General features: G+C 66.7%; 46 protein-coding genes. 25 read left to right on the top strand and 21 right to left on the bottom strand.

Features of this window, described 5'->3' with window-relative positions; translation table 11 throughout:
- Positions 1-229: 229 nt before the first annotated feature.
- Positions 230-1,465: a YbfB/YjiJ family MFS transporter gene (locus ACK4HJ_RS19945; RefSeq protein ID WP_409834796.1), complete on the bottom strand. Its 1,236-nt coding sequence runs from the start codon at positions 1,463-1,465 to the stop codon at positions 230-232.
- A gap of 189 nt (positions 1,466-1,654) precedes the next feature.
- Between ACK4HJ_RS19945 and ACK4HJ_RS19940 the strand changes: the two genes are divergently transcribed.
- On the top strand, positions 1,655-2,758 hold the full coding sequence (locus ACK4HJ_RS19940) for an alkene reductase (RefSeq protein WP_409834794.1): 1,104 nt from the start codon (positions 1,655-1,657) through the stop codon (positions 2,756-2,758).
- 269 nt (positions 2,759-3,027) lie between these two features.
- Here ACK4HJ_RS19940 and ACK4HJ_RS19935 read toward each other — a convergent pair whose 3' ends face one another.
- The 3 genes from ACK4HJ_RS19935 to ACK4HJ_RS19925 all read right to left on the bottom strand — a co-directional run bounded on the left by ACK4HJ_RS19935 (position 3,028) and on the right by ACK4HJ_RS19925 (position 7,888).
- A complete protein-coding gene (locus ACK4HJ_RS19935) occupies positions 3,028-3,609 on the bottom strand; it encodes a hemerythrin domain-containing protein (protein ID WP_409834792.1) in 582 nt (193 codons plus the stop codon).
- A gap of 217 nt (positions 3,610-3,826) precedes the next feature.
- On the bottom strand, positions 3,827-5,521 hold the full coding sequence (locus ACK4HJ_RS19930; protein WP_409834790.1) for a methyl-accepting chemotaxis protein: 1,695 nt from the start codon (positions 5,519-5,521) through the stop codon (positions 3,827-3,829).
- 120 nt (positions 5,522-5,641) lie between these two features.
- Complete coding sequence (locus ACK4HJ_RS19925; RefSeq protein ID WP_409834788.1) at positions 5,642-7,888, bottom strand: heavy metal translocating P-type ATPase; 2,247 nt, start codon at positions 7,886-7,888, stop codon at positions 5,642-5,644.
- A 149-nt stretch (positions 7,889-8,037) separates the two neighbouring features.
- On the opposite strand from ACK4HJ_RS19925, the gene ACK4HJ_RS19920 reads away from it, so the two are divergent.
- Both ACK4HJ_RS19920 and cueR read left to right on the top strand, forming a co-directional pair.
- On the top strand, positions 8,038-8,253 hold the full coding sequence (locus ACK4HJ_RS19920) for a cation transporter (protein WP_409834786.1): 216 nt from the start codon (positions 8,038-8,040) through the stop codon (positions 8,251-8,253).
- 18 nt (positions 8,254-8,271) lie between these two features.
- The gene (gene cueR, locus ACK4HJ_RS19915) at positions 8,272-8,766 is read left to right on the top strand and encodes a Cu(I)-responsive transcriptional regulator (protein WP_409834785.1); all 495 of its coding nucleotides are present in this window, start codon (positions 8,272-8,274) and stop codon (positions 8,764-8,766) included.
- A 66-nt stretch (positions 8,767-8,832) separates the two neighbouring features.
- Here cueR and ACK4HJ_RS19910 read toward each other — a convergent pair whose 3' ends face one another.
- Complete coding sequence (locus tag ACK4HJ_RS19910; RefSeq protein ID WP_409834783.1) at positions 8,833-9,648, bottom strand: TetR/AcrR family transcriptional regulator; 816 nt, start codon at positions 9,646-9,648, stop codon at positions 8,833-8,835.
- Between the two features lie 157 nt (positions 9,649-9,805).
- Here ACK4HJ_RS19910 and ACK4HJ_RS19905 point away from each other — a divergent pair, with 157 nt between their 5' ends.
- The 9 genes from ACK4HJ_RS19905 (at position 9,806) to ACK4HJ_RS19865 (ending at position 19,093) form a co-directional block, all read left to right on the top strand.
- Positions 9,806-10,648: an ABC transporter ATP-binding protein gene (locus tag ACK4HJ_RS19905; protein WP_409834781.1), complete on the top strand. Its 843-nt coding sequence runs from the start codon at positions 9,806-9,808 to the stop codon at positions 10,646-10,648.
- Entirely contained in the window at positions 10,645-11,535 is an 891-nt protein-coding gene (locus ACK4HJ_RS19900) for a branched-chain amino acid ABC transporter permease (RefSeq protein WP_056056932.1), read from the top strand. The genes ACK4HJ_RS19905 and ACK4HJ_RS19900 overlap by 4 nt, the downstream gene beginning before the upstream one ends.
- 10 nt (positions 11,536-11,545) lie before the next feature.
- On the top strand, positions 11,546-12,583 hold the full coding sequence (locus tag ACK4HJ_RS19895) for a branched-chain amino acid ABC transporter permease (protein ID WP_409834779.1): 1,038 nt from the start codon (positions 11,546-11,548) through the stop codon (positions 12,581-12,583).
- Positions 12,584-12,600: 17 nt separating this feature from the next.
- Positions 12,601-13,779, top strand: a complete 1,179-nt coding sequence (locus tag ACK4HJ_RS19890; RefSeq protein WP_409834777.1) for an ABC transporter substrate-binding protein — start codon at positions 12,601-12,603, stop codon at positions 13,777-13,779.
- 13 nt (positions 13,780-13,792) lie between these two features.
- On the top strand, positions 13,793-14,611 hold the full coding sequence (locus tag ACK4HJ_RS19885; RefSeq protein WP_409834775.1) for an ABC transporter ATP-binding protein: 819 nt from the start codon (positions 13,793-13,795) through the stop codon (positions 14,609-14,611).
- Positions 14,608-16,407: an AMP-dependent synthetase/ligase gene (locus ACK4HJ_RS19880; RefSeq protein ID WP_409834773.1), complete on the top strand. Its 1,800-nt coding sequence runs from the start codon at positions 14,608-14,610 to the stop codon at positions 16,405-16,407. Before ACK4HJ_RS19885 ends, ACK4HJ_RS19880 begins: the two co-directional genes overlap by 4 nt.
- 86 nt (positions 16,408-16,493) lie before the next feature.
- Positions 16,494-17,291 (top strand): enoyl-CoA hydratase/isomerase family protein, encoded by a 798-nt coding sequence (locus ACK4HJ_RS19875; protein WP_409834772.1) that lies wholly within the window; start codon positions 16,494-16,496, stop codon positions 17,289-17,291.
- 205 nt (positions 17,292-17,496) lie between these two features.
- Positions 17,497-18,249: a pirin family protein gene (locus ACK4HJ_RS19870; RefSeq protein WP_409834770.1), complete on the top strand. Its 753-nt coding sequence runs from the start codon at positions 17,497-17,499 to the stop codon at positions 18,247-18,249.
- Positions 18,250-18,310: 61 nt separating this feature from the next.
- Positions 18,311-19,093, top strand: coding sequence for a gamma-glutamylcyclotransferase (locus ACK4HJ_RS19865; RefSeq protein WP_409834768.1), 783 nt, complete (start codon positions 18,311-18,313; stop codon positions 19,091-19,093).
- Between the two features lie 22 nt (positions 19,094-19,115).
- Here the strand turns inward: ACK4HJ_RS19865 and ACK4HJ_RS19860 are convergent, their stop codons facing one another.
- A complete protein-coding gene (locus ACK4HJ_RS19860; RefSeq protein WP_409834766.1) occupies positions 19,116-20,171 on the bottom strand; it encodes a recombination-associated protein RdgC in 1,056 nt (351 codons plus the stop codon).
- Positions 20,172-20,524: 353 nt separating this feature from the next.
- Between ACK4HJ_RS19860 and ACK4HJ_RS19855 the strand changes: the two genes are divergently transcribed.
- Positions 20,525-21,079: a Spy/CpxP family protein refolding chaperone gene (locus ACK4HJ_RS19855; protein ID WP_409834764.1), complete on the top strand. Its 555-nt coding sequence runs from the start codon at positions 20,525-20,527 to the stop codon at positions 21,077-21,079.
- Positions 21,080-22,121: 1,042 nt separating this feature from the next.
- Positions 22,122-22,490 (top strand): DUF1428 domain-containing protein, encoded by a 369-nt coding sequence (locus tag ACK4HJ_RS19850; protein WP_409834762.1) that lies wholly within the window; start codon positions 22,122-22,124, stop codon positions 22,488-22,490.
- A gap of 57 nt (positions 22,491-22,547) precedes the next feature.
- On the opposite strand, the gene ACK4HJ_RS19845 is transcribed toward ACK4HJ_RS19850, so the two are convergent.
- A complete protein-coding gene (locus ACK4HJ_RS19845; RefSeq protein ID WP_409834761.1) occupies positions 22,548-27,434 on the bottom strand; it encodes an EAL domain-containing protein in 4,887 nt (1,628 codons plus the stop codon).
- Positions 27,435-27,679: 245 nt separating this feature from the next.
- Between ACK4HJ_RS19845 and ACK4HJ_RS19840 the strand changes: the two genes are divergently transcribed.
- Entirely contained in the window at positions 27,680-28,141 is a 462-nt protein-coding gene (locus ACK4HJ_RS19840; RefSeq protein ID WP_409834759.1) for a MerR family DNA-binding transcriptional regulator, read from the top strand.
- Positions 28,138-28,611 (top strand): PaaI family thioesterase, encoded by a 474-nt coding sequence (locus ACK4HJ_RS19835; RefSeq protein ID WP_409834757.1) that lies wholly within the window; start codon positions 28,138-28,140, stop codon positions 28,609-28,611. Before ACK4HJ_RS19840 ends, ACK4HJ_RS19835 begins: the two co-directional genes overlap by 4 nt.
- Here ACK4HJ_RS19835 and ACK4HJ_RS19830 read toward each other — a convergent pair whose 3' ends face one another.
- Complete coding sequence (locus tag ACK4HJ_RS19830) at positions 28,612-29,712, bottom strand: 3-deoxy-7-phosphoheptulonate synthase (protein ID WP_409834755.1); 1,101 nt, start codon at positions 29,710-29,712, stop codon at positions 28,612-28,614.
- A 131-nt stretch (positions 29,713-29,843) separates the two neighbouring features.
- On the opposite strand from ACK4HJ_RS19830, the gene ACK4HJ_RS19825 reads away from it, so the two are divergent.
- The gene (locus tag ACK4HJ_RS19825) at positions 29,844-30,227 is read left to right on the top strand and encodes a VOC family protein (protein ID WP_409834754.1); all 384 of its coding nucleotides are present in this window, start codon (positions 29,844-29,846) and stop codon (positions 30,225-30,227) included.
- A gap of 20 nt (positions 30,228-30,247) precedes the next feature.
- Here ACK4HJ_RS19825 and ACK4HJ_RS19820 read toward each other — a convergent pair whose 3' ends face one another.
- Both ACK4HJ_RS19820 and leuA read right to left on the bottom strand, forming a co-directional pair.
- Positions 30,248-30,757, bottom strand: a complete 510-nt coding sequence (locus ACK4HJ_RS19820) for a C40 family peptidase (RefSeq protein WP_409834752.1) — start codon at positions 30,755-30,757, stop codon at positions 30,248-30,250.
- Between the two features lie 130 nt (positions 30,758-30,887).
- Positions 30,888-32,564, bottom strand: coding sequence for a 2-isopropylmalate synthase (leuA, locus tag ACK4HJ_RS19815; protein ID WP_409834750.1), 1,677 nt, complete (start codon positions 32,562-32,564; stop codon positions 30,888-30,890).
- Between the two features lie 441 nt (positions 32,565-33,005).
- Here leuA and ACK4HJ_RS19810 point away from each other — a divergent pair, with 441 nt between their 5' ends.
- On the top strand, positions 33,006-33,377 hold the full coding sequence (locus tag ACK4HJ_RS19810) for a YciI family protein (protein WP_409834748.1): 372 nt from the start codon (positions 33,006-33,008) through the stop codon (positions 33,375-33,377).
- A gap of 1 nt (position 33,378) precedes the next feature.
- Here ACK4HJ_RS19810 and ACK4HJ_RS19805 read toward each other — a convergent pair whose 3' ends face one another.
- Positions 33,379-37,371, bottom strand: coding sequence for a WG repeat-containing protein (locus ACK4HJ_RS19805; RefSeq protein ID WP_409834746.1), 3,993 nt, complete (start codon positions 37,369-37,371; stop codon positions 33,379-33,381).
- 672 nt (positions 37,372-38,043) lie between these two features.
- Here ACK4HJ_RS19805 and ACK4HJ_RS19800 point away from each other — a divergent pair.
- From ACK4HJ_RS19800 to ACK4HJ_RS19780, 5 genes are read left to right on the top strand one after another with little or no spacing between them, the layout of a single operon-like run.
- Positions 38,044-38,457 carry a YciI family protein gene (locus ACK4HJ_RS19800; protein ID WP_409834744.1) on the top strand — a complete coding sequence of 138 codons (414 nt, stop codon included), beginning with the start codon at positions 38,044-38,046 and terminating at the stop codon, positions 38,455-38,457.
- Positions 38,458-38,493: 36 nt separating this feature from the next.
- Positions 38,494-39,033 carry an SRPBCC family protein gene (locus ACK4HJ_RS19795; protein ID WP_409834742.1) on the top strand — a complete coding sequence of 180 codons (540 nt, stop codon included), beginning with the start codon at positions 38,494-38,496 and terminating at the stop codon, positions 39,031-39,033.
- Between the two features lie 58 nt (positions 39,034-39,091).
- Positions 39,092-39,499, top strand: coding sequence for a VOC family protein (locus tag ACK4HJ_RS19790; RefSeq protein ID WP_409834740.1), 408 nt, complete (start codon positions 39,092-39,094; stop codon positions 39,497-39,499).
- Between the two features lie 47 nt (positions 39,500-39,546).
- Complete coding sequence (locus ACK4HJ_RS19785) at positions 39,547-40,896, top strand: RNA polymerase sigma factor (RefSeq protein ID WP_409834738.1); 1,350 nt, start codon at positions 39,547-39,549, stop codon at positions 40,894-40,896.
- Between the two features lie 24 nt (positions 40,897-40,920).
- On the top strand, positions 40,921-41,448 hold the full coding sequence (locus tag ACK4HJ_RS19780; protein WP_409834736.1) for a GFA family protein: 528 nt from the start codon (positions 40,921-40,923) through the stop codon (positions 41,446-41,448).
- 13 nt (positions 41,449-41,461) lie between these two features.
- Here ACK4HJ_RS19780 and ACK4HJ_RS19775 read toward each other — a convergent pair whose 3' ends face one another.
- The 9 genes from ACK4HJ_RS19775 to dinG form a co-directional block, all read right to left on the bottom strand.
- Entirely contained in the window at positions 41,462-41,950 is a 489-nt protein-coding gene (locus ACK4HJ_RS19775; protein ID WP_409834734.1) for a reverse transcriptase-like protein, read from the bottom strand.
- A 117-nt stretch (positions 41,951-42,067) separates the two neighbouring features.
- On the bottom strand, positions 42,068-42,337 hold the full coding sequence (locus ACK4HJ_RS19770) for a DUF3297 family protein (RefSeq protein WP_409834732.1): 270 nt from the start codon (positions 42,335-42,337) through the stop codon (positions 42,068-42,070).
- 86 nt (positions 42,338-42,423) lie between these two features.
- Positions 42,424-43,005, bottom strand: a complete 582-nt coding sequence (locus tag ACK4HJ_RS19765) for an NnrU family protein (RefSeq protein WP_409834730.1) — start codon at positions 43,003-43,005, stop codon at positions 42,424-42,426.
- A gap of 156 nt (positions 43,006-43,161) precedes the next feature.
- Complete coding sequence (locus ACK4HJ_RS19760) at positions 43,162-43,785, bottom strand: PolC-type DNA polymerase III (RefSeq protein WP_409834729.1); 624 nt, start codon at positions 43,783-43,785, stop codon at positions 43,162-43,164.
- An 86-nt stretch (positions 43,786-43,871) separates the two neighbouring features.
- Positions 43,872-44,153, bottom strand: coding sequence for a hypothetical protein (locus ACK4HJ_RS19755; RefSeq protein WP_409834727.1), 282 nt, complete (start codon positions 44,151-44,153; stop codon positions 43,872-43,874).
- Positions 44,154-44,217: 64 nt separating this feature from the next.
- Positions 44,218-44,721, bottom strand: a complete 504-nt coding sequence (locus tag ACK4HJ_RS19750; RefSeq protein ID WP_409834725.1) for a pyridoxamine 5'-phosphate oxidase family protein — start codon at positions 44,719-44,721, stop codon at positions 44,218-44,220.
- Between the two features lie 246 nt (positions 44,722-44,967).
- Positions 44,968-45,030, bottom strand: coding sequence for a hypothetical protein (locus ACK4HJ_RS19745; protein WP_409834798.1), 63 nt, complete (start codon positions 45,028-45,030; stop codon positions 44,968-44,970).
- Positions 45,003-45,236 carry a hypothetical protein gene (locus tag ACK4HJ_RS19740; protein ID WP_409834800.1) on the bottom strand — a complete coding sequence of 78 codons (234 nt, stop codon included), beginning with the start codon at positions 45,234-45,236 and terminating at the stop codon, positions 45,003-45,005. The genes ACK4HJ_RS19745 and ACK4HJ_RS19740 overlap by 28 nt, the downstream gene beginning before the upstream one ends.
- Before the next feature lie 373 nt (positions 45,237-45,609).
- Positions 45,610-47,769, bottom strand: coding sequence for an ATP-dependent DNA helicase DinG (dinG, locus tag ACK4HJ_RS19735; protein WP_409834723.1), 2,160 nt, complete (start codon positions 47,767-47,769; stop codon positions 45,610-45,612).
- 300 nt (positions 47,770-48,069) lie between these two features.
- On the opposite strand from dinG, the gene ACK4HJ_RS19730 reads away from it, so the two are divergent.
- Both ACK4HJ_RS19730 and ACK4HJ_RS19725 read left to right on the top strand, forming a co-directional pair.
- Positions 48,070-49,326: a hypothetical protein gene (locus ACK4HJ_RS19730; protein ID WP_409834721.1), complete on the top strand. Its 1,257-nt coding sequence runs from the start codon at positions 48,070-48,072 to the stop codon at positions 49,324-49,326.
- A gap of 218 nt (positions 49,327-49,544) precedes the next feature.
- A complete protein-coding gene (locus ACK4HJ_RS19725) occupies positions 49,545-49,847 on the top strand; it encodes a hypothetical protein (RefSeq protein WP_409834719.1) in 303 nt (100 codons plus the stop codon).
- Positions 49,848-50,328: 481 nt separating this feature from the next.
- On the opposite strand, the gene ACK4HJ_RS19720 is transcribed toward ACK4HJ_RS19725, so the two are convergent.
- Entirely contained in the window at positions 50,329-50,931 is a 603-nt protein-coding gene (locus ACK4HJ_RS19720) for an N-acetylmuramoyl-L-alanine amidase (RefSeq protein WP_409834717.1), read from the bottom strand.
- Positions 50,932-51,097 lie beyond the last annotated feature (166 nt).

Raw genomic sequence — 51,097 nt, 5'->3', positions numbered from 1 at the left:
GTGTGTCGGTCGGTTGGGTCTGAAGCAACTGCCGATGCCTGTCGATGTCCCTACATCCCGGCTCCTCGCCCTTTCTTACAGGTTGGTTGATGGGAGCCAAACCATACAAGCCTGTCGAAGCGCCGCGCAAGGCTTCGACAGGCTCAGCCCGAACGGATGAGAAGGATCGAACGCAGCGACAGGCCGCAGCTGCGGAACGCAACGCCCCCTACGCACGAATGGCGCACCGCTACAGCGGTTTTTGCCGCCAAGCCACCAGCGCCCCCACCCACAGCGCGCAGGCAGAAAACACCAGCCCACGCGCCAGCCCGCCCGGGCCGTCGGCAATCCAGCCCACCACGGTGGGCCCCACGATCTGCCCCGCCGCGAACACGATGGTGAACGCGCTGATGCCGCTGGCCCACAGCGCCTGCGGCAGGTTGTGCCGCACCAGCGCCGTGGTGGACGCCACCACCGACAGGAACACCCCGCCAAACAGCAGGCCCGAGGCCAGCACCACCGGCCAGGCGGACGTGAGCGCGGGCAGCACCGTGGCCACGCCCAGCAAGCCATTGAGCAGGGCCAGCGCCTGGCCGCCCCGGCTGCGGTCCAGCAGGCCCGCCCAGATGCGTGACGACACCACCACCGCCAGGCCCAGCAGCGCATAGAACGTGGTGACCGCGCCGCCGCTGGCGCCCTGCTCGCGCAGCAGGGCCACCACAAAGGTCATGTAGCCGATGTAGCCCACGCCAAACAGCGCGTAGCCCAGCAGCGCCGGTGCCAAGGCCTGCCAGCGCACCCGGGCCGGCGGCGGGTTGAGGTTGAACGCCGTGGGGCCGGCCGGCGGCGGCGCCAGCCCCTGCAGCGCCCGCGCGGGCCACCACAGCACCGCCGTGGCGGCCACGCAGGCCAGCGCCAGCGCCCACCAGGCCCAGGCCCACGGGTGGGGCACACCAGCCGCAGCGCCCAACACAGCCGGCACCAGCAGTGCCGACAGGCTGATACCCCAGCCCGTGCCCCCGTAGTACAGCCCCAGCAGCAGGCCGCTGCGCCCCGGCTCGTGCGCGCCCAGGCGTGCGGCCAACAGCCCGCCTGCAATGAACACCATCGCACTCGCCACACCGGCCAGAAGGCGCTGCACCAGTAGTAGCGCAGCATCGGTAAAAAAACCGCTGAGCCCCATGAACACCGAGGCCAGCACCGCACCCGCCACCAGCACCCGCCCCGGCTCAGCCCGCCGCAGCAGCAGCGGCGTGGCCAGCGCGCCCAGCAGGTAGCCCAGCGCGTTAGCCGTGTTCATGCCACCCGCCAGCGTGTACGACCAACCCAGATCGCTGCGCATGGGCGGCAGCAGCAAGGCATAAGAAAACCGCGTCATGCCCAGCGAAATCGCCGCACCCATGGACAGCGCGACGGCAAGCCAGAGGGTCGTATGGGGGGTGGTCGCGTTGGCAGGAACGTCTGCAGCGTCTGGGCGTAGGGGCATGGCTTTTTGATTCTGCCGCAGCGTGCCAGATCGTGCCGGGGGGCCGCAGGCCGCATGCCGCGATAGCACAAAACCAGAAGCCTTGTTGACGCATGTGCGCTGCAAATTTTGCGCCGCAGCATTACGCTTGCCCCCCGCTCATCGCTGGTATGCGAGCCCTTCCTCTTTGACGAACGAAAGCAACGATCCATGCCTTTTCTCTCCGACCCCGTCCAAGCCGGTGACCTGCAACTGGCCAACCGCATCGCCATGGCGCCGCTCACGCGCAACCGCTCGCCGAACGCCGTGCCCACCGACCTGGTCGCCACCTACTACACCCAGCGCGCCAGCGCTGGCCTGATCATTTCGGAGGCCACGGCCATCAGCCACCAGGGCCAGGGCTATGCCGACGTGCCGGGCCTCTACGCGCCCGAGCAGATTGCCGGCTGGAAGAAAGTGACCTCGTCCGTGCACGCCGCAGGCGGCAAGATCGTGGTGCAGCTGTGGCATGTGGGCCGCGTCTCGCACACCGACCTGCAGCCCGGTAACGCCGCGCCAGTGGCGCCGTCGGCCATCCAGGCCAACACCAAGACCGTGCTCATCAAGGACGGCGTGCCCACCTTCACGCCCACCTCCATGCCCCGCGCGCTGGAGCTGGCCGAGATCCCCGGCATCGTGGCCGACTACCGCCGCGCAGCCCGCGCCGCCATCGAGGCGGGTTTTGACGGCGTCGAGATCCACGCCGCCAACGGCTACCTCATCGACCAGTTCCTCAAGACCGGCGCCAACCAGCGCACCGACGCCTACGGCGGCAGCATCGAGAACCGCGCCCGCCTGCTGCTGGACGTGACCCACGCCATCACCGAAGAGATCGGCGGCGGCCGCACCGGCATCCGCCTGTCGCCCGTCACCCCCGCCAACGACATCGTCGATACCGATCCACAACCCCTGTTCGAGCATGTGGTGCGCCAGCTGGGGCCGCTCGGCCTGTCGTACATCCACGTGATCGAAGGCGCTACCGGCGGCCCCCGCGAGGTGGAAGGCCGCCCCTTCGACTACGCCGCCCTCAAGGCCGCCTACCGCGCCGCCGGCGGCCAAGGCGCCTGGATGGTGAACAACGCCTACGACAAGGCCCTGGCCGAAACAGCTTTGGCCAACGGCGCCGACATCGTGGCCTTCGGCCGCCCTTTCATTGCCAACCCCGACCTGGTGGAACGCCTGCAGCGCAACGCACCGCTCAACGAGGTGAACCGCGCCACGCTGTACGGCGGCGGGGCGGAGGGGTACACGGACTATCCGGCGCTGAGTGCCTGATCTCGCTCGGCATCAATCAACCTAAACCGTCGCGCGGAGGTTTCTAAGCGCCGCGCAGGGCTTCGACAAGCTCAGCCCGAACGGTGAAGGTGAGTTCAAGCGCCAAAGAGGGAGACGTTGTGGTCGTGACTGCCCGCCGCTGAAAACTGGCGCGGCCCACGCCAGGGTAGCCGCGCAAGGGCCGCCCCGCCGCGCTGGCTGCGTCCCCCTTCCCGAATCGCACAGCGATTCGAGAGAAGGGGGAAGGCGCGCAGCGCCTCAGGGAGTTGTCACCCCAACCCTATCGGGCTCGGCGCCCGCATCACGATGCGGGTGAACAGCCGGTCATAGGCCGCATCGCGCGGCTTGCCCGGCGCAAGCGGGTTGGTGTTGCTGGCAAAGGCAGCGTCCAGCGCCTGCCAGTCGGCCTGCAACAGGTGCTGCTGCGCGGCGGGCAGCACCACGGTTTCTTCCAGGCGCATGTGCTCCAGGTAAAAAACCACGTACCGCCGCAGGGCGTCGGCAAACGCCTCACGGCGCGCTTCGCCCATCAGTTCCCAGCCCAGCAGCAGGTGCTGCAGTTCGCGCACGGCAGCCTCGCCGCCCGCGTGCTCGCGCTCCAGCCGCGCGATGGCCTCGGCCGCCTCAGGCGCACGCTCCGCCACCTTGGGAAACAGCCAGCGCGTTTCCTTGGGGTGGTGCTGGCGCTCGGGAAACTCGTCGATGTAAAACAGCATGGCCCGCATCACGTCAAAAAACGCGGCGGGTTCATCGCCCGGGCCCTGGTCGAGCATCAGGCGCAGCGACTGCAGCACGGCGGCCAGGGACGCATGCTCTTCGCGAATGGTTCGCAGGCTGATGGACGACGGCACGGCGCACTCCCCGGTGTGAACGAACCCCAAGGGTGCCACGCGCAGCCGCCAATGCCCATGACACAAGTCAATAACTCACGGCGGCCATAACGCGGGATGAAGATGAAACACGCATCGCCCGTCCCGCAGAGTCACCAAAAAAAAGCCCTGCCAGCGAGCCGGCAGGGCCTGGAGACACAAGGCAGGGGCGCTGCCAAAGCCACCTGCTACGGCTGCATCAGCGCGTCAGCCGCGCCGGGCCGGGGCCCGCAGCCGATGCCAGCGCGGGGGCGGTGGCGGGGGCGTCATGGTGCTGCGGAGCAGCCATGGCGTGCAACGTGGTGGCTGGCGAATGGCCGTGCCCCATGGCGTCGGCCAGGCGGAACTGCTGCACCACCTGCGACAGGCGTGCGGCCTGCTCGCGCAGCGACTCTGCGGCGGCGGCGGACTCTTCCACCAGCGCGGCGTTCTGCTGCGTCATGCGGTCGATCTCGCCCACCGAGCTGTTCACCTGGCCGATGCCGGCCGACTGCTCGGACGCCGCAGCGGTGATCTCGCCAATGATGTCGCCCACGCGCTGCACGCTGCTCACGATGTCCTTCATGGCCGTGCCCGCTTCTTCTACGTGGCGCACGCCGCCGTCCACGGCAGTGACGCTGCTGTTGATCAGTCCCTTGATGTCACTGGCGGCGGCGGCCGAGCGCTGGGCCAGGCTGCGGACCTCGCTGGCCACCACCGCAAAGCCCCGGCCCTGCTCGCCCGCGCGGGCAGCCTCCACGGCCGCGTTCAGCGCCAGGATGTTGGTCTGGAAGGCAATGGAGTCGATCAGGCCGATGATGTCGCCGATCTTGCGGCTGGACGTGGAGATCTCATGCATGCTGGCCACGGCCTGCTGCACCACACTGCCGCCATGCGTGGCCATCTGCGATGCCGACGCCGCCAGCTGGTTCGCCATCTGCGACGACGATGCCGTCTGCTGCACGGTGGAGGTGAGCTGCGACAGCGAGGCCACGGCCTCCTGCGCGTTGCTGGCCGTCTGCTCGGTGCGCTGCGACAGATCCTGGTTGCCCGTGGCGATCTCCTGGCTGGCCGTGGCGATGTTGCCGCTGGCGTCACGTACCTGAGCAACCAGCGATCCCAGACCCTGCTGCATGTCGCGCAGCGCGCGCTGCAGATCGGCCACTTCGTCCTTGCCCTCGGCATGGATGGGCTGCGACAGGTCGCCGCCCGCAATGGATTGGGCCATGCGGCGCGCTTCTTCCAGCGGGCGGCAGATGGAGTTCATGTTCATCAGGGTAGTGGGCACCACCACCAACACCGTGATGACCACCGCCAGCACAAACAGCCATTTGGTCTCGTTGGACACCTGGCCCTGTTGCGCAACCGATTTTTCCACCTCGCTACGCAGCACGGCATCCAGCTCGGCCATCAGCTTGTCGGCCTCGTCAAACTCGGCCACGGCCTTGCCGCTCATGCGGTTGGCAATGGTGGCGGTGTCATAGCCGCTGGCCTCCAACTGGCGTGCCACATGGGCAAACTGCTCGCGATAGCTGTCCAGGCGCTTGACGATGTTGCGCACCACAGGGTTATCCGAGTCTTCTTCGCCTTCCAGAAACTTGTTCGCAATCTTCTTGGCCTTGTCCTGGCTTTCCAGCCATTTGGCGTGTGCCGCCTTCACAGCCTCCGGCTTTTCGTAGCCGATGATCATGTCTTTTTCGAACTGGCGGATGGCACCCATCTCGCCACGCAGCTCGGCCATGTAGCCCACCTCGGCGAAGGAGTGGTCCATGAAGTCCTGGCTCATCGCATGGATGCGGAACATGCCCAGCATGCCCGCACCACCCAGCAGCCCCAGCAGGCCCAGCACCACGCCAATGGCCCCCAGCATCCGCATTCGAATGGTGAACTGCCGCATGAGCGAGAAGAAATTCATGATCTGTCTTCCTTGAATAGGTATGTGTGCGCCGACATGCACTCACCCCTGTTGTCGGCAACGATTTGCAACAAAGTGTTCAAGTTTGCCAGAGTACGGTGACAAGCTGGTACGTGTTTATCACATGCGCCACCGCTTCAGTAAGAGGGCATTCGCCATGACACTGACCGAGCTCAAGGCCATGGCCGCACCTGCGACCACGGGACTCAGGTAGCCCAGCGCGGCCAGCGGAATGCCCGCCACGTTGTACACGAAGGCCCAGAAGAGGTTCTGCCGGATCTTCATCACCGTGCGGTGCGAGATGTCCAGCGCCGCAGCCACCAGCATCGGGTCGCCCCGCATCAGCGTAACGCCGGCGGCGTGCATGGCCACGTCCGTGCCATTGCCCATGGCCATGCCCACATCGGCCGCTGCCAGCGCCGGGGCATCGTTAACGCCGTCGCCCACCATCGCAACATGATGGCGCTGGCCACCGGCGTCCTGTTGCAATGCGGCCACCTTGGCGGCCTTGTCGCCCGGCAGCACTTCTGCCATCACCTCGCCCGCACCCGAGTCCAGCCCCAGCCGCCGCGCCATGGCTTCGGCTGCGCCCCGGTTATCGCCCGACACCATCACGGTGCGAATGCCGCGAGCCTTCAATGCTGCCAGGGCCTCGCGCGCACCCGGCTTGGGCTCGTCGCCAAACGCCATCAGCGCAAGCACATTCAGCCCCTGGGTGCCCCGCTGCACGACTGCCGACACGGTGGCGCCGTCGCCTTGCAACTGCTGCGCGCGCGCCGCCAGTGGACCCAGGTCCACGCCCAGCTCTTGCATCCAGCGCAGGCTGCCCACCAGGTAGCTTGCGCCGTTGACCTCGCCTTCGGTCCCGCGCCCCGGCACGGCGCGCACGGCGTCGGGCGGCACCAAGGGCAAGTGCCGCTCCTCTGCGGCAGCGACCACGGCGCGGGCCAGCGGGTGTTCGCTGCCGCTTTGCACGGCCGCCACAGCCGCCAGCACCTCAGCTTCGTCAACACCCGGCGCCAGCTCCAGGGCCGTCAGCCGGGGCCGGCCCACTGTCAGCGTGCCCGTCTTGTCAAACGCCACCACATCCACCTTATGGGCCAGCTCCAGCGCCTGCGCGTCCTTGATCAGAATGCCGTGCCGGGCCGCCACGCCCGTGCCCGCCATGATGGCCGCTGGCGTGGCCAGGCCCAGCGCACAGGGGCAGGCAATCACCATCACCGCCACGGCGTGGATCAGCGCAGCCTCCACGCCGGCGCCCACCCACAACCAACCCAGCAGCGTGGCCACCGCCACCATCAGCACCACGGGCACAAACACGGCAGACACCTCATCCACGAGGCGCTGGATGGGCGCCTTGGCGGCCTGGGCGTCTTCCACTAGCCGGATGATGCGGGCCAGCACCGTTTCGCTGCCCACCGCCGTCACCTCCATCACGATGCGGCCGTCGCCGTTGATGGAGCCGCCCGTCAGCCCCTCGCCCACGTCGCGCCCCACCGGCAGCGGCTCGCCCGTCAGCATGGATTCGTCCACCTGCGTGTGGCCCTCCTGCACCCGACCGTCCACGGGGATGCGCTCGCCAGGGCGCACCACCAGCCGGTCGCCGACCAGCACCTCGGCCACGGGCACATCCACCTCGCCGCTCTTGCCCAGCAGGTGCACCACATCGGGCCGAAGCGCATGCAGCGCGCGGATGGCTGCCGTGGTCTGGCGCTTGGCCCGTGCCTCGAGCCACTTGCCCAGCAGCACCAGCGTGACCACCACGGCCGAGGCTTCAAAGTACAGATGCGGCGTGTGCCCGCCATGTGCGGTCAGCCACAACCACACCGACAGCCCCCAGCCCGCGCTGGTGCCCAGCGCCACCAGAAGATCCATGTTGCCCGACAGCGCCTTGGCCGCGTGCCAGCCGGCCTTGTAAAAGCGCGCGCCCAGGATGAACTGCACCGGCGTGGCCAAAGCGAACTGCGCCCAGGCGGGCAGCATCCAGTGCTGGCCGAACAGGTCACCCAACATGGGCAGCACCAGCGGCGCCGACAGCAACAGGCCAATGCCTACGGGCATGAAGCCGGCCCAGGACGACAAATCCTCAGGCGCGTCTTCCTGCCCCGTCGCACGCGGCTCGTAGCCCGCATTGCGCACCGCGCGGCGCACCAGCGCCTCCATGGCGGCGGCATCGGCGCCCACGCTGGTGGCAAACGCAATGCGGGCAGATTCGGTCGCCAGGTTGACCGAGGCCTCCTGCACGCCCGGCACCTTGCGCAGCGCGCGCTCCACGCGGGCCACGCAGCTTGCGCAGGTCATGCCGGAAATGCCCAGGTCCAGCGTATGCGGGTCCGCAGGGGAAGGTGTGTGCAGCGAAGTGTTCATGGCGGGGATGGTGATCCTTGACGCGATGGCAAGGTCAAGCATTGATCCTGATCAACCCTCACGGGATGAGTGTCTTGGACCGCACTTGACTCTGCCACGATGTCAAGCTTCAGCATTGCACCATCTTCCCACTACCCAAGGACACATCCATGCCCACCACCACCACGACCACCACCCTGCACGTCCAGGGCATGACCTGCGGCCACTGCGAACGCGCCGTCACCCAGGCCGTGCAGCAGCTTGACCCAGCGGCCCAGGTGCGTATAGACCGCGCCAATGGCAAGGTCGAGATCGACAGCACCGCAGCCCGCGACGCGCTGGCCTCCGCCATTGCCGAAGAGGGCTACACCGTGGCCGCCGACTGACCCAGCCGCGCCACCACCATGGCCACCAGCCCAACCACTGCACGCCGCACGCCGCAGGCGATCTCGTGGCCCGTGCCCATCGGCACCGCCGCGCAGCGCGCGGGCATCTCGGCACGCATGGTGCGGCACTACGAGTCGCTGGGCCTCATCACCGGCGTGGCCCGCACTGAGGGCGGCTACCGCCAGTACACCGAAGCCGACGTGCACGCCCTGCAGTTCATCCGCCGCGCACGCGACCTGGGCTTCTCCATGGAAGAAATCGCCGAGCTGCTGGGCCTGTGGCACGACCGCAGCCGCGCCAGCAGCCAGGTCAAGCGCATTGCGCAGCAGCACATCCACGACCTGAACGACCGCATCGCCCAGATGCAGGCCATGCAGCGCACGCTGCAGACACTGGTGTCGTGCTGCAAAGGAAACGACCGGCCAGACTGCCCCATTCTGGACGACCTGGCCTCCGGGCAGGCAGAACACCACACACCCCGAGCTCTGCGCAAATCGCTACCAAATCAATAGCTGCTAGCGCTTGTTCCACTATGGCTTGGGTCCGCTTTTCCTTGGAAACCCGCGTTGTCAGGCCTGTCAGGCGCCCGCCGGCCGCGCAGGGGCTTTGGCTTTGCCAACGGCAGCCTTGGAGCGGGCAGGCAACGCAGGCGCACTCCCAGAATCGGCCGTTGACACCGGGGCTTGCGCAGGCCGCCGCAGCACGCCGTCACACAGCGTCGCGATGCACTGCTGCGCCACCTGCTCGGGCGTGTATTCGCCATCGGGCTGGTACCAGCGGCCGATCCAGCTGAGGGCACCTGCAATCACAAAGGCCGTCATCTTCGGGTCACAGGGCTGGATCGATCCTTCGGCCACGCCCTCGGCCACCAGGCGGCGGAATTCCTGGTCGATGGCGGACTTCAGGCGCCGCAGTTCCCTGCGGCTGGTGGGCGGCAACTGCTCGTCGCCCACGCGGATCAGGCACATGCCGAAGTCCTGCGTGACGATGCGCGCATACACCTGCATGCAGGCGACGAGCTGGTCCACGGCCTGGCCGCCCGCAGCGCGCGAGTCGTCGATGCCCGCAAGCATCATGTCCAGGCCCTGGCGCACGCACTGCAGCAGGATCTCATCCTTGTTCTTAACGTAGTAGTACAGCGTGGGCTTGGTCACGTTCAGCCGCGCCGCGATGTCGTCGAGCGAGGTGGCGTGAAAGCCGCGCTCGTTGAACAGCTGGGCCGCCGCCTGCAACACGGCCTTGCGCTTGGCCTCGCGCTGCTGCTCGCGGTGCGAGACGGGAGCCCAGGGAGAGCCGCTGGCGAGCTCCGACTCTGGCGCAACTGCGGCGGACGGGGTCGATGGCACCGCGCGTGGAGCACTGCGTCGGGACGATGCCGCTTTTGCAGGGGGCATGGGGGGCGATTCCTCGGGGAAAGTACGGATGCTGAACGGGGTGGCGGCTTCCAGAATCTACTCACGAGTAAACAGTTTACGCACAAGTAGGAAATTCCTGCAGGGTCTGCAAGAAATTTCTGTTCAGAAGCTGCGAACAACCCGTATTAGAAAGCCAATGGAGACAACCCCTTCCGGCCCCGCTGCTGCCACGCCCTTGCTGCAGGTGCAGGGCGTGACCCTGGCGTTCGGTGGCGTGAAGGCGCTGACCGGCGTAGGCTTTGACGTGCAGCCCGGCTCCATCACCGCCGTCATCGGCCCCAACGGTGCGGGCAAGACCTCGCTGTTCAACACCATCTCGGGCTTCTACCGGCCCAGCCAGGGGTCCATCCGCTTTCAGGGGCAAGACATCACCCGCGTGCCCGCACCGCAGCGCGCCAAGCTGGGGCTGGGCCGCAGCTTTCAGAACATTGCGCTATTTCGCGGCATGACGGTGCTCGACAACATCAAGCTGGGCCGCCACGCGCACCTCAAGACCAACGTGCTCGAAGCGCTGTTGTACTTCGGCCGCGCGCGCCGCGAAGAGGCCGAACTGCGCCGCGACATCGAGGAGCGCATCATCGACTTCCTCGAAATCGACCACATTCGCCACGCCCCCGTCTCGGCCCTGCCCTACGGCCTGCAAAAGCGCGTGGAGATGGCCCGGGCCCTTGCCATGCAGCCGCAGATCCTGATGCTGGACGAACCCGTGGCCGGCATGAACCGCGAAGAGACCGAAGACATGGCGCGCTTCATCCTCGACGTGCGCGAGGAGTGGGGCGTGACGGTGCTCATGGTGGAGCACGACATGGGCATGGTGATGGACCTGTCGGACCACGTGGTGGTGCTCAACTTCGGCCAGGTCATCGCGCACGGCACGCCCGCACAGGTGCAGGCGGACCCCGAGGTCATCCGCGCCTACCTGGGCGCTGGCGATGTGGGCGACCTGCGTGCCAAGCTGCAGGGGGTGACCACCGCATGACCGGCAACTTCGACTGGGCCTACCTGTTTGAGATCAGCCTCACTGGCATCGCCGGTGGCGGTCTCTACGCGCTGGCCGCACTGGCCTTCGTCATGGTCTACAAGGCTACGCGCGTGGTGAACATCGCGATTGGCGAGCTGCTCATGGTGGGCGCCTACCTGTTCTTCACCTTCGCATCGATGTTCGCGCTGCCGCTGTGGCTGGCCATCCCCGCCGCCGTGCTGGGCACGGGCCTGCTGGGCGCGGTGATCGAGCGCACCATGATCCGCCCGCTGCTGGGCGAGCCGCCGATCTCCGTCTTCATGGTCACCGTGGGCCTGGCCTCGGTGCTTGTGGGCTTGGTCGAGATGATCTGGACGGCCGACCAGCGCCGCCTGCCCGACTTCATGCCCACGCAGCCCATCATGGTGGGGGATGCCTTCCTCGCACCCAAGGTGTTCTGGGGTGCCGTGATTGCCATCGTGTTCATCGCGGCAGTGCTGGTGGTGTTCCGCTTCTGGCGCGGCGGCGTGGCCCTGCGCGCCACGGCCAGCGACCAGGCGGCCGCGTATTCGGTGGGCATCAACGTGCCGCGTGTGTTCTCGCTGGCCTGGGTGGCCTCGGCCATGCTGGCCGCCATCTCCGGGATCATCGTCGGCTCTATCGGCGGCATCTCGTCCAGCATGGGCGTGTTCGGGCTGTCGGTGCTGGTGGTCGTCATCGTGGGCGGGCTCGACAGCGTGCTGGGCGCGCTCGTCGGCGGCATCCTCATCGGCCTGATCGAGGCGCTGGCAGGGGCCTACCTGGGCGGCGAATACAAGCTGCTGGCCACGTTCATCGTGCTGGTGGCCGTGCTGCTGGTGCGGCCTTACGGCCTGTTCGGCACCCACGAAATCGAGAGACTGTAAGGCCGACCCCATGCGAATCGGAACCCTCAAGGAAACCTACATCGCCGACGCGACGCTGTTCGACTCGCGCACGCAAAAAGTGTGGCTGGCCGTGGGCGCTGCGCTGCTGGTGCTGTTCCCGTTCATGGCCAGCGACTACTGGCTCTATCTGGCCTGCCTGGTCAGCATCAATGTGGCCAGTGCCACGGGCTTGAACATCCTCACGGGCTACACGGGGCTGGTCAGCCTGGGGCAGGCGGCCTTCATGGGCCTGGGGGCCTACACCGTGGCCGTGCTGGAAACCAAGGTGGGCACACCCTTTGTGCTCAACCTGCTGGCCGGTGGCTTCGTCGCCATGCTGGGCGGCATCGTGGTGGGCATCCCTTCGCTGCGCGTAAAGGGGTTGTACCTTGCCATTGCCACCATTGCCGCGTCGTTCATCGCGCACTTCATCTTTGCCAACTGGAAGTTCACCGGCGGCACTGGCGGCCTGAGCGTGCCGCCCGCCAAGCTGTTTGGCATGGCGCTCGACACCTCGTTCCGTCTGTACTGGCTCATCGTGCCCGTAACGATTCTCATGCTGCTGGGTGCGGCCAACCTGTTCCGCACGCGCGTGGGGCGTGCCTTCATCGCGATTCGCGACCGCGACATCTCGGCCGAGGTGCTGGGCATTCCGCTGCTGCGCTACAAGCTGCTGTCGTTTGGGCTGTCGTCGTTCTACGCGGGCGTGGCAGGTGGGCTGTGGGCGTACTTCTTTCGCGTGGTCACGCCCGAGAGTTTTCCGCTGCTCATGTCCATCTTCTTCCTCGCGGCCATCATTGTCGGCGGCATGGGCTCCATCCTGGGCGGCATCCTGGGCGCGGTGTTCATGACCATGGTGCCCGAGCTGCTCAAGCTCGTGGTGGACCTGATGCCCGGCGGCAGTGAACTGACGGTTTTCCTGTCACCCGTGCGCACGGTCATCTTTGGCCTGCTCATCATCGGTTTTCTCGTCTTCGAGCCCCATGGCCTGGCCGAAGTGTGGCGGCGCGTCCGTCGTTTCTTCCATCTCTGGCCTTTCAGAAACTAAACCCCAAGGAGACACGCATGCACCCCACCCCCACCTCCCCCCGCCGCCGTACCTTGCTGGCCGCCGCTGGCGCAGCAGCCCTCACCAGCCCGTTGTCCGTGCTGGCCCAAGGCGCCGACGAGATCGTGATCGGCGGCTCCATCCCGCTCACCGGCGTGTTCGCGTTTGCGGGCGTGGGCATCAACGCGGGCATGGGCGACTACGTGAAGATGCTCAACGACGCGGGCGGCATCAAGGGCCGCAAGGTCAAGTACGTGCCCGAAGACACGGGCTACAAGGTCGATGTGTCGGTGGCTGCGTTCAAGAAGATCACCAGCCAGAACAAGGTCAACCTGTACTACGGCGACTCCACCGGCTTCTCCAAGACCATCAACCCCGAGCTGGACCGCAACGGCAACATCCTGATGGCCGGCGCGTCGTTTGCCACCGAACTCAACGACCCCAAGAAGTACCCCAACCAGTTCCTCGTGGGCCCCGATTACACCGAAATGTTCGGCATCCTGCTCAAGCACATCGCCAAGGAAAAGCCCGGTGCCAAGGTGGCCTTCGTGTACTCCGATTCCGAGTTTGGGCGTGACCCCATCGAGTCGAGCGAGGCCGAGGCCAAGAAGCTGGGCCTGTCGGTGCCGATCAAGATCATGACGCCCGCCGGCAGCGTGGACGTGTCCACCGAGGTTATCAAGCTGCGTCGCGCTGCGCCCGACTACACCATCTTTCACGGCTACATCCTCGCGCCCATACCCGAGTTCATCACCCAGGGCAAGCAGCAGGGCATGACCAGCAAGTGGATGGGCACCTTCTGGACCATGGACAGCTCCACCGTCATGAAGATGGGCGACGCCGCCGACGGCTTCATGGGCGTGATGCCCTATCGCTACTACTACGACACCGAGAAGGCGCCCATGCTGGAGAAGATCCGCGCGCTGCGGCCCGAGTACCAGAGCACGGCCTACATCCAGGGCTTCTTGGCCGCCATGCTGTTCACCGAGGCAGCCAAGCGCACGCTGGATGCAGGCAAGCCCCTCACCGGCCCCAACCTGAAGGCCGCGCTCAACTCCATCAAGGACTTCGACACGGGCGGGCTGATTGGTGTGCCGATCACCATCAGCGGCAACTCCATCCCCGTGGGCCGCGTGTACCGCGCCGATATGAAAGCCCAGAAGATGGTTGCCGCCTCCGACTGGATCAAGCTCTGACCCTGCTGTTGCCATGACCCAGCCAACCCCGGCCAACGTCCTCGAAGTCAACAACATCGAGGTCATCTACAACAAGGTGGTGCAGGCCCTGCGCGGCCTGTCGCTGGCCGTGCCACGGGGGCAGATCGTGGCGCTGCTGGGCAGCAATGGGGCGGGCAAGAGCACCACGCTCAAGGCCATCTCCGGCCTGCTGGCGCTGGAGGATGGTGTGGTCGAGAGCGGCAGCATCCACTTCAACGACCAACCCACGGCCGCCATGGCCCCGCAGCAGCTGGTGCGCAACGGCCTGAGCCACGTGATGGAAGGCCGCCGCGTGTTTGAAGACCTTACTGTCGAAGAGAATCTGGTGGCCGCCACCTATGCGCTCACGGGGCGCAAGGATGCGACGCCGGACTTCGACCTGGTCTACAGCTACTTCCCGCGCCTGCACGAGCGGCGCAAGGGCCTGGCCGGTTATCTGTCGGGTGGCGAGCAGCAGATGCTGGCCATTGGCCGGGCGCTCATCGCACAGCCCCAGCTCATCCTGCTCGACGAGCCCTCGCTGGGCCTTTCTCCGAAGCTGGTCGAAGACATCTTCACCATCATCGCGCGCATCAATGCCGAGCGGGGCACCAGCATGCTGCTGGTGGAGCAGAACGCCACCGTGGCCCTGGCCGTGGCGCACCGGGGCTACATCATGGAGAACGGCAAGATCGTGATCGACGGCACGGCCGAGCGCCTGGCCAATGACCCGGACGTGCGCGAGTTCTACCTCGGCATGGGTGGTGGCGGCGAGGCCAAGAGCTTCAAAGAGATCAAGCATTACAAGCGCCGCAAAAGATGGCTGTCATGACGCTCCCCGACCTCACCCTGCCCCAGATGCTGCGTGATCGCGCGCGCACCGACGCACAGCGCATCGCTATCCGGCAAAAGGACTTCGGCATCTGGAAGCCTTTCACCTGGGCGCAGTACCACCAGCGCGCCAGCCACTTCGGCCTGGGCCTGCGCGCTCTGGGCCTGCCTGCGGGCGGGCATGTGGGCGTGATCTCCGAGAACCGCATTGAATGGGTGCTGGCCCAGATGGGCGCGGGCCTGGTGGGCGCCGTGACCGTGGGCGTGTACCCCACCAGCCCCACCAACGAGGTGGCCTATGTGGTGGGCCATGCCGACATCGAGATCATGGTCTGCGAAGACCAGGAACAGACCGACAAGCTGCTGGCCGCGCTGCCCGATCTGCCACGCCTGAAAAAGATCGTGGTCATGGAGACCAAGGGCCTGCGCAGCTTTGCGCCCGAGGTGCGGCAGTTCATCACCACCTTTGACGAGGTGGAACAGCTGGGCGCAGCGTCGGGCCAACAAGCCATCATCGACGAAGCCCTGACGCGCCAGCGGCTCGACGATGTGGGCCTGATGATCTACACCTCGGGCTCCACCGGCAAGCCCAAGGGCGCGATGATTTCGTACCGCAACATCCGGGGCGTGGTGCCCGGCATCGTGGACCGGCTGGAGCTGTCGCAAGGTACCACCCACCTGTCGTACCTGCCGCTGTGCCACGTGGCCGAGCAGATGCTGACCAGCTTTGTGCCCGTGTACATCGGCTCGCAAGTGAACTTTGGCGAGTCCATCCGCACCGTGCAGGAGGACCTGCGCGAGGTCGCTCCCACCATGTTCCTGGGCGTGCCCCGCATCTGGGAGAAGCTGCACGCCGCCATCCACATCAAGCTGCAAGAGACCGGTGGCCTGCGCCGCGCGCTGTTCCACAAGGCCTACAACGCCTGCAAGCCACTCGCCGAAAAGCCGCGCAGTGCCTGGAGCGCTGCCGACAAGCTCACGTATGCCGCCAGCTACTGGCTGATGTTCCGCGCGTTGCAGAACTTCATCGGCCTGCGCAATGCCCATGTGGCGCTCACCGGCGCCGCGCCCATTCCGCCCGACGTGGTCCGTTTTTTCCGCGTGCTGGGCGTGCCGCTCATCGAGGTGTATGGCCTCACCGAATCGACCGGCATGGTCACGGGCCATCGTCTGGACCATGTGGTGGTGGGCACCGTGGGCGTGCCCACGAAAGGTGTCACGCACCGCATTGCCGACAACGGTGAACTGCAACTCAAAGGCGACATGGTGTTTGCGGGGTACTACAAGAACCCCGAGGCCACGGCCAGCAGCATCGTGGGCGGCTGGCTGCACACGGGCGACGTGGTGCGTGAATCGCAAGGCCAGATCCAGATCGTGGACCGACTCAAGGACATCATGATCACGGCCGGTGGCAAGAACCTCACCCCGTCCGAGATCGAGAACACGATGAAGGGCAGCCCCTTCATCAAGGAATGCATCATCGTGGCCGAAGGCCGCAAGTTCGTCGGCGCGCTGGTGATGATCGACTACGAGACCGTGGGCAAGTGGGCCGAGGCGCGGCGCATTCCGTTCACGCACTTTCGCTCGCTGGTGGAGCACCCCGAGGTGCGTGGCCTCATCGATGCCGAAATCAGCCAGGGCAACCAGCGCCTCGCCCAGGTCTCGCAGATCCGCAAGTTCCACCTGCTCACCAAGGAGCTGGACCACGACGACGGCGAGGTGACCGCAACCATGAAGGTGCGCCGCTCCAGCATCTACAAGACCTATGCGGCCGAGATCGAGGCGTTGTACCACTAGCCCGGGGCTCACCGCTTGCCACGTAGATTACTATCGAAACAGGAGCTATCTGCGCTTATATAGCAAGCGCTAGAGGCCAATTTGACATGAAGACCACCGCCGCCGACCCGACCGCTCCCCTGCTGCTGGAGCGAAACGGCGCCATCGCCACGCTGCGTTTCAACCGGCCCGATGCGCTCAACGCCATCGACGTGCCCATGGCCAACGCCGTCCTCGCCGCCGTGCAGACCATCGCCGCCGACCCTGCCGTGCGCGCAGTGGTGTTGTGTGGCAACGGCCGGGGTTTCATGGCCGGTGGCGACCTGGCCACGCTGCGCGCCGACCCCGTGCAGGGTGCCATCGACATTCTCACGCCGCTCAACGCAGCACTGCTCCTGCTGGCGCAGATGAACGCGCCCGTCATTGCGCAAGTGCACGGTGTGGCCGCTGGCGCGGGCCTGAGCCTGCTGCTCATGGCCGACTACGTGATCGCCGCCGAAGGCACACGCCTGAACCTGGCCTACATCAACCTGGGCACCAGCTGCGACGTGGGCGCCTCGTGGGCGCTGCCGCGCATGGTGGGCGTGCGCAAGGCGCTGGAGATCGCGCTGCTGGGCGAAGCCTTCACCGCCGACGACGCGCTGCGCCTGGGCCTCATCAACCGCATCGTGCCTGCCGCCGAACTGGACGGTGCCACCACCACCCTGGCCCAGCGCCTGGCCGCCGGGCCCACCCTCGCCTACGGCGCGATGAAGCGCCTGATGCGCGAGTCGCTGCAGCGCACGCTGCCCGAGCAGCTGGAGGCAGAAAAGCAGGCCTTTGTGCAGTGCGCCGGCACCGAAGACTTCCGCAGCGGCGTCGAAGCGTTCCACCAGCGCCAAAGCCCCTTGTTTGCAGGGCGTTAGCGCGCGGCCCGGGCACTGCCCAGGTAACCGCCACAGTCACGTGGCCCCTGGATTGGGTCCAAATCCAGAACACTGCGTTGGCCCGCGCCCGGTTTATCTGCCCGCGCGCTCGCCCTACAGTTCAGACCATGCCAGTGCGCGACCGGCACACGTTTGACCCACGCCCCGCCGCGCAACGCTTGCCTCCACATCCCAGCCCATTGCCATGATCACCGTCCGCGCCGCCTCCGACCGGGGCCGCACCTCCACCGGGTGGCTGCACAGCGCCCACAGCTTCTCGTTTGGCAGCTATTTCGACCTGCGCCACCAGGGCCACGGCAACCTGCTGGTACTCAACGAAGACATCATTGCGCCGGGCAAAGGCTTTGGCACGCATGGGCACCGCGACGCGGAGATCGTGAGCTATGTGCTCAGTGGCGCTCTGGCCCACCAAGACGATGTGCCGCAAAAGCAGGCCTCTGCACCTTCGCCCACTCCGGCACTGCCCACGCCCACCGGCATCCTGCGCCCCGGCGATGTGCAGCGCATGAGTGCGGGCTGGGGCGTGCGGCACAGCGAATTCAATGCCCTGCAGGACCAGGACACGCACTTCCTGCAGATCTGGTTCAAGCCGCTGTTCACCGGCATCCGCCCCAGCTACGAAACCCGGCACTTTCCCGCCGCAGACCGCCGGGGCCGCCTGGTGCAGCTGGTGTCGCGGCGCGGCACCGACGGCTCGCTCAGCATGAATGCGGACGCATCCCTGTGGGCCGGCCTGTTCGATGGCGATACTGAAAGTGCCACGCTGCCGCTTCACCCCGACCGCATCGCATATGTCCACGTGGCGCAGGGCGCGCTCCAGATCAACGGCGTGCGTCTGTCGGCCGGCGACGGCGCGCTGCTGGACGGCGAAACGCAGCTGGTGCTGGCCCATGGCGCCGGGGCCGAGGTGCTGGTGTTTGACCTGGCGCGCCAATAGCCAATAGCCAATAGCCATCAACCAGCAGACAAGCACAACGCCGCTCTCGCACAACCGCGCCATGAACCTGTCCCACCACGCCTTTGTCCACGTGCCCGAGCTGCAGCACCGGCTCACGCCCGCCCACGCCTCCGGCCTGCGCCTGACCGACGATGTGCTGGCCGAATGGGACGCCCAGGCGCGCTGCCAAGGCCTGCCGGCCGACTGGCGGCTGCCCGACGCGGACGTGGAACGCTCGCGCTGCGAGGTCCTGGCGGCCGTCACTGCGCAGCAGCAAGACCTGTGGGTGTTCGCCTACGGATCGCTGATGTGGAACCCTGGGTTCCACTTCGACGAGGTGCGCCGCGCCAGCCTGCCCGGTTTTGCGCGCCGCTTTGCTCTCAGCACCTCCATCGGCCGGGGCACGCCCGACTGCCCCGGGCTGGTGCTGACGCTGCAGCCAGACCCAGCGCCTCAAAGCACGCGCGACGCAGCGGTGTGCGAGGGCCTGGTCTTCCGCATCCCCGCCGTGTGGGTGGATGCCGAATCCCGCATGCTGTGGCGCCGCGAGATGATCACCGGCGCCTACTGCCCCACCTTGATGCCGCTGCACACGCCGCAGGGCCCGCTGGCCAGCGCGCTGGTGCTGACGGCCAACACCACCCACCGCCACTACCGCGGCAACCTCACCCTGCGGCAGACCGCCGACACCATTGCCCGGGCCTGCGGCCGCATCGGCAGCAACCGTGACTACCTCGACCAGCTGGCGGCCCAGTGCGCGGTGCTGGGCATTGACGACCCCTATGTACAACAGCTGGCCACGCTGGTGGCAGGCACGGTGCAAAAGGCGCGCAACGGCGCTTGAGGCGCCGCTGGCACCCGCGTGTTCAGAACGGTGCCGATTCGGGATCGGTGTCCACCGGTGCCGTCGCCGGCCCGGTGATGGCGCGGCCCACCACGTCCTTGCCCTTGGGCGGTGCAGGCTGGGCCGCCGCCAGGCCTCCGGCCGGTGATGATGCCTCTGCGGCCACTGCCTGCGCCGCGCTGGCCACGCCGCTTTCCGCCTCGCCGCCCAGCGCCTCGATCAGGTCCGGAATCAGCTTCACCAGTTCGCCTGTGGCAATCGCCACGTCGGTGTCAAAACCACCGTCGTCCGCCTTGGTACCTTCAAACACCGTATCCAGAAACGACACTTTCTTGATCTGCAGACCCTCGGTCAGCATGAAGCTCACGCGGTCGTCCCAGGTCAGGGCCAGCTTGGTGGGCAGCTTGCCGGCGTCGATGTGGGCCTGCACTTCTTCAATGTCGAGCGGGTGGCGGGCGTAGCGCACCACGGCTTTTTCTTCATTGGCGCTTTTCAGCTCGCACTCGCGGTCCACGGTAAAGCCCACGGGCGGCTCCTGCTCTTTCAGCCAGTGGGCCATCGCGGCCTGCGGGCTGGTCTGGGTGTTGAGCAGCGACACCGACAGGCCGGGCAGCGACTCGATCAGCAGCGTCACCACCTCGTCCGCACGGCCCTGGGCGGAGGTGTCCAGCACCAGCAGGCGCGCGGCGGTATCGATCCACACCCACATCGAGCCCTGCTTGGTGAACGCCATGGGCAGCAGATCCAGCTTGGCCTCGTCTTTGAGCTCCTTGCTCTCCTTCTTGCCGGGCTTGCGGCCGGTTTCCTTTTCGATGCGTTCGGCCTTTTCCTTGACCTTGCGCGCCAGCACGCTGCCGGGCAGCACCTTGGACTCGACCATGAAGCGCAGGATCCACTGGCCACCCACCGACTCCACCAGCGGTCCATGCTCCTCGCCGCGCGGCGGCACCCATCCCAGGGACTTTTCCTGCGTGGCGCCACATTCGCTGAACGGCGTCTTGGCCAGGGCCTCTTCCACTTGCGTCAGTTCAACCTGCCATTGCGGCGCAATGCGGTACACGATCATGTTCTTGAACACGGACAAAACCTTTGTTGGGGGAGTCTGAAAAAAAAGAATCTGCCAGGACCAGCGCCCGGCCATGCCGCATTGTCGGCGCTGGGGGCCGGTGGCCATGCGCACCCGGGTACGGCAGCGGCACTTCAGGCGCGCATTTACTATCAAATCAGTAGCTGCCAGCGCTTTTCCATCAATCGCTAAAGCCTGTTTTTACTCAAAATCTGCAGCGCCAGCCCCGCAGCTTCTTGTCACAACTTTACACACCCACATCCAACACGCACGGCGGCGATACACGCGGGGCAGACACTCAACCTCAATCGCCGGAACAACCGTTCCGGCGGGTTGATCCACCCTCCTGCGAAAGGACCTGCACCATGGCTTTCCCACTTTCTCGCCTCCACCGCCGCCTGGCCGCCACGGCCGTACTGGCCGCCCTGACCCTGCCCGCACTGGCACAGCCCGCCCCCGCCACGCCGCCCGCGGCCGGTGCCACCGCTGCTGAAGCCGCGCCACGCCACCACAAGGGCGCCAAGGGCGACCCCGCCCAACGCGCTGAAAAACGCGCCCAGCACCGTGCAGAACGCCTGGCCACCCTCAAAGGCCAGTTGCAGCTGACACCCGCGCAAGAACCTGCCTGGACCGCTTTCACCACGTCCATGCAACCCGGCGAGCGCCCCGCCCGCCTGGACCGCCAAGGCATGGCGCAGCTCACCACGCCCGAGCGCATCGACCGCATGCGGGCCCTGCGCGCCCAGCACGCCGCCGAGGCCGACCGCCGCGGCGAGGCCACCAAGGCCTTCTACGCCGCCCTGTCGCCAGAGCAGCAAAAGACCTTTGATGCCCAAACCCACCGCGGTGGCCCCCGCATGCACCGCGACGGCGACCACGGCGGTGGCCACCCGCACGGCAAGCGCGGCGCCCAGGGCTGAGCCGCCCGGCCCGCTTGAACCGCCAACGCCCCTGCTACCAGGGGCCTCACACCCTAAGCCCGGTGCCCTGCCCAGGACACCGGGCTTTTTCATGCCCGGAGCCTGCACAGGTCGCGTCAATCAGGACTGACACAGCACGCCTGTGGATAAACCTGGGGTTTCTTTTGGCACAAGCGCCCACTTATCCACAGAAGAATGCGGGATCGCAAAGTTGTTGTACCCCTGGCCCGCAGATCCCCGGGGTGCGCCCCACACAGTTTGGCGCAACGCAAATCCTTGCCAGCATTGAAGAAAACAGGCTTGTCCACAGAAGTCGGCTTGCTCTACTACTACTGCTATTTATATATATCAATATCAAAGCACAACCACGAAACCCCAAAACCGGGACTCGGCCGAGGCCGTGTGGAAAAAGAATGGCCAAATTTCTTGCGCCGGCGCCTTGGAAGAAGTCAGCATGCGTTGCGGGTTTTTGCGGCGGCGGCGCACTGCGGCATGTGCGCCCCGCGTCCCCTGCGTCTGTGCAGCGGCTGGCCGAACGGCGCGATCCTGCACCAACGCTCCAATTTTGATAGCTGCTAGCGCTTTCTGGATAAGCGCTAGAGCCGACTTTTATGCAAAAAATTGGTGCTGCATCCTGCGGTGTGCAAGATTGGGGATAAATCTGGCACAACCGGGCAGTTGTCCACAGAAAAAGCGGTCACCACTGTTTTGTCCCCGGGGCAGCGACAGTGGCAGCCGGGTGGCATGCACAGGGTTGTGGCGCGCGCAAGTGCTTGCCAGGCTTGGCGAAAAAGCAGTTGTCCACACTGCTGGGTGGCCTCTACTACTACGACTATGTATTTATAGAAGACATAAGAAGAAGACAGGGGAGAAGTCCGGTCCGGTAACAAGCGCCAAGTTGCCGGTGTTTGCTGTGCACCTGAGCCCAGAAACATTTGGTAGTGGGTGCCGCTGTCGATCCGGCATACCGTCGTTCGTCGTGTGAACAGGAGGCGCCCATTGCGGGCGCGCTTCGCATGTTCAACCGCACAGGAGTCCAGATATGTCTTACATCGATGGTTTTGTGATCGCCGTCCCCACCGCCAACAAAGAGACGTTCATCGAACACGCGCGCAAGCTCGACCCCATCTTCATCGAGCTGGGCGCGCTGCGCGTGATCGAGGCATGGGGTGACGACGTGCCGGACGGCAAGGTCACCGACTTCCGCCGCTCCGTGCAGGCCACGGCCGAGGAGACGGTGGTGTTTTCATGGGTGGAGTGGCCTGACAAGGCCACCCGCGACGCGGGCATGAAGAAGATGATGGAGGACCCGCGCATGGATCCGTCCACCCCCGGCAATCCGCCCATGCCCTTCGACGGAAAGCGCATGATCTTCGGCGGCTTCGCACCGGTGGTTGAAGTGAAGGCGTAGCAGCGGACCAGGCTGGGGAGGCGGGGTGGAGCATTTCCGCACCCGCTGCGGGCAGCCCTACCCGCCAGCCGTCCTCAGGAAGGCCTCCAGCGCGTCCGCAGGCAGCGGGCGGCTGAACAGGTAGCCCTGGCACAGCATGCAGCCCGCTTCGGCCAGCAGTTCGCGTTGCTCGGCGGTTTCCACGCCTTCGGCGATCACTTCCAGCCCCAGGCTGCGCGACAGGCCGATGATGGTGTCCACAATCGCTGCGTCGTTGGGGTCGGTGAGCAGGTCCCGCACAAAGCTCTGGTCGATCTTGAGCTGGTCCAGTGGCATGCGCTTCAGGTAGCTCAGGCTGGAATAGCCTGTGCCAAAGTCGTCCAGCGAGAAGCCGACGCCGTAGTTGCGCAGGGCCTCCATGGTGGCGATGGTGGTTTCCATGTCTTCCACCAGCAGACTTTCGGTCAGCTCCAGCTTGAGCCGGCCCGAGGGCGCGCCGGTGATGGCCAGCACCCGGGCCACGTCGTCCACAAAGCTGGCGTGGCGGAACTGGCGCGAGCTCACATTCACCGCCATGGTGAGGTGGGCGAGGGCCGGGTCGTCCTGCCAGCTGGCCAGCAGCTTGCACGCGTTGTGCAAAACCCAACGGCCCAGCGACAGGATGAGCCCGGTCTCTTCGGCCAGCGGAATGAACTGCGCGGGCGACACCATGCCGCGCTGCGGGTGGGCCCAGCGCACCAGGGCCTCCACGCCCACGCAGCGGCCGGATTGGTGCATCTGCGGCTGAAAGTGCAGCAAAAACTCGTCCTGCACCAAGGCAGAACGCAGGTCGGCCTCCAGCGCGGCGCGCGTGGTCACCACGGCCTGCATGTCGGGGTCAAAAAAGCGCAGCGTGTTGCGGCCGGCCGTCTTGGCCTGGTACATGGCCAAGTCGGCCTGCTTGAGCAGCTCGCCCACGCTGGTGGTGGCGCCCGTGAACGGCGCGATGCCGATGCTGGGCGTGCTGCGGTACTGGTAGCCCGCCAGCGCGTACGGTACGGCCAGCATGGCCAGGATTTTTTCGCCCACGCCCCTGGCGTGCAGCGCCAGCTCGTGGGGCTTGGGGCTCAGCTCCTCCAGCATCACCACAAATTCGTCGCCGCCCAGCCGGGCCACCGTGTCCACGGCGCGCACGCAGGTGTTCAGGCGCTGGGCGACCTGCTGCAGCAGCAGGTCGCCCTGGTCGTGGCCCAGGGTGTCGTTCAGCTGCTTGAAGTTGTCCAGGTCGATGAACAGCAGCGCCCCCCCCTGCTGGCGCCGCTGCGCGTTGCCCAGCGCGTGGCCCATGCGGTCCATGAGCAGCATGCGGTTGGGCAGACCCGTCAGCGCGTCATAGAAAGCCAGGCGCTGGATCTCGCGTTCGCTGGCCTTGCGCTGGCGGATGTCGGTGTTGATGGCCAGGATGGACTGCGGCTTGCCGTCCTCTCCGCGCACCAGCGTCCAGCGGCCCTCCACCTCAATGGTGCTGCCGTCGCGGTGGCGCTGCACGATCTCGCCCGTCCACTCGCCGTGGTCCAGCACGGCCTGCGTGGCGTGGCGGAAGTGGGTGGGGTCGTCGTACAGCAGGGTTTCGATGGACTGGCCCAGCGCCTGCAGCTGCGACCATCCGTACAGGCGCTCGGCGCTCTTGTTCCAGAAGATGATGCGGTGCGTGAGGTCGCGCACCAGGATCGCGTCCTGTGCCTTGTCCAGCAGCGAGGCCTGGTGGCGGATGCGGGCGTCGGCCAGCTGGCGGTCGATCTCGGCCGAAGCCCGCGCCGCAAAGATCTGCAGTGTGGAGGTGATGAAACCCGTCTCTGCCAGCGGCTGGCGGAACAGCACGAACACGATGCCCACCACCTCGCCATCGGCATTGCACAGCTGCTGCCCCGCGTAGGCTTGCGCGCCCACGTAGCGCAGCATGGGGGCGTCGGGGTATTGCTGCTGCACCTTGTCGGTCACCACGTATTCGCGCTGCGCCATCAGCTGCAGGCTGGGCGTGCCGGCCAGGGTGTATTCGTCGTTGGGCAGCATCTGCCCGTCCAGCACGGCGGCCAGCGTGACGACACGGGGCGGCTGGTCCTTGGCCGGGGGCAGCAGGCGCACCACGCAGCCGCCCTGCGCACCCAGCGCGTCGGCCATGTTGCGCACCAGCTGCACAAAAAACTCGGTGCCGGTGCTGGCCGATACGGCAGCGGCAACCTTCAGCACCGAGGCCTGCAGCCGCTGCTGCTCCTTGCGTGTGCGCAGGCTGGTGATGCCGAATGCCACGTCGTTGGACAGCTCCTGCAGCAGCGCTGCCTCGTCCGCGCTGATCTGCAGAATCTCCGGGGCATACAGGTACAGCAGGCCGAAGGTGCGGTCGCGGCCGTGGTCCCGGTCCTGCAGTGGCAGGCAGATCACGCCGTGAAAGCCGTGGTCCAGCATGCGCCCGGTCCAGTCAGCGAAATTGCCCTCGGTGCGGATGTCCTGCACGATCACGGGCTTGCCCGTGCGCACGGCCACCCCCGCGGGCCCCCGGCCATACGGGTCGTCGGCCGACCAGGAAAGCTGCAGCGCTTCCAGATAGCCCTCGTTGTGGCCCGCGTGGGCCACGGGAACAATGGATTTGCGCTCGTCGTCCAGCGCAAAACCCACCCAGCCCATGCGGTAGCCCCCGATGTCCACGGCAATCTGGCAGATGGTCTGCAGCAGCGCGGTTTCGGACGTGGCCCGCACCAGGGTTTCGTTGCAGGCGCTGAGCAGGCGCTGGGCGCGGCCCATGCGGGCCAGCTCCCGCTCGGTGCGCAGGCGCTCGGTCACATCGGTGGCCAGCACCTGGCGCGCGGGCCGGCCGTTAAAGCTGATGCCGCCCGCCGTGATCTCCACGTCCATGAACGTGCCGTCTTTCTTGAGGTGGCGACTGACAACGGGCTTCCTGCGCTGGTCGATCGGAATGGCTTCGATGGCAGATTTCATGGCCTCGCGCCGTTCTGCGGGCCACAGGTCCGTCATCTGCATGTTGAGCAGCTCGGCCTCGGTGTAGCCGTAGTGCATCTCCATCGACTGGTTCACGGCCAGCAGGCGCAGGGTTTCCTTGTCGTACACCCACATCGGGTGCGGGTGCTCGTCAAACAGCATCCGATACTGCTGCTCGGACGCCTTGAGCTGGCCTGCCACATGCCGCAGCTGCACCATGGCCCCTAGGGACTCTGTGAGGATCTCCAGATGCGCCACATCGCGCCGCGAAAACGCGTGGGCCTTGTCAGAGGTCACCTTGAGCGAGCCGACCACCGCCTCGCCGGCACGCAACGGCACGGCCATCACCGAGCGCACGCCATGGCGGTGGGGCATGGAGGCCATGTCCCAGCCCTCGGCTTCGGTGTCATTGCACACCACCGTCTGGCCCTGGCTGAGTGCGGGCCACAGCAGGCTCTCGTCCACCGCCAGCAGGTTGCCCACGGGCCGCACATGGTCGCCGGCCGAGGCCTGGGCCACCAGCTGGCGGCCTTCCAGCAGCTCCACCATCGCGCCGCGCGCATCCGTCTGGCGCAGCACGGTGCTGGCGACCAGCTGCAGCACCTCGGGCAGGGGCATGTCCATCGACGAGATGAGCTGCTGCACCTGCAGCAGCTCGGCATGGTTCTGTGCATCGCGCTGGGCGTCCAGCTCGGCCAGCTTCTGGGCGCTGATGTCGGTCATGCCGCCCACCATGCGCACGGCCTTGCCGTCGGCATCGCGGATCAGGAAGCCCCGGTCAAGCACCCAGGCGTAGCTGCCATCCTGGCGCCGGAAGCGGTATTCGGCCGACCAGTGGTCGGCCGTGCCGTCGATGGCGGCATGAATGCCGTGCACGGTGTGTTCGGCGTCCTCGGGGTGCAGGCGCAGCGTCCAGGAGGTGCTGTCGGGCGTCAGCTGGTCGAGCGGCACGCCGAACAGGTTCTGCATGCCTTCGTTCCACCACATGAGGTCGGTCACCAGGTTCCAGTCCCACACGGCATCGGCCGTGGCGCGTGACACCAGGAGGAAGCGTTCTTCGCTCTCGCGCCGCGCCTGCTGCGCCTGGAACTGCGCCGTGATGTCCTGGAACGCCCCTTGCACGTGCTCGATCTGCCCGTCAGCGCCGCGTGCCGCCTGCCCCGCGGTCCGCACCCAGTAGCACGCGCCCCCGGGCATCACCACTTCGGCTTCCACGTCAAACGGTGTGCCCCGGACCATGCACGCGTCAAAGGCCAGGCGCATCGTCTCCCGGTGGGGCGGGGTGTAGAGCTGCAGCGCATCGGCAAGGCTGCAGACGCGATGGCTCAGGCCATAGGCATCGGCGATTTCCTGCGACCAGGTGAGCTGGCACGCGGCGATATCGACCGTCCAGCCGCCCACGCGCGCAATCTGCCCGGCCACGCGCAGCGCCTGCCCCTGCTTGAGCAGCTCGGCGTGCATGCGGTCGCGTTCCTGCACCAGATCGGCCAGGGCGCGCTTCTGGCGGCGCATCTCCAGCTGCACCATGGCCTGGTCGGCCAGGATCTTCAGGCCCTCGATCTGCTCGGGCCCCAGGTTGCGGGGAACGGTGTCAAGCACCGCCAGGGTGCCCACCGTAAAACCCTCGGGGCTGACCAGGGGCACGCAGGTGTAGAAGCGCACACAGGGCTCGCCCAGCACCAGCGGGTTCGTGGCAAACACCGGGTGCTGGATGGCATCGGGCACCACCACCGGCTCGCGGCTGCCGTCGAGCGCGTGGGCGCAAAAGGCAATGGCACGGTCGGTCTGGGAAAACGGTACGCCGACGGAGGCCTTGAACCACTGGCGTTCGCTGTCCACAAAGTTGACCACCGCCATGGGGCAGGCACACAGTCGCGCTGCCAGCAGGGCCAGCTGGTCGAAGCCGTCTTCGGCAGGGGTATCAAGGATTGCGTAAGACTGCAGAGCGTTGAGCCGGGCGGCTTCTGCGGTGGCTTGCGCGGGCTGCATGGCGTCAGGCGGCCCGGGGCCCCAGCGGCACGCACTCCAGTGCCTGGCCCGGTACGGCAGGGCAGCGAGGATGCAACAGAGTCGGCAGCATGGGGGTGTCAGACTGTTCAGAAAATCCGGGGCGGGGTCGCCGGGGCGCGTTCACACGAGACCCCAACGACAAAAGGGCAATGCTACACCGCGCGCACGCTGGCCCAGTCGCCAACGCAACCTTCGTGCAGGGCGAGGCTTGCTAACGTGGCCGCATGCAGATCTCCGAACTTGCGCAGCGCACCGCCGTATCCGTCCATGCCCTGCGTCACTATGAGCGGCTGGGGCTCATCCGCCCCCGTCGTTTGGCCAACGGATACCGCGACTACCCAGAGGGTCTGCGGCGCGAAGTGGTGTTCATCGCGATGGCGCGCCGGCTGGGGTTTGCGCTGCCCGACATCGCCCGATGGCTGGCGGACTACCGCGCCGGAACCCTGGGCATCGACGACATGGTGGGTGCCCTGGAGGCGCGCGTGTTGGCGCTGGACCAGGAGATCAGCCGCCTGCAGGCCCAGAAGGCCACGGTGCTGGACCACCAGGCCTGGCTGCGCCGCCAGGCAGAGCCCGCCCCGCGTCCGCGCCGGGCCCAGGCGCCCGCGTCCACCGCACCGTGGCCCCAGGTCAGGGCCCGTTCCAGCACTCACCCCCCATCAACAAACCCTAGGAGCCCTCTATGACCCCGCCACCCGCCGCCCCCGCGCCATCTTCCTTGCAGGCGCTGCAAGCAACGGTCCTTGCCATGCCCATGGCCCACACGCTGGGCCTGCGCTTTGTGCAGGCCCAGGCCGGCCACGTCGAACTGGAAATGCCGATGAACGAAGCCTTCTGCTTTCGCCCCGGCCAGCTGCAGGCCACGGCCGTGTTCGCGATTGCGGACTTTGCCGCCGTGGCGGCTGCTGGCAGCGTGCTGCCGCCCGGCTGGACCAACGCCACGGTGGACACCACCCTCAAGCTGGTAGCGCCCGCCCAAGGACGTTGCCTGCGGGCCCGGGGCCGGGTGGTGAACGCGGCGCGCCTGCTCACGGTGTGCGCGGCCGACGTGTGGGCGGTGGACGCCGCCACCGGGCACGAAACACTGTGCGCCAGTCTGCTGGCCACCGCGCGCAACATCGAGGGTGCAACAGCAGCAGCCGCAGCGCGGGCGTGATCAGCCGCGCTGGCGCCGTGCCCGCACCGCTGCCGCCAACCCTTCGAGCACTGGCACCGTCTGCGCCATGCTGATGCAGGCATCGGTCACCGACACGCCGGGCGTGAGTGGCTGTCCCGCCACGATGTCCTGCCGCCCTTCCTGCAGGTGGCTTTCGATCATCAGCCCGGTGATGCGCGCATCGCCCGCCGCAATCTGCGCGGCCACGTCCGCGGCCACCGTGATCTGCCGCTGGTGCTGCTTGCTGCTGTTGGCGTGGCTCACGTCGATCATCACCTGCTCGCGCAGGCCGGCGGCCTTGAGCACGGCGCAGGTCGCATCGACGTCGGCGGCGCTGTAGTTGGGTTGTTTGCCGCCACGCAGGATCACGTGGCAGTCGTTGTTACCACGCGTCTCGAAGATAGCGGCCTGGCCCATCTTGGTCATGCCCATGAACGCGTGCGCGGCGCTGGCCGCCAGGATGGCGTCGCTCGCTACCTTCACGCCGCCGTCCGTTCCGTTCTTGAACCCCACGGGGCACGACAGGCCACTGGCCAGCTGCCGGTGGCTCTGGCTCTCGGTCGTGCGCGCGCCGATCGCGCCCCAGCTCACCAGGTCGCTGATGAACTGCGGGCTCAGCAGGTCCAAAAATTCCGTGCCCACCGGCAGCCCCACCGCCAGCACATCCAGCAGCAGCTGGCGCGCCAGCTCCAGACCTTCGTTGATGGCAAAGCTGCCATCAAGATGCGGATCGTTGATATAGCCCTTCCAGCCCACGGTGGTGCGCGGCTTTTCAAAGTACACGCGCATCACGATCAGCAGGTCGGCGGCCAGCGCGTCGGCCTGCTGCTTGAGCTGGCGCGCATAGTCCATGGCCTGGCCGTGGTCGTGGATGGAGCACGGCCCCACCACCACGATCAGCCGGTCGTCCTGCCCGTGCAGGATGCGCGAGATCGCAGCGCGGCTGGATTCGACCAGGGTCAGCGCCGCATCGGGCGTGGGCAGCCATTCCTGCAGCAGCGCCGGCGTGATCAGCGGGCGCACGGCTTTGATGCGCGTGTCGTCAATGCGGGTGGTGTCGTGGGTGGAGACGGGTGTGGCGGAGCGGTGTGCGTGGGTCATGGTGGCCCGATTGTCGCTGCGGCTTGCCCGCGCCCGTCGTGCCGTCCTACGCAGCGGGCTGGTGCGGGCGCCTATACCTCAAGACAGTCTCGGCGCCCCCTTTACCCTTTCCCACCCTTCCTGGAGATTTCATGGCCATCCAGAACGCCCTGGCCAGCGTTGCCGTCAAAAGCCTGCCGGACGCTGTGCAATGGTACGAATCGCTTTTCAGCCGGGCGCCGGACTCCTGCCCCATGCCGGCGCTGGCCGAGTGGAGCTTTCCGCAGGGCGGCTGGCTGCAGGTGTATGAGCTGCCACAGCGCGCGGGCCAATGCTCGGTGACGCTGGCCGTGGACGACATCGACGAGCAGGGCGAACAGCTTTTGCGCATGGGTGTGGACATTGGTCAGCGCTCAGACAGCAGCAGCGTGCGCATCATCATGGTGGCGGACCCGGACGGAAATCACATCGCCTTCGCACAACCCCTGGATCGGCGCCTGGCCGTGCAGGCACCGGCCGCGTCAGCTTCCCTGTAACTGCGGCGGTGGCCGCGCCCTCAGGGGCGCCGGAAGGCCGCGTTCTGCCGCACCCAGTGGCGCGATTGCAGATGGTCGAGCCGCACCGTCCCGCCCGTGGAGGGCGCGTGCACAAACCTCCCCTCGCCCACGTAAATGCCCGCATGGCTGGGCTGGCGCCCGGTGCCAAACACCACCAGATCACCCGCGCGCAGCTCGTTGCCGTTGATGGGATAACCCCAGCTGTTGAGCTGGGCCACCGTGCGCGGCGGGGGCGTGCCCACCTGGTTGCGGTACACGTAGCCAATGAGGCCACTGCAATCAAAACCGGATTCTGGCGTGTTGCCGCCAAAGCGATAGGGCGTGCCCACCAGCCCCAGCGCGTGGATCGCGATGTCGTGCGCCTGCTCGGCCGTCAAGGGCGGCGTGGTGCGAATGGGGGCGGGGAAAGATGCCGACGAGGACGGCGGCCGGGAGGTGCCGCAGCCTGCCAACACCAGCAGCGCGGCGGTACAGGCGGCTCCAAGGCCCAGGCGGTTCAAAGCAAACATGGCCGCAAGGGTAATGGATGGACGCGGCGCCGGGCGGCTACTCCACCGGTGGCTTGGGGATATTGGTCAAAAACGCCCCCAGCGCTTGTCCATCAAGCGCTGGTAGCTATCTTTTTTAAAACACCCAGGATCAAGCCGCCATGGTCTCTGTGACCACGCGCCGTGCCATCAAACGGTTGGCCACGCTCAAGATGGCCTGCACTGAGGCCGTCACGATGTTGTGGCTGGCACCTGCGCCAAAGGTGGAACCCGCCACACCCTCCATTGCGGCTTCCACAATGGCAAGCGCCTGCGCGTTGGCGCCAGTGCCGGTGGCGCGTTCCTCGTAGTGGTCTACCCGCAGCGGCAGGCCGAGCGCGTCCACCGTGGCGGCAATCGGGCCGTTGCCCTGGCCGCGCAGGGTCTGGCGCGTGCCGTCGATGGTCACGTCCAGCTCGATGGCTTGGCCGTCTTCATCCACGCGGTGGCTGTGGCAGGTGATGGCAGCCTGGGCCGGGGCGCGCAGGTAGGTGGTCTGGAACAGCGCCCACAGCGCATCGGCGGTCATCTCGCCTTCGCTCGCGTCGGTCTGGCGCTGCACGACGGCGCTGAACTCCACCTGCATGCGGCGCGGCATCACCACGCCGCGTTCGCGCTCCAGCAAGAAGGCGATACCGCCCTTGCCCGACTGGCTATTCACGCGGATCACGCTGTCGTAGGTGCGGCCGAGGTCGGCGGGGTCAATGGGCAAGTACGGCACTTCCCACAGCGCATTCGGGTCTTGCGCGGCAAAGCCCTTCTTGATCGCATCCTGGTGCGAACCCGAGAACGCGGTGAACACCAGGTCGCCCGCATAGGGGTGGCGCGGGTGCACGGGCAGCGCGGTGCATTCTTCGGCAATGCGCGCGACGGCCGTGATGTCCGAGAAGTCGAGGTTCGGGTGCACGCCTTGCGTGTACAGGTTGAGCGCCAGGGTCACGATGTCCACGTTGCCGCAGCGCTCGCCGTTGCCGAAGAGGCAGCCTTCCACGCGGTCGGCGCCGGCCATCATCGCGAGTTCCGCCGCCGCCACGCCCGTGCCCCGGTCGTTGTGCGGGTGCACCGAGAGCACGATGTGCTCGCGCGGGCTGAGGTGCCGGTCCATCCACTCGATCTGGTCGGCGAACACGTTGGGCGTGGCGTTCTCCACCGTGGTGGGCAGGTTGATGATGATGGGGCGGCCGGGGCCGGCGTTCCAGGCGGCAATCGCGGTCTGGCAGGCCTTGAGGGACACGCTGAGTTCGGTGGCGCTGAAGGTCTCGGGCGAGTACTGCAAGGTCCACTGCGTTTCTGGCTGCGCGTCGGTCAGCTGCTTGAGGTAGCCCACGTGGTGCGCAATCAGCTGCATCACCTGCGTCACGTTCATGTCGAACACGATGCGCCGCCATGCGGGCGCGGTGGCGTTGTACAGGTGCACGATAGCGCGCGGCGCGCCTTTCACAGCCTCCACGGTGCGCGCGATCAGGTCTTCGCGCGACTGGGTCATGACCATGATGGTCACGTCGTCGGGGATGAGGTCCTCGTCGATGAGGCGGCGCACGAAGTCAAAGTCGGTCTGCGACGCGGCGGGAAAGCCGACCTCGATCTCCTTGAAGCCGATGCGCACCAGCTCGTGGAAGAGCTTCATCTTGCGCTCGCCATTCATCGGCTCGAACAAGGCCTGGTTGCCGTCGCGCAAATCGGTGGACAGCCACACGGGCGCGTGGGTGATGCTGCGAGTGGGCCACTGGCGATCGGTCAACGCGACCGGGGCAATGGGCTGGTACTTGGTGGCGGGCTTGGCAATCATGAGGAAGGGCTCCACGAACGGTGTGCGGTGCGCCAACAAAGCAAGGCGCAGTGCACGGGTCAATCGGAATCGAAAGAAATCAAAACGAATGACATCCCCTGCAGCCCTTTGCGTATGCAAAGGCTGGTTCGCGGGCCGGGGTCAGGGGGAGATCAGGGGTTGCGCTGAGCGGGTCAGGCAACCAGGGTGGCGAACGCAGGCAGACCCCGGCTAGGCACTAGGCCTAGCGATAGGGTGGATAGGAGCATGCTGCGTTGCATAGGGGGTAAAGATAGCACAGGCCGTTAGCAGGGTGCAATAATTCAAACAAAAATGACCGCTAGCGCTTATCCAGCAAGCGCTGACAGCTATCAAAAGCATAGTTACCGCCGCTGTTAGGATGGCGGTCCGGCGGACAAGCGCTGCGCATCCGCACCTGTTTCACACCCCCAGGAGACTCCCATGTCCTTCATGCTGCTCATCATGGAACCCCACGGCCAGCGTGCCGAGCGGGGGCTGGCCGGCGGGCAGGAGGCCTATGCGCGCATGCTGCAGTTTGGCGAGGGCTTGAAAGCGCGGGGCCTGCTGGTGGCCACCGAGTCACTGGCTTCCACCGAGCAGGCCGTGCGCCTGCAGGTGCGCGACGGGCAGACCCGTTTGGTGGACGGCCCGTTTGCCGAGACCAAGGAGATGGTGGGCGGGTTCTTTTTGCTGAACTGCGCCACGCAGGCAGAAGCCCTGGCCCTTGCGCGCGAATGCCCGGCCGCCGAGTGGGCCACCGTGGAGGTGCGCGAGGTGGCACCGTGTTACCACGGCAGCATGGCGCGGCCTTGATTCACCCGCCGTTGTGGCCCAGCCGCGCCGCGTAGGCGCGGCCGATGCGGCCATACATCCAGCGCCAGCCAAACACGTACAGCACCACCAGCACGGCAGCCGCCGCCAGGCCGGGTGCATACGGCGCAGAGAACACAAAGCGCCACGCCCAATACATGTCGGCAAACCCCATCAGCGCAAACGTCGCCAGGCCCACCCATGGCCCCTCCGCGCGCCAGGCACCCACCGACACAAAGGCATGCGCCACCAGCGCGGCCACGCCCAGCAGCCAGTGCAGCGCCAGGCCCAACACGGGGCGCTGCTCCAGCCAGCCCGCAGGGCCCCACAGCGTGGGTGGCACGCTGGAGCGGGCACCCAACGCCGTGCGCACGATGAATGGGGTGAACAGGCCCTTGCGCAGCAGCGTGCCGCCGGCCACACCGTGGCCGCGCAGGGTGGACTGCACCAGTTGCCCCACCAGCCAGCTGCTTGCCCCTTGGGCCAGGCCTGCCCCGCTCTCCCCGTCGTTGTCTCGCGGCAGCCGTGCCTCCGCTTCGCGGACTTCGGCGCGCAGCGCCTGGGGCACCAGCTCAACGGCAGCCGGGCTGCGCCGCAGCGCGTGGGCGCATACGGCCACGGTGCGCAGGGCCTCGGGCACGTGGCGCAGGTGCCAGCCGCTGTCCTGCACATGGGCGATGCACGCGTCTTCGCTCAGCATGTCGGCAGGCACCTGGGCAAACTCCTTCACGCCGGTGCGCACGGCGGCGGCGTAGCGCGCGGGGGTCATCAGGCGTTTGGGAACAAATTCCACGGCAGATTCATCGGCCGCCAGTGCGGCGTCCACCATGGCGTTCGTGATGCGGTCGCGCGGAATGTCGGCCAGCGTGCGCGGGTGTGTGGCCAGTTGCGCCAGCAGCGTGGCATCGTCGGCCGCTGACATCTGGCTTTGGGCCAGGTCCTGCAGCCACCGAGTGTCCTCGGCGGCGTCCCACGCAGCCGTGTAGGGCGACTGCAGCGACAGCACGGTGGAGGCCGCCAGCGCCGCCTCGCGCTCACGGCCCAGCGCGCGGTAGGCGCTGGCCAGCACGTAGTGCGGGTGCTCTGCGTCGCGCACCTGGTCCAGTGCCAGCAGCGCGTCGGCAATGGCGCCGTCAAGGTCGCCCTGCCACAGCCGGGCCCACGCGCGCTGGGCGTGCCAGTGACTGGCCTCGCGCGGGGCGCCGTCGCGGCGGGCCTCGGCCAGGTCTTCATCGATGAGCCGCGTGGTGACGGCCACGCGCAGCGGCGCGGGCACGGCCATGAAGACATTCCAGCGCTCCTGCAGCGCCGCCACGCACACGTCCACGCTGCGCAGGGGCTCAGGAATTTTCTCCAGCGACAGCCCATTGGTGCGCACAGACGCCAGGCACAGCGCGGGCGTGAGCAGCTCTTGCGGAACGACTTCGATCAGGCATCCATAGTCATGCCGTACCGCGCGCTCTGCCAGCGCGGGCGTGATCTTGCGCGGGTCGATATAGCTGATGTTGTAGATGTCGGCCTGCAGCGCGGCCTGCTCCACCGCGTCGGTGCGCAGCCAGTGCGCCAGGTCTTTGAGCGGCGCCTGCGCGCGCACGGCCTTCAGCGCCAGCGCGGGCGTCAGCACGCAGCCCCACACGTCGTACAGGCTGTTGTGGTCCCACTGGCGCGGCACCTGGCTGCGGCTTTCGTCGCGCCAGTCCCAGTCGGGGTCGCCCGCATACAGCGCGCGCGCCAGCGCCAGGCCCTCCGCCGTCATGCACTGCGGCGGGATGTTGGCAGCCTCGCGCGCACTGCGGCGGACCAGGCCAGCCAGCCGCTCGGCGGTCTGCCAGGCGGGCGGCACATGGGCCAGCGCTTCCACGCCGTTCTCCAGCGCGGCGTCCACCATGGCGTCGTCCAGCCATTCGGTGGGTACGCGGGCGATGGCGTAGCGGTCGGTGCGCACGGCGTGCAGCCAGTCCTCGCGTGTCTGCGGCAGGGGCTGCGCTTGCACTTCGTCCTGGATGTCGGCGGCCCCGCCGTCGGGCTCCGCCAGCGGGATGGGCTGGGGGGCCGACGCCGCACCGCCACCCGGTCGCGTGCCGCCCGCGCGGCTTTGGCTGCGCGCCTGTCGGGCCAGTGCCAGTGCATCGACGCTGGGCGCCACCATCAGCCACAGCTCCCACCACACGTCGCCATCGCCCGCGTCCGAGTGTTTGTACAGCGTGAGCCACTGCTCGCGCGTCTCGTGCAGAGCACCTGTGTCGCCGGGCAGCGGGCGGGCCAGGGTCACGGGCCAGGCCTGGGTGTAGTCGCCGCGCCGGTGCCAGGGGGCGGCGTGTTCGGGATTGGGATCGGGGGCGCCATAGCGCTCGGTCAGCTGCTGTACCAAGGCAACGCGCGCGGTGTCGGCCACCTGGTTAAGCTCGGAGCACAAGAATTCGTACGGCCCGTTGTGCGATTCGCTGAGGTAGGCGCGCAGCACGCGGCGCACGACCACGGTGCGGTCGGCCTGCGCCTGTTCGGGGTCGGCGTCGTTGTCAACGTCCTCTTCGTCGCCATCCGGGTCACCGTCCGCGTCGGGCTCCAGCGACTCGCCTGCCGCCAGGTGGTGCAAGCGCGCTTCGGCGTCGGCCAGCAGCTGGCCGGCCAGCGGCACGATGCCGTCCAGCGCCTGCAGACCGCTCTGCAGGTGGTCCTTGGGCGTGGTGTGAAAGAACGGCCGGGGCGGCCAGCATTCTTCATCGTCAGCGCGCGCCGCGCTGCGCCACAGCGGCTCGCCCGCCGCATCCAGCAAGGCCACCTGCTGACCGTCGTAGTGCGCACGCCAGACAACGGCACCCTCTCCGTCGATGTACGCCAGCTGCCCGTCGCGTGTGAGAAACGGCACCAGCGGCGTGCCGGGCTGCAGGCCGGCCAACCAGCCGTCGCGGTTCGTCAGCGGCTCCAGCAGTTGATCGGATGCGGCCACCCAGCGGCCGTCGGGGTGCAGCAGGCCCCAGGCGCCGGGCGGGGCATCGCTGGGCGCCCCGGCACCGGTGCCGGCCGCTGCCGTGCGCACCACCGCAAATCCGCCGTCCGGATAAAAGTGTGATCCAAAGCTCAGCCGTGGCCCTGCCAGCGCCTGCCCGCGTGCATCTACGTAGTGCGTGCCCGCATAGCAGTTGGCGGCCACGCCACACGCCATGTAGGGCGACAGGTGCCGCCCGCCCTTGACCACCACCCGGCCCCGCACATCCAGATACCCGTGGCCGTTGTCCCAAGGGTTGGTTTCGTCAAAATACGCCAAGCCCTCGTCGTTGAAGGCCTCGATGCGCGGGTATCGCGGCTCCAGCACCCACTGCCCGCGCGGATCGATCAGACCAAATCGCTCGCCATCCAGCGACGCGGCCGTGACGGGCGTATCGCCGAACGGCAGCACCCGCCGAAAGCGTGGCTCGATCACCCACTGGCCTGTGCGGTCCACAAAACCCTGCAAACGCTGGTTGTTACCTTTGTTCCAGTGCGTGGCGCGCGCCAGGCCGTTGGCGCCAAACAGGCTCAGCTCGTGCAGCACTGCTTCGCTGGTGAAAGCGCCTGTGCCGTCGATGATGCGCCAGCCCCCCGTCTGCGCATCGCCAAGGTGTACCGCACACAGCCCGTTGCGAAACGGCCGTGCGTCGGCAAACGCAGGGGCAATCGCCACCCTGCCGGCCGCGTCCACAAAGCCCCACTCCCCATCCTGGCAAAACCGCGCCAGCCCGTCCTCCGAATGGCTGCGCGCGTTCTGCAGCGTGGGCGCCACGCGCCACACGCCGTGACCATCGATATAGCCCCAGCGCCCATCACCTGCCTGCGCCGCAGCAATCCAGCCACCCTGCCCGTCGGGCTCAAACCGCAGCACCTGGGCGAGCCCCTCGGGCGGCATCGCGGCCTGCTTGCCGTTCACGATGATGTGTGCGCTGTGCTGGTGTTGGGGGTCCAGGGGCAGTCTGGCAAGCCAGGGGGCCTGTGGCGCGGCGGTGTGCGTTATGTTCATGTGTGGTGCGGATTCCCTCTGCGCGGCATGCTAGCCACGCAGATGCGGTGCACCGGTAACCATTTGCACGGTTTGGCAAATGCCCCACACATCGGGGTTAGAACTTCGGGTTAACCCGCGCGTCGCGTGCCGCCGCGGAGTTCCCGCTTCTCAGTCCTTTTTTCTCAGTCGGCTGTGGGTGTAGAAGTCATTTCCCGCTGCAACGGCGGATAGCCTGAACTCCGGCCCCGGCGACGATGCCCCTTTTGGACCGCCATGCGCATAGGCCGCGCTTTTGGAGTGAGTTCCATTATTTGCAATGAAAACGGCATCACCAATGTTCTGGACGATTCCACTCTCCATGTGGGGATAGTGGTTGAAGCCAGAGGTTCAGCGATGCCATGGGGATAAGTTTTGGGGCAGCGAGCTGGGGGCAGAGGCGCAGCGCCGCGCGGCGGATTATCTGGTGCAGTGCGGGAGCCGACGCGCCGGTTGCAATGACTTACCAGCCGCTCGGTTCCTATCTCCCCTGCCTGTGCGTCCCATTCCATCGCGACCGTCACACAAAGAAGTTCAGAAATTTCCCAGATACGCGCGTCGGCGTGTCGAAATCGCCATCCTCCATTCGTCGTAGACGTTGAAGGACGCCGAAAAGGCTCCTTTGCCCGTCCATCGTTTTACTGGAGACCCCCCATGCGATTCATGATCATCGTGAAAGCCACCCCCGAATCCGAACAGGGCTGCATGCCCAGCGCCGCCCTCATGGCCGAGATGGCGCGCTACCACGAGGAGTTGGCCCGTGCCGGCGTGTTGCTGGACGGCAGCGGCCTCAAACCCACGTCCCAGGGCTGGCGCGTGCGCTACAGCGCCAGTGGCCGCAGCGTGACTGACGGCCCCTTTACCGAAACCAAGGAGCTATTGGCCGGCTACACCCTCATCCAGGTGCGCACCCGCGAAGAGGCGCTGGAGTGGACGCGCCGTTTTCCCAACCCGCGCGGCGAAGGCCTGGCGGCCGAGATCGAGGTGCGGCAGCTGTTCGAGATGGAGGACTTTGCCAGCGTCGAGGGTGTGGAGCAATTCAACGAGCTGCAGGCCCAGCGCGGCTGAGCACGCGATCCCATCAACGCAAAACACTCCACAGCCATGCTCAAGACCATCGCCCTTGTCCTCCTGGCCGCACTGGGGCTGCTGCTAGCCTACGCCGCTACGCGGCCCGACACCTTCCGCGTGGAGCGCAGCCGCGTCATCACCGCCCCGCCCGAGCGGGTGTTCGGCCTCATCCACGACCTGCGCCAGTTCAACACCTGGAACCCCTATGAGCGCAAGGACCCCGCCCTCAGGGGCGAGTACAGCGCCACTACCGCCGGGCCCGGTGCGCGCTATGCCTGGCACAGCGACAAGGTAGGCACGGGCAGCATGGAGATCGTGGACGCTGAAGCCCCGCGCCGAGTGGGCATGAAGCTCGACTTCGTGGCGCCTTTTGAAGCCCACAACCGAGCCGAGTTCACGCTGCAGCCCGAAGGCGACAACGCCACGCGCGTCACCTGGGCGCTGCACGGCCCCGTGCCTTACCTGGCCAAGATCGCGCACCTGTTCTTCAACATGGACCGCATGGTGGGCCAGGACTTTGAAGACGGCCTGGAACACTTGCAGGCGGTGGTGCAAAAGCCGGTCGGCTCGTGAGCCCCCTTTGCCAAAAACCACGCTTGCCCTTACCTTCCCCACCCTTGGAGACCTCTTCATGCACAAGCAAATTTTCGTGAATCTGCCCATTGAAAACATGGCCCGCTCGCAGGCCTTCTTTCGCGCGCTGGGATACACGTTCAACCCCGACTTCACCAACGACCAGGGCGCCTGTCTGGTCACCGGCGACAACCTGTTCGTGATGCTGCTGGTCAAGGACTACTACCAGACCTTTACAGCCAAGGCGATTGCCGACTCGCGCAGCACCTCCGAGGTGCTGATGTGCTTCTCGTGTGACAGCCGCGAGGCCGTGGACACCCTGGTCGAGAAGGCCGTGGCGGCCGGCGCCACCACGCCCCGCCCGGCGCAGGACCTGGGCTTCATGTATTCGCGCAGCTTTGACGACCTGGACGGCCACACCTGGGAATTTGTGCACATGGCGGACGCCAGCCAGGCGCTGGGCTGAGAGCCTGTGTCCGAATACGCCGGCCGCATCCACACCATTTGAATCGCGTGAACCCCTCTGCCCTGCCTGACCGCGATGCCCTGCACCGCACCATCGACTCGGTGTGGCGCATCGAAGCTGCGCGCATCATCGCCAGCGTGGCGCGCATGACGCGTGACGTAGGCCGGGCCGAAGAGCTGGCGCAGGATGCGCTGGTGGCTGCGCTGGAGCACTGGCCCAAGACCGGCCTGCCCGCCAACCCCGCTGCCTGGCTGATGACCACGGCCAAGCGCCGCGCCATCGACCACCTGCGCCAGCAGGCCATGCAGGCGCGCGAGCACGAGGCGCTGGGCCACGACCTCGAAGCGCTGGAGGCGCAGTACGCGCCGGACGTGGTGGAGACCCTGGTGCACGCCCAGCAGGACGACATTGGCGACGACCTTCTGCGCCTCATCTTCACGGCTTGCCACCCTGTTCTGCCCACCGAGGCCCGGGTCGCGCTGACCTTGCGGTTGCTGGGCGGGCTCACCACGGCCGAGATTGCGCGCGCCTTTTTAGTGCCCGAGCCCACGGTGGCCCAGCGCATCGTGCGGGCCAAGCGCAGCCTCACGGCCGCGCACATCCCTTTTGAAGTGCCCGGCGCGGCCGAGCGCGCGCCGCGTTTGGCTTCGGTGCTAGAAGTCATCTACCTCGTCTTCAACGAAGGTTATGCCGCCACTGCGGGCGACGATTGGATGCGCCCTGCCCTGTGCGGCGAAGCCCAGCGCCTGGTGCGCGTGTTGGCCAGCTTGGTACCGGACGAGCCCGAGGTGCAGGGCCTGGTGGCGCTGCTGGAGATTCAGGCCTCGCGCCTGCCCGCGCGCACCGACGCGCAGGGTCAGCCCGTGCTGCTGATGGACCAGGACCGCGCGCGCTGGGACCACCTGCTGGTGCGCCGCGGCCTGGCCGCGCTGGACAAGGCCGAGCAGCTGGCCCGCGCGGGCAAGCCCTGGGGGCCCTATGCGCTGCAGGGCGCCATTGCCGCCTGCCATGCGCGCGCGCGGCAGGCCGAGGACACCGACTGGCACCACATCATGGCGCTGTACGACGCGCTGCTGCAAGTGGCGCCCTCGCCGGTGGTCGCGCTGAACCGCGCCGTGGCCGTGGGCATGGCGCTGGGGCCTGCAGCCGCGCTGCCGTTGGTGGACGAGTTGGCGGCAGAAGCCAGCTTGCGCCACTACCACTGGCTGCCCAGCGTGCGTGGCGACCTGCTGGCCAAGCTGGGCCGCACGGATGATGCCCGCGCCGAATTCGAGCGTGCAGCGCAGCTCACACGCAACGCGCAGGAGCAGGCTCTGCTGCGCGCGCGGGCGGCGGCCCTGCAGGCTGGCGCGGCAGACCCGTCAGCGTCAGAATGGGCCCGTACTCCCGCCCCTTGAACCTTTCACCACCGCCGTCACACCATGCCGTCCAACGACGCTGTCTTTCCGCTGGAAGGCGGCTGCACCTGCCGCCATGTGCGCTACCGCATGGAGACCGCGCCGCTGTTTGTGCACTGCTGCCACTGCCGCTGGTGCCAGCGCGAGAGCGGTGCCTCGTTTGCACTGAACGCCATGATCGAGGCCGACCGCGTGACCCCGCTTGCCGGCACCGTGCGGGTGGTCGATACCCCGTCGGAAAGCGGCCTGGGACAGAAGGTGGCACGCTGCCCGCACTGCCATGTGGCCGTCTGGAGTCACTATGCGGGCGCCGGGCCGCTGGTGGCCTTTGTGCGCGTGGGCACGCTGGATGCGCCCGATGCGCTGGCCCCGGACGTGCACATCTTTACCGCATCCAAGCAGCCCTGGGTGGTGCTGCCGCCGGGCACACCGGCCGAGCCACAGTACTACGACCGTGAGGCCCTGTGGCCCGCTGCAAGCCTGGCACGCCGGCAGGCTTTGCTGCCGCGCATCGCGGCCTACCGTGCCGCACTGGGGCTGGACCCGGCGTAGGTTGCGCGCAGGTTCACTGCTTTCGTTTCTTTTTCTTCTGCTGAGGCCGTGCCTTAGGCGCCAGCCCCAGGGCCGCGCGCGCCAGAGCGTCTGCCGCAGTGTTGCGGTGGCGCGGCACCCAGGCCAGCTCCACCGCTGCAAACGGCTGCAGCGCGCTGCGCACCGCGTCCACCAGCGGCGCCAGGCGCACGATGGGTGGCCCGGGCTGTGGGCCCAGTTGCTGCACCAGCAGGCTGCTGTCGCTGACCACTTGCACCTCCACCCGCGCTGGCGTGCCGCCTGCGCCCTGCAGTGCTGCCGACACCCACTGCAGCGCCGCCAGCAGTGCGCGCAGCTCGGCCTCGTTGTTGCAGCCCGTGTGGTGGGTGGCTTGCGATATCTCATGCCGTACTACGCCATCCGGGCTGACCAGCACCGCGCCCAGGCCCATGCGCCCCGGGTTGGGCACGGCGCTGCCATCGCAGTGGATGGTCCACGCGGGGTTATGGCGGCTTTCGTTCATGCGAAACGCTGTGGCATCCGGTCAGGATGGAAAGGCCTGTGCAGTGGGAGAGGCCTGCACCCGTGGACGCCGAGCAAGGACTCGTTCCGAGCGGCGCAGCCGATCGGGGGGAGCCACTTACTTGTAGAAGGCCTCGACCTTGCCCTTGAGCTTGATCATCAGCGGCTGGCCTTTGCGGTCCACCGTCTTACCGGCCGGCACCTTCACCCAGCCTTCGCTGATGCAGTACTCCTCCACATCGGTCCGCTCCTTGCCGTTGAAGCGGATGCCGATGTCGTGCTGGAACACGGCAGCCACGTGGTGCGGGCTGCGCGGGTCCACCGACAGATGATCGGGCAGGGGCGGCGGGGTGGAGGGGGTGGAGGCGGGGTTTGCAGCGTCGGTCATGCAGTCAAAAGGCCGGTTGGCACCGTCAAAAAAAGGGAAAGCGCGGATTTTCCGGGATTTGACGCCTACCGACCCGGCGCATACCCCTACCGCCCCAGCGGCGCCACGCCAATCAGCCACGCGTGGGCCCAGAACGCAAAGCCCGCCCACGCGGCCGCGCCTACCAGAACTGCTCCTGCCGTGCCCGCTGCGGTGCCGGGCGCGTATTGCAGGTGCTGGGCCCGGTCGCGTTTGCGCGCCGCGCGAAAGCTGAGAACCGCCCAGAGCAGAAACCCGCCAAACAGCAGCACATCGGCGAGATTGCCGTTGGACAGCAGATGCGCCAGCGCCCACACCTTCACGCCCAGCACCATGGGATGGTGCAGCCGCGCCTTGATGGCATTGCGCGGCACGTAGGTGGCGGCCAACAGCACAAGGGCGATGAGCGTGAGCAACGCCGCTGCGTGCCGCATGCCGATGGGTGGCACCCACAGCACCACAGGCTGCTGGCGCGCCAGTCCGTAGCCCCACACGATGAGCGCCAGGCCCACCGCCGACACCAGCGAATACAGCCCCTTCCAGCCGCCCTCGCCCAGGCGCGCAAGCATCTGCGCCCGCCAACCTTCGGCCACGATGCGCACCGAATGCACACCCAGAAACAACGCCAGCCCCAGCACAAGAAACAGCATGACCAAACCTTTCATCGCAGTGATTGTTGGAGCGGCTGCGTCGACCCCGGCAGGCACCTGCTGCCCGCCGGCCCGCACGCCCGCCGCAGGTGACAGTATGCAAGAAATTTAAGCAAAAAGTGCCTCCAGCGCTTATGTGGCAAGCGCTGATAGCTATCAATTTGTGAGTGATGCGCAGGCATGGCGCGCCAGCATCGCCTCCACCTTGGGTTTGGCGCAGCGCTGCAGCGTTTGCAGAAACGTGTGGCTGGGTTCGGCCACGCGCCAGCGGGAGCGCAGGTCGTTCTGCATGCGCGCCAAAAGCGCTGCGGCCATCTCGGCATCGGCCAGCGCGCGGTGGGCCTGGCCGGTGCGCGGAAGGCCGTGGTAGTCGACCAGGGTGCCCAGCTTGTGGCTGGGCGCTTGCGGGTACAGCCGGCGCGACAGCAGCACGGTGCACGCAAACGGGTGCGCTGCAGGCTGCCCGGCCAAAGCCAGTTCGGCCTGCCAGAACTTGCTGTCGAACGATGCGTTGTGCGCCACCATGGGCGCGTCGCCCACAAACCGCGCGGCCTCCTGCATTACCTCTGCAGCGTCGGGCGCGTCAGCCACCATGGCGTTGGTGATGCCGGTAAGGTGGGTGATGAAGGGCGGAATCCACGCGCCGGTTTTCATCAGGCTCTGAAAGCGGTCCACCACCTGGCCATTGTCCAGCAGCACGATGGCGACCTCGGTCGCACGCGCACCCTGGCCGGGAGAGATGCCGGTGGTTTCAAAGTCGATGACGGCGATGGGGGGCATGGCGGCGCAGAGCAGGCTGGGCAAAGCGTGCATTGTGCCGCCCGGGGGCCCGGTCGGTGCGACCGGGCTGTGCAGATGTGTGTAGCCTAGCCGGCTCCGCGCGCGCCGCCCCCTGGCCCGCCACCGTTACCGGCCGCCCCGCGGCGCGATTGCACTTGATTGCCGCTGCCAATGTGGGCATCGCGGTCGTGGCGGCTTTCCGGCGTGCGGCGGCTCTGGTGGGTCTGTGTGGCGTCCTTGTGGCCCTCGCTGTTGTGCGCATGGGCGACCTTGCCGGAACCCGTGCCACCAGCAAACGCGTCGGCCGCGCCGGACTTTTGTGCGTCGGTGTCCGCGCTGCGGGATGTTCTTTCTTGTGCTGCTGCCATGGGATCGGTCTCCTGCATCAGGTTGGCATGGGGGCTTCGGGCGTATGGCACGCCCGTGGGCGCATCAGGACAAGCTCAGTTCCTTGTGCTCGCCCAAGTCGCGCGGCGGCTCTCCGGTGATGGCCGCCTTGGCCATCTTGAACAACTGCACCATCTTGCTTTCGTCCACGTCCCAGTACTCGGCATGGCGAATGCGCACCACCAGAAGCGCCAGGTCCGGGTCCGTCACGCCGCCCGGGAACCAGGCCTTGGCCATGGGCGACCACAGCGCCTCCTTCTGCGCCCGGTCTTCATTGAAGCGCGCCTGGCCAGACAACGACACATAGCTGTCGTCGTCCGGGCTGGCATACGACACATTGACCTCGCCATCGGTCAGCAGGCGCTCATACAGCTCGCCGGACTTCGAGATGAAGAAGAACAGCTCGGCATGCTCGTCCAGTTGGCGGTTTTGCGTGGTCAGCGGGTGAGCGTGCAGCATGCCGCTGGCGGTGCGGTGCGTCAGCATGCCAAAGCGGATGTCCTTGATGAGCTTCCACAGGGTTTCGTGGGCGGGCGAGTCGTGTTGCATGTGGGGTCTCCAGCGGGGGTGGTGCGCCAGCCCGGAGGCGGGCCGCCAGGGCGCGGCCGGGTTGTGGCCGCAAGGCGGGCTGGCAATGTGTAACCCACTGTAGGCGCCGTCACACTGTAGGCGCGTCGGCTGGCAACGCGCGACGGCGTGGGGGTTTGTCCGACAGGCGCGTCGTCGCTACTGGGGGGCGGTTTTGAGAGGACTCGCTCCAGCGCCGCCTCTACTGCAATTTCCATTGCAGGCAGGTCATCCACGGATGGTCTTGAACAAGACTTCGTGCGCTACCTGCTCGTATCCGTGGGCAAGGATGTTGCGAAGACCAATGACCTGCCGCCCCGGATCCCGGCGAGCTCTTGGGCCCGAACCGCGTCCACGCGGTACGCAGCCTCGCCCAGGTTGATGAAACGTTTTTCGACGGCGAGGCACAGAATCCGCTGTGCCTCAAATGCCTGCACCGTCATCGGCGGCGCGACGAGACTGCGCAGTTCGCGAACAAACCGCAGCATGTCGGACAAGTGAGCAGGGGTGCGGTCCACCGTCATTGGTACAAGGGCCGTAGCTGGGACTCAATGGCGCGGCGCCGAAAGGGGTTCTCGAGAACTGAAGGAACGGCCAAGTCGATCTTGCGACCGCCAAACGCTTCCGATAACTCTTCCTGCATGCCACCAGCCCAAAGCAGCTGGGCGCCTCGCCAGGAATGAATTGGATCAGAAGATCCACATCACTGTCGGGGCCTCTTGGTTCACTGCGGAAGAACCGAACATCTGCATCCGGCGCACGTGGTAGCGCTGGCAGATTTCCGCGATCCGAGCCTGGAGGGAGGGGCCGATTTGCATGGCCCGAATTGTGAGCGAGACACGCCGGAGGCCAGCGTGCGCGGGCCCCGGCTCACCCCGCCGCCCGCTGCTGCAGCGCAAACGGCGGCAACCCTTTCAGCAGCCGCTGCCCGTAACTCGTGCGCACCAGCCTCTTGTCGTAGCAGTACACGTGCGCCTGGTCATCCTCGGTGCGGATGGCGCGGCCCACCCATTGCGCCAGGCGGATGGCGGTGGCGGGCACCACCAGTTCGCTGAAGGGGTCGCGGCCCACGGCGCGCAGCCATTCGGCGCGGGCCTCGCCCACGGGGTCGTCGGGCGGGGCAAAGGGCAGCTTGGTGATGAAAACCGATTCGCACAGGCGCCCGGGCAAATCCAGCCCCTCGCCAAACGACTGCATGCCGAAGATGACCGAGGGTTCGCCGTTTTCCACCCGCTCACGGTGGCGCTTGAGCAGCTGCGTGCGCGGCAGCGCGTTCTGCACCAGCACCACACTGCGCATGGCGGTGGGCAGCGCATCCACGGCCTGGCGCATCTGCTCGCGCGAGGTGAACAGCACCAGCGCGCCGTATTCCACGCGGGCAATGTCATGCAAAAGCGCATCCACCATCTCTGTGGTGAACTGCGCGGCGTTCTTGGGGTCGGCGCGCGTCTCGGCGGCAATCAGCGTGCCCTGGGCGGCGTAGTTGAAGGGGCTGGGCACTTCGAGCGTGGTGGCGGCCTCGTCGCCGTGCATGCCGGCTTCGCGCAGAAAGAAATCAAAGTTGCCGCAGCTTGTCAGCGTGGCCGAGGTCAGCACCGCGCCGCGCACCGCGCCCCACAGGTGCGTGCGCAGCGCGCTGCCGGGCAGGATGGGGCTGGCATGCGCCTTGACCACAATGAAGTCGCCATCGGTCTCCAGCGTGAACCACTTGGACGCGGGCACCGCGCCCTCGGGCGCATCCTGCAGCAGCAGTTGCGCGGTGGCGTGCAGCTCTTCCAGGCGCGGCGCCAGCATGCCGATCTGCGCATACAGCGTGGACAGGCGCTTGGCCTCGTCAGGCTTGTCGCGCATCTCGGCGCGCAGGGCTTTGCTGATGGCGCGCAGGGCGTCCAAAAAACCCTCGGCGCTGGCGGCGAGCAGGCCCAGCGGCGCGATGAGCTGTTCAGGGAGCTCGCCCCGAGGTACGCGCACGCGCGCCGGGCCCCACGTGTCCTTTTGGCTCTTGAGCGCGGCGCCATACACATCCATCACGATGCGCGCCAGGTCCTGCAGCGTCTGCCGCAGCTGGGCCGCGTGCCTGGGGATGTCGGCAATCTCCTCCACCTCCAGCAGCGCGCCAATGCGCAGGCCCCGGCTGGACAGGCGCTCGATCCAGGTGATGCGCGACAGGTCCATGCTGCAGGCAAATTGCTGCAGCGCGGTGGCGGGCAGGTGGTGGGCCTCATCCAGCACCAGCAGGCAGTTGTCCAGCTCGGGCAGCACGCGCGCACCCAGCGACGACAGCAGCAAATCATGGTTGGCCACAATCACCTGCGCGCCCACCAGCTCCTTGCGCTTGTCGTAGTAGGTGCACTGGCTGAACGCCGGGCAATGTTTGCCGGTACACGACGCGCCCTCGGCCGCCACGGGGCTCCACACCTCGGGCTCGGGGGGTGTGTCCAGGCTGTCGCGGTCGCCGTCCCAGGCGCCTTTTGACAAGGTCTGCGCCATCGACGCATAGAACTGCATGCGCGCTTCGGTCTCCTGCCGCGGGCGCTTGGCGCGCTCGGCCGCCTCTTCTTCGGCAAACAGGTCGTCGTCCCCCTCGTCGGCTTCCCCGTGGCCCGCCAGGCGGTCGAGCTTGAGCTTGCACACGTAGCGCCCTCGCCCCTTGGCCAGCGCAAACTTGAACGGCTGTGGCATGCGCGCCGCCAGTGCGGGCAGGTCCTTGTTCACCAGCTGCTCCTGCAGCGCCACGGTGGCCGTGGAGATCAGCACCCGCGTGCCCCGCACCAGCGCCAGCGCAATGGCGGGTGCGCAGTACGCCAGCGATTTGCCCACGCCGGTGCCTGCCTGGATCACGGCGATGGAGCGCGTGGGCGCGGGCTCCCCGCTTTCTTCATCCACCTTGCCCAGCGTGGCGCTGCTGAACGTGCGCGCCACCTGCTCGGCCATCAGCCGCTGGCCGGCGCGGCTGCGAAAACCCTCGGTGGCGTTCACCACCGCGTCGAAAGATTCAAGGGCCTGCGCGGCCCAACCCTGTTGAGACATACAGTAGTGTCGCATGGCGCGCGGGTGCGGATAGCCAACCGGGCTTTGCAGCCGATAGGCGGTTCGGCGCGCCGCCGGCCCTCGCTGACAATCCGCGCACGACTACACCGAAGAGGGATGCAAATGAGAGGGAGAACGGTGCGTACGGCAAGCAACGCCTCGCCAGGGATCACCGCTTGGCAATACGCCCTTGCGCGATGGCTGGCGGGCGCGGCGCTACTGTGGATTTGCCTGTGTGCCAGCGGGGGCGCAGCTGCCCAAACCAAGGCGGCGCCCGGGACGACCCAGCCGGGCAGCACAGTGCGCCAGCAGTTGCTTGCGCAGCAGCTGCAGCCCAACGACCCCGCCCGCTATGCCTGGGGGCGCGCAGCCGAATCCCTGGGCCAGGGGGCGGACGCAACGTATCTGCAGTTGGCGTTGATGGACGACTGGTTGCTGGCCCTGGAAGGCCAGCCAGCACAGGCCGCGCGCAGCATCGAGGCCGCCATTGCCCATGGCCAGCAGCTGGATCCGTACTTTCTGGAACGCCGCGCCCGGGCTGTATGGCGCACCATCTTGCAGTCGCAGCAGTTGCGGCCCGAGTGGGACCGAGATGGCCCCGGAGTGTCGTTGCCACCCGAGCTGGAAGCCCTGGGCGCCGAGCTGACGGCCGAAGGGCCCGGCTTGTGGGTGCGGCGCGCCAAGGACGGCCGTCCCCGGGGCCTGTACCTGTGGCTGGGCGTGCGAAACCGGCTGGCCGAGCCCCTGCCCCTGCCAGAATTTACGTTGCGCCTGGGCCGCGCCGACCAGCAACCAGCCGCGTTGTTAATGATGCAATGCGCGCTGCCCCGCTACAGCACGCGGCAATGGGTGCCGCCGCAAACTGTTCAACACTACCTGTGCAGCGCTGTGGACGGCGGTGTCGGCAATCCGCCCGCCGGCGTCGGGTGGCTGGCGCAGACGGGACACTGGTTCAGCGAGGGGGCTGCGCTGCAGACCGTGATACCTCAGAGCGACCAGGCCCTGTCGCGCACCATTCGCATCCTGCGCGAGGTGGACAACCCGGCCATGGACAAATTTATGCACCGGGTCCGGGAATCTGCAGAAATACAGGACCTTCAGCAACGGCAAGCGCAGGCGGCAGCCACGGCGGCAAAGAAGGCGAAGCAGGCGGACGAATCCGCAAAAGCCCGCCGGGCGGCCGAGCCCATGGCACCTTGGCTCAAGCGGCTGCTGTTCTGGGGCGGGGTCATTGGCGCGCTGGTGGTCTATGGCCTGGTGGCCCACCATGTCAGTGTGGCGGTGGCGTCGTGGCTGATGTGGACGGGCCTGGCCATTCCGTGCGCGATCCTGGTGCGCTCTCTCTGGGGAGAGAGTTCAGGCGATGGCTGGAGCCGGCTGGGGACTGCCGTGATCTCTGGCATCGCCATCGGGGCGCCTTTTCTGGGCACACTCATCGCTTACCTGGCATACAAGTTGGTGGTCAGCCCGCAAGCGCGCCTCAAGGCGGTGATCTTCCTGCTTGTCGTAGCTCTGCTCGCCGTGTTGAATACGCTGGAGAGGTGGTATCGGGGATGAGGGAATGAGTGAGGTTCACGCTCCCGCCACCCGCAGCGGCGCGGGGCCTGGGCCTACATTAGGGGACGGACGGCGGCGGTAGGGTATTGCTGATCGTGTGCTGCGTGTGCCGGTTGCCGTGCACCGTTGTCCAAACCGGTGGAGTGGATCACAGATCCTTCGTCGGAGCACAACCTGCAGAACACACCCCATCCGACTGGCCATTGCCCGAGGTTTCCATGAACACTACGACCCATCGCCACCACCGCCCTGAAGAAGACGTCGTGCCGTCTGCCCCCATCCCCGCCCGCACGGAACGGCGCGTCAACACCACGCAGCCCACGTCGCAACCTGGCAGTGGTCCTGAAGATTTGAGCGCCCCCGAAGGCCGTCTGCCGCACGAGCGCGACCAGGCCATTGATATGACCGATGGCGTCCGCCATCCGGAAGTCGAGCAGGCGTACGAGGACGTGCAGCGCGGGTTGCAGGATACCGACCGTGGGCCGCCAGCGGACAAGGCTTACCAGAAGCAAAAAGTGTAGTTTGTGCCAATCGACAATGCGAAACCTTGTTCACATCGGCGCGAGGTGTGAGCGTAAGGCTCAATGGCCCGGGAACCCTGAGAGTAAATTGGCAGTGTGAAGGCTGTTCCAACAGCCAGCGATCCGGATTCTCAATGCTTTAAAAGCAGGTATTGAAAATGTCCTCCGCAGTCCAGGGTACCAAGGAGGTCGGGCCGGAGTGTCCAACGGCAAATATTGAGGTGATGGACTAGTTGGCCCTCTAGATAGCAAGGCGCAAGGTCGTACTCGTCGTGAATAAGCCGACTACTTACAGCAGTCGCTTGCCTAAAAAACTCCTGAACCTCGACGCGTGAGAAATCCACATCAGACGGACGACACGCTTCTGAACCGCCAGACACAAACTCATAACCGTCTATGAGAACCTTCGGATCAAACACGAACCCGACGAATCCTGAGATCAATCCTGCTAGCGCGATCAATGCACTTACGTAGGCAAGCCTCATTTCCAAACGGCGGATGCCGCCTCCCCGGGGTTTTTGTATGACACCGCAGGATGGCGGTATACGTCTTTGCTGGAAATGGAGAAGTGGGTGTAGAGCTCACCAGTCAGCCATTGCAAGGAGTTATTTTGCTCCGACGTCACTGTCTCATAAGTTTTCGCATCAATGCTGCGGCCAACGATTTCAATCCCGATGGAGTCTCCATTGATGGGATAGCGCTGCGGATAGGGCTTGGCGCGCTCGTGAGCGTCCAGCGCTCTGACGTGATTGGACCAAGACATCGCTTGGATCCGAGCCATTGCCACGCTGTCACATGATGGCTTATCGATTTCTAAGCAGCGGGAGCGAATGTGCCGGCCGACATGCTGGCACCGCATCAGCATGCTCGCAGTTTGATAGACCTGCCCGTTCTTATCTATCAGAAAGTGTGCCCCGTGAGGGCTTTTAGCGTAGCTATTGAATGTTTGTTGGGCTGTAGACGAATCCGTTTGGTGCAACACTAACGCTACGACAGAACTGAGTGGCCCATGTTCCAAATTGAGATAACGACGAACGATGATGCGCGCGTCACTGATGATTCCCTCAGGTGATACTTTAAGCATTCAGTGATCGTATTTTTCAATGTGGTGTTTTCCTTGTTTCTGTTGTTAAGGAAGCTCTTCACGAATCGGTTCTGGCAGTGCCGTAGTGATGCCCGAACTAAGACAGCCCTTGCTTTCGAGAATTGATCGCCCCCAGCAGGCGCTGTGCGCGGGCAATTGCCCGGCG

The sequence above is a fragment of the Acidovorax sp. genome (assembly GCF_046294525.1).
Classification (GTDB): domain Bacteria; phylum Pseudomonadota; class Gammaproteobacteria; order Burkholderiales; family Burkholderiaceae_C; genus Acidovorax.
The sequence above is the reverse complement of the archived record's forward strand: the minus strand, read 5'-3'. Positions and strand labels throughout refer to the sequence as shown.

What these genes read in the sequence shown, in the direction of transcription:
- ACK4HJ_RS19945 (WP_409834796.1), bottom strand. Translation starts at nt 1,465, where the DNA reads ATGCCCCTACGCCCAGACGCTGCAGACGTTCCTGCCAACGCGACCACC.
- ACK4HJ_RS19940 (WP_409834794.1), top strand. Translation starts at nt 1,655, where the DNA reads ATGCCTTTTCTCTCCGACCCCGTCCAAGCCGGTGACCTGCAACTGGCC.
- ACK4HJ_RS19930 (WP_409834790.1), bottom strand. Translation starts at nt 5,521, where the DNA reads ATGAATTTCTTCTCGCTCATGCGGCAGTTCACCATTCGAATGCGGATG.
- ACK4HJ_RS19925 (WP_409834788.1), bottom strand. Translation starts at nt 7,888, where the DNA reads ATGAACACTTCGCTGCACACACCTTCCCCTGCGGACCCGCATACGCTG.
- ACK4HJ_RS19920 (WP_409834786.1), top strand. Translation starts at nt 8,038, where the DNA reads ATGCCCACCACCACCACGACCACCACCCTGCACGTCCAGGGCATGACC.
- cueR (WP_409834785.1), top strand. Translation starts at nt 8,272, where the DNA reads ATGGCCACCAGCCCAACCACTGCACGCCGCACGCCGCAGGCGATCTCG.
- ACK4HJ_RS19910 (WP_409834783.1), bottom strand. Translation starts at nt 9,648, where the DNA reads ATGCCCCCTGCAAAAGCGGCATCGTCCCGACGCAGTGCTCCACGCGCG.
- ACK4HJ_RS19905 (WP_409834781.1), top strand. Translation starts at nt 9,806, where the DNA reads ATGGAGACAACCCCTTCCGGCCCCGCTGCTGCCACGCCCTTGCTGCAG.
- ACK4HJ_RS19900 (WP_056056932.1), top strand. Translation starts at nt 10,645, where the DNA reads ATGACCGGCAACTTCGACTGGGCCTACCTGTTTGAGATCAGCCTCACT.
- ACK4HJ_RS19895 (WP_409834779.1), top strand. Translation starts at nt 11,546, where the DNA reads ATGCGAATCGGAACCCTCAAGGAAACCTACATCGCCGACGCGACGCTG.
- ACK4HJ_RS19890 (WP_409834777.1), top strand. Translation starts at nt 12,601, where the DNA reads ATGCACCCCACCCCCACCTCCCCCCGCCGCCGTACCTTGCTGGCCGCC.
- ACK4HJ_RS19885 (WP_409834775.1), top strand. Translation starts at nt 13,793, where the DNA reads ATGACCCAGCCAACCCCGGCCAACGTCCTCGAAGTCAACAACATCGAG.
- ACK4HJ_RS19880 (WP_409834773.1), top strand. Translation starts at nt 14,608, where the DNA reads ATGACGCTCCCCGACCTCACCCTGCCCCAGATGCTGCGTGATCGCGCG.
- ACK4HJ_RS19875 (WP_409834772.1), top strand. Translation starts at nt 16,494, where the DNA reads ATGAAGACCACCGCCGCCGACCCGACCGCTCCCCTGCTGCTGGAGCGA.
- ACK4HJ_RS19870 (WP_409834770.1), top strand. Translation starts at nt 17,497, where the DNA reads ATGATCACCGTCCGCGCCGCCTCCGACCGGGGCCGCACCTCCACCGGG.
- ACK4HJ_RS19865 (WP_409834768.1), top strand. Translation starts at nt 18,311, where the DNA reads ATGAACCTGTCCCACCACGCCTTTGTCCACGTGCCCGAGCTGCAGCAC.
- ACK4HJ_RS19855 (WP_409834764.1), top strand. Translation starts at nt 20,525, where the DNA reads ATGGCTTTCCCACTTTCTCGCCTCCACCGCCGCCTGGCCGCCACGGCC.
- ACK4HJ_RS19850 (WP_409834762.1), top strand. Translation starts at nt 22,122, where the DNA reads ATGTCTTACATCGATGGTTTTGTGATCGCCGTCCCCACCGCCAACAAA.
- ACK4HJ_RS19845 (WP_409834761.1), bottom strand. Translation starts at nt 27,434, where the DNA reads ATGCAGCCCGCGCAAGCCACCGCAGAAGCCGCCCGGCTCAACGCTCTG.
- ACK4HJ_RS19840 (WP_409834759.1), top strand. Translation starts at nt 27,680, where the DNA reads ATGCAGATCTCCGAACTTGCGCAGCGCACCGCCGTATCCGTCCATGCC.
- ACK4HJ_RS19835 (WP_409834757.1), top strand. Translation starts at nt 28,138, where the DNA reads ATGACCCCGCCACCCGCCGCCCCCGCGCCATCTTCCTTGCAGGCGCTG.
- ACK4HJ_RS19830 (WP_409834755.1), bottom strand. Translation starts at nt 29,712, where the DNA reads ATGACCCACGCACACCGCTCCGCCACACCCGTCTCCACCCACGACACC.
- ACK4HJ_RS19825 (WP_409834754.1), top strand. Translation starts at nt 29,844, where the DNA reads ATGGCCATCCAGAACGCCCTGGCCAGCGTTGCCGTCAAAAGCCTGCCG.
- ACK4HJ_RS19820 (WP_409834752.1), bottom strand. Translation starts at nt 30,757, where the DNA reads ATGTTTGCTTTGAACCGCCTGGGCCTTGGAGCCGCCTGTACCGCCGCG.
- leuA (WP_409834750.1), bottom strand. Translation starts at nt 32,564, where the DNA reads ATGATTGCCAAGCCCGCCACCAAGTACCAGCCCATTGCCCCGGTCGCG.
- ACK4HJ_RS19810 (WP_409834748.1), top strand. Translation starts at nt 33,006, where the DNA reads ATGTCCTTCATGCTGCTCATCATGGAACCCCACGGCCAGCGTGCCGAG.
- ACK4HJ_RS19805 (WP_409834746.1), bottom strand. Translation starts at nt 37,371, where the DNA reads ATGAACATAACGCACACCGCCGCGCCACAGGCCCCCTGGCTTGCCAGA.
- ACK4HJ_RS19800 (WP_409834744.1), top strand. Translation starts at nt 38,044, where the DNA reads ATGCGATTCATGATCATCGTGAAAGCCACCCCCGAATCCGAACAGGGC.
- ACK4HJ_RS19795 (WP_409834742.1), top strand. Translation starts at nt 38,494, where the DNA reads ATGCTCAAGACCATCGCCCTTGTCCTCCTGGCCGCACTGGGGCTGCTG.
- ACK4HJ_RS19790 (WP_409834740.1), top strand. Translation starts at nt 39,092, where the DNA reads ATGCACAAGCAAATTTTCGTGAATCTGCCCATTGAAAACATGGCCCGC.
- ACK4HJ_RS19780 (WP_409834736.1), top strand. Translation starts at nt 40,921, where the DNA reads ATGCCGTCCAACGACGCTGTCTTTCCGCTGGAAGGCGGCTGCACCTGC.
- ACK4HJ_RS19775 (WP_409834734.1), bottom strand. Translation starts at nt 41,950, where the DNA reads ATGAACGAAAGCCGCCATAACCCCGCGTGGACCATCCACTGCGATGGC.
- ACK4HJ_RS19770 (WP_409834732.1), bottom strand. Translation starts at nt 42,337, where the DNA reads ATGACCGACGCTGCAAACCCCGCCTCCACCCCCTCCACCCCGCCGCCC.
- ACK4HJ_RS19765 (WP_409834730.1), bottom strand. Translation starts at nt 43,005, where the DNA reads ATGCTGTTTCTTGTGCTGGGGCTGGCGTTGTTTCTGGGTGTGCATTCG.
- ACK4HJ_RS19760 (WP_409834729.1), bottom strand. Translation starts at nt 43,785, where the DNA reads ATGCCCCCCATCGCCGTCATCGACTTTGAAACCACCGGCATCTCTCCC.
- ACK4HJ_RS19755 (WP_409834727.1), bottom strand. Translation starts at nt 44,153, where the DNA reads ATGGCAGCAGCACAAGAAAGAACATCCCGCAGCGCGGACACCGACGCA.
- ACK4HJ_RS19750 (WP_409834725.1), bottom strand. Translation starts at nt 44,721, where the DNA reads ATGCAACACGACTCGCCCGCCCACGAAACCCTGTGGAAGCTCATCAAG.
- dinG (WP_409834723.1), bottom strand. Translation starts at nt 47,769, where the DNA reads ATGTCTCAACAGGGTTGGGCCGCGCAGGCCCTTGAATCTTTCGACGCG.
- ACK4HJ_RS19725 (WP_409834719.1), top strand. Translation starts at nt 49,545, where the DNA reads ATGAACACTACGACCCATCGCCACCACCGCCCTGAAGAAGACGTCGTG.
- ACK4HJ_RS19720 (WP_409834717.1), bottom strand. Translation starts at nt 50,931, where the DNA reads ATGCTTAAAGTATCACCTGAGGGAATCATCAGTGACGCGCGCATCATC.